This window comes from Pseudomonas sp. NFACC24-1 (genome assembly GCF_900115235.1).
In the GTDB taxonomy this organism is placed as follows: domain Bacteria; phylum Pseudomonadota; class Gammaproteobacteria; order Pseudomonadales; family Pseudomonadaceae; genus Aquipseudomonas; species Aquipseudomonas fluorescens_AA.
Genome location: NZ_FOVS01000027.1, coordinates 1 through 57671, shown reverse-complemented (window position 1 = coordinate 57671; position 57671 = coordinate 1). Strand labels below are relative to the sequence as shown.

General features: G+C 61.7%; 48 protein-coding genes (1 of these 48 running past the window's edge). 31 read left to right on the top strand and 17 right to left on the bottom strand.

The window, feature by feature from the left end:
- A protein-coding gene (locus BM317_RS22335) for a substrate-binding periplasmic protein (RefSeq protein ID WP_092173374.1) crosses the window boundary here: on the top strand, positions 1–379 show its 3' portion. Its footprint begins 368 nt before the window's first position; only the last 379 of its 747 coding nucleotides appear in the window; its start codon lies beyond the left edge, outside the window; the stop codon is at positions 377–379.
- A 192-nt stretch (positions 380–571) separates the two neighbouring features.
- Here the strand turns inward: BM317_RS22335 and BM317_RS22330 are convergent, their stop codons facing one another.
- The 4 genes from BM317_RS22330 to gpmI form a co-directional block, all read right to left on the bottom strand.
- Complete coding sequence (locus BM317_RS22330) at positions 572–1351, bottom strand: divergent polysaccharide deacetylase family protein (protein ID WP_092476272.1); 780 nt, start codon at positions 1349–1351, stop codon at positions 572–574.
- A gap of 1 nt (position 1352) precedes the next feature.
- Positions 1353–2669, bottom strand: a complete 1317-nt coding sequence (locus BM317_RS22325; RefSeq protein ID WP_060739610.1) for a S41 family peptidase — start codon at positions 2667–2669, stop codon at positions 1353–1355.
- Between the two features lie 32 nt (positions 2670–2701).
- Positions 2702–3994, bottom strand: a complete 1293-nt coding sequence (locus BM317_RS22320) for a murein hydrolase activator EnvC family protein (RefSeq protein WP_092173380.1) — start codon at positions 3992–3994, stop codon at positions 2702–2704.
- A gap of 214 nt (positions 3995–4208) precedes the next feature.
- Complete coding sequence (gene gpmI / locus BM317_RS22315; protein WP_092476270.1) at positions 4209–5738, bottom strand: 2,3-bisphosphoglycerate-independent phosphoglycerate mutase; 1530 nt, start codon at positions 5736–5738, stop codon at positions 4209–4211.
- A gap of 152 nt (positions 5739–5890) precedes the next feature.
- On the opposite strand from gpmI, the gene BM317_RS22310 reads away from it, so the two are divergent.
- Genes BM317_RS22310 through secB form a run of 3 tightly spaced genes read left to right on the top strand, consistent with a single transcriptional unit; the run spans position 5891 to position 7081 of the window.
- The gene (locus BM317_RS22310) at positions 5891–6304 is read left to right on the top strand and encodes a rhodanese-like domain-containing protein (RefSeq protein ID WP_060739607.1); all 414 of its coding nucleotides are present in this window, start codon (positions 5891–5893) and stop codon (positions 6302–6304) included.
- A gap of 1 nt (position 6305) precedes the next feature.
- The gene (grxC, locus tag BM317_RS22305; RefSeq protein WP_092173383.1) at positions 6306–6560 is read left to right on the top strand and encodes a glutaredoxin 3; all 255 of its coding nucleotides are present in this window, start codon (positions 6306–6308) and stop codon (positions 6558–6560) included.
- Between the two features lie 38 nt (positions 6561–6598).
- Positions 6599–7081, top strand: a complete 483-nt coding sequence (secB, locus tag BM317_RS22300; RefSeq protein WP_060739605.1) for a protein-export chaperone SecB — start codon at positions 6599–6601, stop codon at positions 7079–7081.
- A gap of 131 nt (positions 7082–7212) precedes the next feature.
- Here the strand turns inward: secB and trmL are convergent, their stop codons facing one another.
- Positions 7213–7668: a tRNA (uridine(34)/cytosine(34)/5-carboxymethylaminomethyluridine(34)-2'-O)-methyltransferase TrmL gene (trmL, locus tag BM317_RS22295; protein ID WP_092173386.1), complete on the bottom strand. Its 456-nt coding sequence runs from the start codon at positions 7666–7668 to the stop codon at positions 7213–7215.
- On the opposite strand from trmL, the gene BM317_RS22290 reads away from it, so the two are divergent.
- A complete protein-coding gene (locus BM317_RS22290) occupies positions 7667–8107 on the top strand; it encodes a hypothetical protein (RefSeq protein WP_092173389.1) in 441 nt (146 codons plus the stop codon). The two genes, trmL and BM317_RS22290, sit on opposite strands and share 2 nt — an antisense overlap.
- 569 nt (positions 8108–8676) lie before the next feature.
- On the opposite strand, the gene ntrC is transcribed toward BM317_RS22290, so the two are convergent.
- From ntrC to glnA, 6 genes are all read right to left on the bottom strand, one after another.
- Entirely contained in the window at positions 8677–10113 is a 1437-nt protein-coding gene (ntrC, locus tag BM317_RS22285) for a nitrogen regulation protein NR(I) (protein WP_060739603.1), read from the bottom strand.
- Complete coding sequence (gene glnL / locus BM317_RS22280; protein ID WP_014336111.1) at positions 10110–11195, bottom strand: nitrogen regulation protein NR(II); 1086 nt, start codon at positions 11193–11195, stop codon at positions 10110–10112. Before glnL ends, ntrC begins: the two co-directional genes overlap by 4 nt.
- A 253-nt stretch (positions 11196–11448) precedes the next feature.
- On the bottom strand, positions 11449–12072 hold the full coding sequence (locus BM317_RS22275; protein WP_092476267.1) for a DUF4124 domain-containing protein: 624 nt from the start codon (positions 12070–12072) through the stop codon (positions 11449–11451).
- Positions 12069–12587: a DUF4124 domain-containing protein gene (locus BM317_RS22270; RefSeq protein WP_092476264.1), complete on the bottom strand. Its 519-nt coding sequence runs from the start codon at positions 12585–12587 to the stop codon at positions 12069–12071. The genes BM317_RS22275 and BM317_RS22270 overlap by 4 nt, the downstream gene beginning before the upstream one ends.
- 188 nt (positions 12588–12775) lie before the next feature.
- Positions 12776–13339 carry a chorismate mutase gene (locus BM317_RS22265; protein ID WP_092173396.1) on the bottom strand — a complete coding sequence of 188 codons (564 nt, stop codon included), beginning with the start codon at positions 13337–13339 and terminating at the stop codon, positions 12776–12778.
- A 120-nt stretch (positions 13340–13459) separates the two neighbouring features.
- Positions 13460–14866: a type I glutamate--ammonia ligase gene (gene glnA, locus BM317_RS22260; protein WP_003196860.1), complete on the bottom strand. Its 1407-nt coding sequence runs from the start codon at positions 14864–14866 to the stop codon at positions 13460–13462.
- Positions 14867–15194: 328 nt separating this feature from the next.
- Here glnA and thiI point away from each other — a divergent pair, with 328 nt between their 5' ends.
- Together thiI and typA are read left to right on the top strand one after the other, a co-directional pair.
- Entirely contained in the window at positions 15195–16649 is a 1455-nt protein-coding gene (gene thiI, locus BM317_RS22250; protein WP_092173398.1) for a tRNA uracil 4-sulfurtransferase ThiI, read from the top strand.
- A gap of 138 nt (positions 16650–16787) precedes the next feature.
- Entirely contained in the window at positions 16788–18608 is a 1821-nt protein-coding gene (gene typA, locus BM317_RS22245; protein WP_003186725.1) for a translational GTPase TypA, read from the top strand.
- Between the two features lie 227 nt (positions 18609–18835).
- Here typA and BM317_RS22240 read toward each other — a convergent pair whose 3' ends face one another.
- A complete protein-coding gene (locus BM317_RS22240; protein WP_092476261.1) occupies positions 18836–19273 on the bottom strand; it encodes a YkgJ family cysteine cluster protein in 438 nt (145 codons plus the stop codon).
- Between the two features lie 252 nt (positions 19274–19525).
- Here BM317_RS22240 and BM317_RS22235 point away from each other — a divergent pair, with 252 nt between their 5' ends.
- The 5 genes from BM317_RS22235 to BM317_RS22215 all read left to right on the top strand — a co-directional run bounded on the left by BM317_RS22235 (position 19526) and on the right by BM317_RS22215 (position 29108).
- The gene (locus BM317_RS22235; protein ID WP_092476258.1) at positions 19526–21976 is read left to right on the top strand and encodes a glycogen/starch/alpha-glucan phosphorylase; all 2451 of its coding nucleotides are present in this window, start codon (positions 19526–19528) and stop codon (positions 21974–21976) included.
- A 289-nt stretch (positions 21977–22265) separates the two neighbouring features.
- Positions 22266–25889: a DUF2339 domain-containing protein gene (locus BM317_RS22230; protein ID WP_092476255.1), complete on the top strand. Its 3624-nt coding sequence runs from the start codon at positions 22266–22268 to the stop codon at positions 25887–25889.
- Entirely contained in the window at positions 25886–27271 is a 1386-nt protein-coding gene (locus BM317_RS22225) for a DUF3999 domain-containing protein (protein WP_092476251.1), read from the top strand. The genes BM317_RS22230 and BM317_RS22225 overlap by 4 nt, the downstream gene beginning before the upstream one ends.
- A gap of 226 nt (positions 27272–27497) precedes the next feature.
- Positions 27498–28508, top strand: a complete 1011-nt coding sequence (locus tag BM317_RS22220) for a class 1 fructose-bisphosphatase (RefSeq protein ID WP_092173410.1) — start codon at positions 27498–27500, stop codon at positions 28506–28508.
- Between the two features lie 3 nt (positions 28509–28511).
- Positions 28512–29108: a DUF924 family protein gene (locus BM317_RS22215; RefSeq protein WP_092173413.1), complete on the top strand. Its 597-nt coding sequence runs from the start codon at positions 28512–28514 to the stop codon at positions 29106–29108.
- Between the two features lie 7 nt (positions 29109–29115).
- Here the strand turns inward: BM317_RS22215 and BM317_RS22210 are convergent, their stop codons facing one another.
- From BM317_RS22210 to BM317_RS22200, 3 genes are all read right to left on the bottom strand, one after another.
- On the bottom strand, positions 29116–29448 hold the full coding sequence (locus BM317_RS22210) for a type II toxin-antitoxin system RelE/ParE family toxin (RefSeq protein ID WP_092173416.1): 333 nt from the start codon (positions 29446–29448) through the stop codon (positions 29116–29118).
- Positions 29445–29717: a type II toxin-antitoxin system Phd/YefM family antitoxin gene (locus BM317_RS22205; RefSeq protein ID WP_072459099.1), complete on the bottom strand. Its 273-nt coding sequence runs from the start codon at positions 29715–29717 to the stop codon at positions 29445–29447. The genes BM317_RS22210 and BM317_RS22205 overlap by 4 nt, the downstream gene beginning before the upstream one ends.
- 138 nt (positions 29718–29855) lie before the next feature.
- Entirely contained in the window at positions 29856–31748 is a 1893-nt protein-coding gene (locus tag BM317_RS22200) for a methyl-accepting chemotaxis protein (RefSeq protein ID WP_218190556.1), read from the bottom strand.
- Positions 31749–32032: 284 nt separating this feature from the next.
- Here BM317_RS22200 and BM317_RS22195 point away from each other — a divergent pair, with 284 nt between their 5' ends.
- Together BM317_RS22195 and BM317_RS22190 are read left to right on the top strand one after the other, a co-directional pair.
- On the top strand, positions 32033–32287 hold the full coding sequence (locus BM317_RS22195) for a hypothetical protein (protein WP_003186715.1): 255 nt from the start codon (positions 32033–32035) through the stop codon (positions 32285–32287).
- Positions 32288–32318: 31 nt separating this feature from the next.
- Positions 32319–32888 (top strand): lipocalin family protein, encoded by a 570-nt coding sequence (locus tag BM317_RS22190; protein ID WP_060739593.1) that lies wholly within the window; start codon positions 32319–32321, stop codon positions 32886–32888.
- A gap of 122 nt (positions 32889–33010) precedes the next feature.
- On the opposite strand, the gene BM317_RS22185 is transcribed toward BM317_RS22190, so the two are convergent.
- On the bottom strand, positions 33011–34375 hold the full coding sequence (locus BM317_RS22185) for a formimidoylglutamate deiminase (RefSeq protein ID WP_092476244.1): 1365 nt from the start codon (positions 34373–34375) through the stop codon (positions 33011–33013).
- Positions 34376–34518: 143 nt separating this feature from the next.
- Here BM317_RS22185 and hutC point away from each other — a divergent pair, with 143 nt between their 5' ends.
- From hutC to mdoH, 17 genes are all read left to right on the top strand, one after another.
- Positions 34519–35229, top strand: a complete 711-nt coding sequence (hutC, locus tag BM317_RS22180; RefSeq protein ID WP_170842365.1) for a histidine utilization repressor — start codon at positions 34519–34521, stop codon at positions 35227–35229.
- A complete protein-coding gene (locus tag BM317_RS22175; protein WP_092173425.1) occupies positions 35226–35795 on the top strand; it encodes a HutD/Ves family protein in 570 nt (189 codons plus the stop codon). Before hutC ends, BM317_RS22175 begins: the two co-directional genes overlap by 4 nt.
- 475 nt (positions 35796–36270) lie before the next feature.
- Positions 36271–37959 (top strand): urocanate hydratase, encoded by a 1689-nt coding sequence (gene hutU, locus BM317_RS22170; RefSeq protein ID WP_039592729.1) that lies wholly within the window; start codon positions 36271–36273, stop codon positions 37957–37959.
- Between the two features lie 151 nt (positions 37960–38110).
- Positions 38111–39577, top strand: coding sequence for a purine-cytosine permease family protein (locus BM317_RS22165; RefSeq protein ID WP_092476241.1), 1467 nt, complete (start codon positions 38111–38113; stop codon positions 39575–39577).
- 70 nt (positions 39578–39647) lie between these two features.
- Entirely contained in the window at positions 39648–40616 is a 969-nt protein-coding gene (locus BM317_RS22160; protein WP_014336129.1) for an ABC transporter substrate-binding protein, read from the top strand.
- 71 nt (positions 40617–40687) lie between these two features.
- Positions 40688–41539: an ABC transporter permease gene (locus BM317_RS22155; protein WP_003196893.1), complete on the top strand. Its 852-nt coding sequence runs from the start codon at positions 40688–40690 to the stop codon at positions 41537–41539.
- Entirely contained in the window at positions 41536–42366 is an 831-nt protein-coding gene (locus BM317_RS22150) for a quaternary amine ABC transporter ATP-binding protein (protein ID WP_072345081.1), read from the top strand. The genes BM317_RS22155 and BM317_RS22150 overlap by 4 nt, the downstream gene beginning before the upstream one ends.
- A gap of 200 nt (positions 42367–42566) precedes the next feature.
- Positions 42567–44090 carry a histidine ammonia-lyase gene (gene hutH, locus BM317_RS22145; protein ID WP_092476238.1) on the top strand — a complete coding sequence of 508 codons (1524 nt, stop codon included), beginning with the start codon at positions 42567–42569 and terminating at the stop codon, positions 44088–44090.
- Between the two features lie 128 nt (positions 44091–44218).
- A complete protein-coding gene (gene hutH / locus BM317_RS22140; RefSeq protein WP_092476235.1) occupies positions 44219–45751 on the top strand; it encodes a histidine ammonia-lyase in 1533 nt (510 codons plus the stop codon).
- A 144-nt stretch (positions 45752–45895) separates the two neighbouring features.
- Positions 45896–47098, top strand: a complete 1203-nt coding sequence (hutI, locus tag BM317_RS22135; protein WP_092476233.1) for an imidazolonepropionase — start codon at positions 45896–45898, stop codon at positions 47096–47098.
- 11 nt (positions 47099–47109) lie between these two features.
- A complete protein-coding gene (gene hutG / locus BM317_RS22130; protein ID WP_092476306.1) occupies positions 47110–47913 on the top strand; it encodes an N-formylglutamate deformylase in 804 nt (267 codons plus the stop codon).
- Positions 47914–48222: 309 nt separating this feature from the next.
- Positions 48223–49170 (top strand): choline ABC transporter substrate-binding protein, encoded by a 948-nt coding sequence (locus tag BM317_RS22125; protein ID WP_092173439.1) that lies wholly within the window; start codon positions 48223–48225, stop codon positions 49168–49170.
- Between the two features lie 167 nt (positions 49171–49337).
- A complete protein-coding gene (locus BM317_RS22120; protein ID WP_092476230.1) occupies positions 49338–50252 on the top strand; it encodes an alpha/beta hydrolase in 915 nt (304 codons plus the stop codon).
- Positions 50253–50357: 105 nt separating this feature from the next.
- On the top strand, positions 50358–51329 hold the full coding sequence (gene pip, locus BM317_RS22115; protein WP_003196909.1) for a prolyl aminopeptidase: 972 nt from the start codon (positions 50358–50360) through the stop codon (positions 51327–51329).
- Positions 51326–51763: a D-aminoacyl-tRNA deacylase gene (gene dtd / locus BM317_RS22110; RefSeq protein ID WP_092173445.1), complete on the top strand. Its 438-nt coding sequence runs from the start codon at positions 51326–51328 to the stop codon at positions 51761–51763. The genes pip and dtd overlap by 4 nt, the downstream gene beginning before the upstream one ends.
- A gap of 350 nt (positions 51764–52113) precedes the next feature.
- Positions 52114–53856 carry a glucan biosynthesis protein G gene (locus BM317_RS22105; protein ID WP_219738765.1) on the top strand — a complete coding sequence of 581 codons (1743 nt, stop codon included), beginning with the start codon at positions 52114–52116 and terminating at the stop codon, positions 53854–53856.
- Entirely contained in the window at positions 53849–56419 is a 2571-nt protein-coding gene (gene mdoH / locus BM317_RS22100) for a glucans biosynthesis glucosyltransferase MdoH (RefSeq protein ID WP_092173448.1), read from the top strand. Before BM317_RS22105 ends, mdoH begins: the two co-directional genes overlap by 8 nt.
- Before the next feature lie 88 nt (positions 56420–56507).
- Here mdoH and BM317_RS22095 read toward each other — a convergent pair whose 3' ends face one another.
- A complete protein-coding gene (locus BM317_RS22095; RefSeq protein ID WP_092476228.1) occupies positions 56508–56849 on the bottom strand; it encodes a DUF6124 family protein in 342 nt (113 codons plus the stop codon).
- Positions 56850–57671: the final 822 nt, after the last annotated feature.

Below are 57671 nucleotides of genomic sequence, written 5' to 3'. Positions count from 1 at the left end.
GGCCGACAGCAAGATCACTCTCGACTCGCTGGAGCAGGCGCGTCAATACAAGATCGGTGCCTACAAGGGCGACGCAATTGCCGAGACATTGGCCAAGCAAGGGCTGAAGCCGATTGTCGTGTTGCGGGACCAGGACAACGCCAGGAAACTGGTCAACGGCCAGATCGACCTGTGGGCCACCGGGGACCCGGCCGGGCGTTACCTGGCGCGCCAGGAAGGGGTGACCGATCTCAAGACCGTGCTGCGTTTCAACAGTGCCGAGTTGTACCTGGCCTTGAACAAGGACGTGCCCGATGACGTGGTCGCCCGGCTTCAGGCGGCCTTGGATGAGCTCCGCAAGGAAGGGGCTGTGGACGTGATCATGGCGCGGTATCTCTGACCGCTGGAACAAACCTGTGGGAGCGAGCTTGCTCGCGAAAGCGGTGGGTCAGCTTGCAGGGATGTTGAATGTGTCGCCGTCATCGCGAGCAAGCTCGGTCCCACAGGGATCTGCTGTGGACGCCAATCTTGTGCCCGATGCAAGACCACTGTGGGAGCGAGCTTGCTCGCGATGGTGGCGACGCGGTCGCCGCTACCGATAAACCCCATCCTTCCCATGCCCGGCCATCGCCCGATTGCTGCGCAGGCTGATCATCGACTTGATGTCGATCCATTCGATGCCCTGGGCCTTGAGCTTGGGTAGCTCGCGTTCGAGTACCGCCAGGGTCTGCGGATAGGGATGGCCGATCATCACGGCCGAGCCTTGCCGGCGAGCCAGGTCGATAGCGGTTTGCAGCTGTTGGGCGATGGCGGTTTCGGTGCGCTCGTCGTCCAGGAACACATCCCGCGACACACTGGCGAGGCCGATCTTTTGTGCTTCGGCGGCGGCGACGGTCTGGGCGCTGGTGCGGCTGTCGACGAAAAACTTGTGGCGCTGCTGCAAGTTCGCCATCAGCCACGCCATGGCCTCGGACTGGGCGGTCATGCGGCTGCCCATGTGGTTGTTGACCCCGCTGGTGTAGGGCACGGCGGCGAACGCGGCGTCGAGGCGCTTGCCCAGTTCTTCGATGGACAGGTCCGGATGCCAGGCGAACGGCCCGGTGGCCGGGTCCATGGGCATGTGCAGCATGACCAGCTTGCCGGCGCGATGGGCTTCGCGGGCGAATTCGGCGGCGTGGGGGGTGTCAGGCATGATCGCGGCGGCGACCGGCCCGGGAAGGGCGAGTACCCGACGGTCCCGGGGCAGGTTCTGCCCCAGGTCGTCGATGATCAGGCTCAGGTACGCCTTGTGCGGCGAAGAGGGCGTGGCGGGCGCCGCGGTAACGGCCCCCGCCAGCAGGCACAGCAGGACGAAGGTGAAACGCAGGCCCATCTCAGCGGCCGGACGTGATGTTCAACCCTTTGAGCAAGCTCAAGGCCTGGGCCAACTGATAGTCGTCATCCTGGGGCATCGGCTTGGCCTTGGCGCCGGAACCGGTCGGTTTGTCGGCGCCGCCGTTGCCATTGCCCAGGTGACCTTGCAGGTCGGCTTCCTTGAAGTACTCGCTGTCCTGCTCGTTGGTGATCTTGGCCTTGCGCACTTCGATGTCCGGGACAATGCCCTGGGCCTGGATGGAACGGCCGTTGGGCGTGAAGTACAGCGCGGTGGTGATCTTCAGGGCACGGTCGTTGTTCAGGGGCAACACGGTCTGTACCGAACCCTTGCCGAAGCTGGTGGTGCCCATGACCACGCCGCGCTTCTGGTCCTGCAGGGCGCCGGCGACGATTTCCGAGGCCGAAGCGCTGCCACCGTTGATCAGCACCACCAATGGCACGGCTTCGCTCAGGTCATTGCCGGTGGCCGAGAAGCGCAACTCGGAATTGGCGATGCGGCCCTTGGTGTAGACGATCAGGCCCTTGGTGATGAAGTGATCCACCACTTCCACGGCTGATTGCAGTACGCCGCCGGGGTTGTTGCGCAGGTCCAGGACCAGGCCGTTGAGTTTCTTGCCGTTGTCCTTGCGCATCTTGGCCAGGGCCTTGGCGACTTCTTCGCCGGTCTTGACCTGGAACTGGGTGATGCGGATGTAGCCGTAGCCCGACTCCAGCAACTGGCTCTTCACGCTCTTGACCTGGATGACCGCACGGGTCAGGGTCACGTCGAACGGTGTACCACCGTCGCGTACCAGGGTCAGGGTGATCTTCTGGCCGATCTTGCCGCGCATCTTGTCCACGGCTTCGGTCATGCTCTGGCCGCGCGTCGGCTGGCCGTTGATCTTGACGATGAAGTCACCGGCCTGGATGCCGGCCTTGGAGGCAGGCGTATCGTCGATTGGCGAGACCACCTTGACGAAGCCGTCTTCGCTGCCGACCTCGATGCCCAGGCCGCCAAACTCGCCGCTGGTGCTTTCCTGCAGCTCGGCGAAATCTTCCGGGCCCAGGTATGCCGAGTGCGGGTCAAGGTTGCTGAGCATGCCCTTGATGGCGTTCTCCAGCAGCATCTTGTCATCCACCGGTTCCACGTAGGCGGCCTTGATCCGGTCCATGACCTCGGCAAAGGTGCGCAGTTCGTCCAGCGGCAGCGGCGCCTTGGTGGTTGCGGCCGTGGCGGCGGGGGCCGACGGGGCCGGTTCGGCGGCAAAAGCCAAAGGCGCACCGATCACGAGGGCGATCGTCAGGGCCAGCGAGGTAAGGCGGGACAAATGCAGCATGTCGAACGAACTCCTTAATAGGATGGGCGCGCTTATCCTTGCGCACGACACCATTGGGCCGGGTCACTGGGGCGACCCTGCTGACGAATAGCGAAATACAGTGCTGGCGTGTCCTGCCCGCCACTGTTACCGACCGTGGAGATGGACTCACCGGCCTTGACCACATCGCCCGCCGCCTTGAGCAGCGTCTGGTTGTGGCCGTACAGACTCAAATAACCATTGCCGTGATCGAGGATCACCAGCAGGCCGGCGCCGCGCAACCAGTCGGCGAATACCACGCGCCCACCATGCACGGCATGTACCTGGCTGCCGGCCGAGGCGCTGATCATCACCCCGTCCCACTTGGTGCGGGTGTCGTCGCCGCGGGTTTCACCGAAGCGCGCAAGCAATCGACCATTGACCGGCCATGGAAGTTTGCCTCGGGCTGAAGCAAAAGCGCCGCCAAAGGTTTCGCCGTCGCTGGAAACCAGTGCGCCGGGGCTGGATTTTGCCGGTTTGCGCGGTGCATCGCCGGCGTCTGCGTCGGCCTGGGCTTCACGCAAACGCTTTTTTTCGGCTTCCTGCTGGGCGATCAGCGCTTTCTGGCGCGCTTCTTCCGCCTCTCGGGCCTGGCGGGCCAGGGTTTCTTCGATGGTTTTCAACACATTGGCCAGTTCGGCCTGGTCCTGCTCGCGGGCCTTGAGCTTGCTGTCGCGGGCCTTTACATCGTCATTGAGCTTGGCCAGGGCCACCTGGCGTTCCTTGCGAACCTTTTCGAGTTCTTCGCGCTGGGTGTCGAGGCTGCTTTTCTGCACCAGCAACTGGGCCTGCTGCAGCTCGATGTCTTTTTCGACATTGGCCAGTTGGCGCAAGGTTTCATTGAAGCTCTTGAGTTGTTCCAGGCGGGCCTGGCTCAGGTAATCGTAATAGGTGAGGGTCCGGGCGAATTTCTCGGGGTTCTGCTGGTTGAGTAGCAGCTTGAGGTATTCCTGGCGGCCGTTCTGGTAGGCGGCCCGGGCCTGGATGGCGATCAGCTTTTGCTGTTCAGTGCGCGCGCTCTGGAGTTTTTTTTTCTCTCCATCGAGCCGCTGCAGCTCGGATTCGCTTTTCTTCAGTTCTTTCTGCAGGGCGTCGACCTGCTTTTCCAGCTTGCCCATCTCGGTTTCGGTGCCGCGCAGGTCTTTCTGCACGCTGGATTTCTCTTCCTGCAACTTGCCCAGCAGTTTTTTCAGCTCGGCAATGTCCTGGCGCGTGGCTTCCAACTGCTGTTGGGTTTGCGCGCGCTCGTCGGCAAAGGCCGGTTGGAGCAAGCAGGTCAGAGCGAGGGCTATCAGGACGCGAAGCATAGAGGCGGGCGACACCAGGGAAAGGGACGGCCTAGTATGCCCGCCCCACGCTGCAAAAAAAACGCCCATTTGGGGCTGTGTGATAACTGGCCCGAAAACACTGCCGACCAATGTGGGAGCGGGCTTGCTCGCGAATGGGGGCTGCCAGTCGACATTTATGTGTCTGGTCTACCGCATTCGCGAGCAAGCCCGCTCCCACAAGGGATGTGTTTCGTCAGACCAGGATCGAAGTCCCGGTCATTTCCGCCGGCTTTTCCATGCCCAGCAACATCAGCATGGTTGGCGCCACGTCAGCCAGCACGCCACCCTCACGGACCTTGAAATCCCGCTTGCCGACATAGATGAACGGCACCGGCTCGGTGGTGTGGGCGGTGTGGGCCTGGCCGGTGGATTCGTCGGACATCTGCTCGACGTTGCCGTGGTCGGCCGTGATCAATGCTTCGCCGCCGACCTTTTCCAGGGCTTCGACGATGCGGCCGACGCAGGTGTCCAGGCATTCCACGGCCTTGACCGCCGCCTCGAACACACCGCTGTGGCCGACCATGTCGCCGTTGGCGTAGTTGACCACGATCACGTCGTAACGCTGGTTTTCAATGGCGTCGACAATGCGGTCGGTCACTTCCGGTGCGCTCATCTCCGGTTGCAGGTCGTAGGTGGCGACTTTCGGCGATGGGATCAGGATGCGTTCTTCGCCCGGGAAAGGCTCTTCACGGCCGCCGGAGAAAAAGAACGTCACGTGGGCGTACTTTTCGGTCTCCGCGATGCGCAGTTGGGTCTTGCCGTTTTTCGCCAGGTAGTCCCCCAGCACGTTTTCCAGGCTGCCGGCGGCAAAGGCCGAAGGCGCGGGAATGCTGGCGGCGTATTGGGTCAGCATGACGAAACCGGCCAGCTTTGGCTGACGGGCGCGCTCGAACTCCTTGAAATCGTCTTCGACGAATACGCGGGTCAGTTCGCGGGCGCGGTCGGCACGGAAGTTCATGAACACCACCGCGTCGCCGTCTTCGACTTTCACCGGCTCGCCAATGGTGGTGGCCTTGACGAATTCATCGCTTTCGCCGCGTTCGTAGGCGGCTTGCAGGCCTTCCTGGGCGGTGGCGGCGTTGAATTCGGCGCTGCCGTCGACGATCAGGTTGTAGGCCTGGGCCACGCGATCCCAGCGGTTGTCACGGTCCATGGCGAAGTAGCGGCCGACGAGGCTGGCGATGCGCCCCTTGCCGAGGGCCTGGAACGTTGCGTCCAGCAGCTCGATCGACGACGTGGCGCTTTTCGGCGGGGTGTCGCGGCCATCGAGGAACGCGTGCAGGTAGATCTTCTCGGCGCCGCGCTTGGCAGCCAGCTCGGCCATGGCGATCAGGTGGTCCTGGTGGCTGTGCACGCCACCGTCGGACAGCAGGCCCATGAAGTGCACGGCCTTGCCGGCGGCCACGGCTTTATCCACGGCGGCGCAGATGGTCGGGTTTTCGAAGAACTTGCCGTCGCGGATCGATTTGGTCACGCGGGTGAAGTCCTGGTACACCACGCGGCCTGCGCCGAGGTTCATGTGGCCGACTTCGGAGTTGCCCATCTGCCCGTCCGGCAGGCCGACGTCCATGCCGCTGCCGGAGATCAGGCCGTTGGGCACGGTGGCCCACAGGCGGTCCAGCACAGGCTTGTTGGCCGAATACACGGCGTTGGATTCGTGGCTGTCACTGTGACCGAAGCCGTCGAGAATCATCAGGACCAAAGGTTTAGGCGTGGTAGTCATGGAATCCACTCGTGGCGGGTTAAAAGAAGACGATGGAAAAGGGACGGGCAGTTTAAAGGTAAGTTCCGGCGGCGTCACCGCCGGGCGGGGTTTGGCCGGCCTTGCGTGCTGTGTATACTGGCCGACATTTTAACGCCCTGGAACCTCCTTCGATGGTTGCTCACCTGATTCAATTTGCCACTAACCACTACATTCTCGTCGGTATCTTCGTCGTGCTGCTGGCGCTGCTGGTCGCCCACACGATGCAGGGCGGCGGTCGCAGCCTGAGCACTGGGGAGCTGACCGCACTGGTCAACAAGGATGCCGGCCTGGTGGTGGACATCCGCCCGAGCAAGGATTACGCCGCCGGTCACATTGTCGGGGCGGTGAACATTCCTCAGGACAAACTGATGGCGCGGATCGGCGAGCTGGAAAAACACAAGGCCAAGACACTGATCCTGGTGGACGCCCAAGGCCAGCACGCCGGCACCCACGCCCGCGAGTTGATGAAGTCCGGTTTTACCGCCGCCAAGCTGTCCGGCGGCGTTGCCAGCTGGAAAGCCGACAACCTGCCCCTGGTGAAGTGAAATGTCCCACGTTGTTGTCTATTCCAGCGATTACTGCCCCTATTGCTCCAGAGCCAAGTTCCTGCTCCAGAACAAAGGCGTGGCCTTCGAAGAGATCAAGGTCGACGGCAAGCCGCAACTGCGCGCCGAAATGACCCAGAAGGCCGGGCGTACGTCCGTGCCGCAGATCTGGATCGGCAGCACCCACGTGGGCGGTTGCGATGATCTGTTCGCCCTGGAGCGCGCCGGCAAGCTCGACGCGCTGCTCAAGGCCTGAATTCCCACTAAAGAACCTGAAAGTAAGAAGGATCTGCGATGACTGACCAACAGAACACAGCTGCCAGCGAAGAAGAAGCCGCACCGCAATTCTCCTTGCAGCGCATTTATGTACGTGACCTGTCCTTCGAAGCCCCGAAAAGCCCGGCGATCTTTCGCCAGCAGTGGGAGCCGAGCGTAGGCCTGGACCTGAACACCCGTCAGAAAGCCCTGGAAGATGACTTCCACGAAGTGGTGCTGACCCTGTCGGTCACCGTCAAGAACGGTGACGAAGTGGCGTTCATCGCCGAAGTGCAGCAGGCCGGTATCTTCCTGATCAAGAACCTGGATGCCCCTTCGATGAGCCACACCCTGGGCGCGTTCTGCCCGAACATCCTGTTCCCTTACGCCCGGGAAACTCTGGACAGCCTGGTGACCCGCGGCTCGTTCCCGGCCCTGATGCTGGCACCGGTGAACTTCGATGCCCTGTATGCGCAAGAACTGCAGCGCATGCAGCAAGAAGGCGGCGCGACCGTTCAGTAATCCGGTCTGGCGTTGACGCAAGTCCAATGTGGGAGCGGGCTTGCTCGCGAATAGGGAGTGCCAGTTGACATCGATGTCGCCTGACACACCGCTTTCGCGAGCAAGCCCGCTCCCACATTTGTTATGAGGTGTTATTGAAAGCCGTTCTGCCGCCACGCCTCATAAACCGCCACCGCCACGGTATTGGACAGGTTCAGGCTGCGGCAGCCTTCGCGCATTGGCAGGCGCAGCCGCTGTTCGGCGGGCAGGGCGTCCAGTACGTCGGCCGGCAGGCCACGGCTTTCCGGGCCGAACAGGAATGCATCGCCGGCGACGAAGCTGGCGTCATGGAACGGCCGCGAACCCTTGGTGGTAAAGGCGAACAGGCGCGGATGCCCGAGGCTTTCCAGACAACTGGCGAGGTCGGCGTGACGCTGCAAGGTGGCATACTCGTGGTAGTCAAGGCCGGCGCGGCGCAGGCGCTTGTCGTCCATGTCGAAGCCCAGCGGTTCGATCAAATGCAGGTGGCAGCCGCTGTTGGCGCACAGCCTGATGACGTTGCCGGTATTCGGCGGAATTTCCGGTTGAAAAAGGATGACGTGAAACATGCACGGCTCCGCAGATAAAGATGAGCGGCATTCTACGCCGCAAACCGACCGACGTTCGAAGCTAATGCCTCGGGTGATGGGCTCTTTGGCGATCTTCGGCATGATGGTCGGGCTGATGATCGGGCGCCTGACCACGCCCGAGCCGAGCGCGTTGCAACAGATTGAGGTGACAGATGGAACGCTGGTGGCCTGGTTCAACAATGAACCCAAGCTCCATGGCGAAATTGTCGACGGCTCAGTGGCGCTGCTGTTCCAAGCAGAAGGCCAGCCGCAGAAGGGCCAGCTCAAGCTCAACGGCAAGGACGTGAACTGGCGGGTGCGTTTGAGTGACGAGGGGTTGTTGCTGACGCTGGTGGCGGCGCGTCCATTGCGCGGGGCGTGGACCGGCAGCGAGGTGGATGATCGCTGGCGGCTGGAGGTCCGTCTCCAGGAGCAATAAAAGAGGGAATCCCCGGCCTGCCTGTACCAAGGACCCCAAAACGGGAGGGCTCGCGCTAAGCGCATGGCCCTGGGTGTAAAGAAGGGAAACCTTGACCTGCCTGTATCAAGGCCCCCAAAACAGTGGGCTCGCTGAGCCCGGTATAAAATGGGGATTCCCCGGCCTGCCTGTACCAAGGTCCCCGAAACTGGGTAGTGATCTAGCTATTGCAGGGGGCGTGCCAGTTTTAAATTATTTGTCACAAAAACGCTTTCTGTGACGCAAAAGCCCCGTATTTCGGGGCTTTTGCTTTATACAGGCTGGATTTTCGGGTTGGATCGAGGGGTTCAGGTTCGCCAGATGTGCGCACTTGCGGTTCACGGTGCATTGGCGCGGTGCACATGTACCGGGTTCCGGCCAGGGTGCCCCTATTGCGGTCGACGCAGTTTTATTGTGGGAGCGGGCTTGCTCGCGAAGGCGGCGTGTCAGTTCACATCAAAGTCAACTGATACACCGCCTTCGCGAGCAAGCCCGCTCCCACAGTTACGCGCCAAGACCAAGCCATGTGTTCAGCGAAGAACTAAGGCCTTTCAGCCCTCATCCCCGTCATCATCATCCCCACCATCGACCTTCATCCCCAATTCCTTGATCTTGCGGGTCAAGGTATTGCGGCCCCAGCCCAGCAGGACAGCAGCGTCGCGGCGGCGACCGGCGGTGTGCTTGAGGGCGGTTTCGATCATGATCCGCTCGAAGGCCGGTACCGCGCTGTCCAACAGGCTCGACTGACCGCGGGCCAGGGCCTGGTCGGCCCACTGGCGCAGGGCTTGCTCCCAGTTGGTCACGGGGGCCGAATCCTGGGGCAGGCTCAGCAGTTCCGGCGGCAGGTCGCTGATGTGCACTTCGCGACCCGAAGCCATCACTGTGATCCAGCGGCAGGTGTTCTCCAACTGGCGCACGTTGCCTGGCCACGGCAGGTTCTTGAGGTATTCCTCGGTTTCGCTCTTGAGCAGCTTGGGCTCGACCGCCAGTTCCTGGGCCGCGCGGCTGAGGAAGTGCCGGGCCAGGGTCGGGATGTCTTCGCGACGATCCGCCAGGCGCGGAATATGAATACGGATGACGTTCAGGCGGTGGAACAAGTCCTCACGGAATTTGCCGGCGTGAACCAGGGTTTCTAGGTTCTGGTGGGTCGCGGCGATGATGCGCACGTCCACCTTGACCGGTGTATGGCCGCCGACCCGATAGAACTCACCATCGGCCAGCACGCGCAGCAAGCGGGTCTGGGTGTCGGCCGGCATGTCGCCGATTTCATCGAGGAACAACGTGCCGCCGTCGGCTTGCTCGAAGCGCCCGCGCCGCAGGTTGGCCGCGCCGGTGAAGGCGCCTTTTTCGTGGCCGAATAGCTCGGACTCCATCAAGTCCTTGGGAATCGCCGCCATGTTCAGCGCGATGAACGGCGACGCCGCCCGTGGGCTGTGGCGGTGCAGGGCGTGGGCCACCAGTTCCTTGCCGGTGCCCGACTCGCCGTTGATCAGCACAGTGATGTTGGAGTGGCTCAAGCGCCCGATGGCGCGAAACACTTCCTGCATCGCCGGCGCTTCGCCGATGATTTCCGGGGTGCGGGCCAGGGCCGGCACCTCTTCCATGCCTTGTTGTTCCTGGGCGTGCTGGTTGGCGCGCTTGACCAGCGATACGGCTTCGTCGACGTCAAATGGCTTGGGCAGGTATTCAAAAGCGCCGCCCTGATAGGACGCCACGGCGCTGTCCAGGTCGGAATGGGCGGTCATGATGATCACCGGCAGCCGCGGATGCTGCTCGCGAATCCGCGCCAACAGGTCCAGGCCGCTGGCCCCGGGCATGCGGATGTCGGAGATGATGACGTCCGGTTGCTGACGCGCCAGGCGACTCATCACCCCATCGGCGCTGTCGAAGCTCTGGGTGGTCATGCCTTCCTGTTGCAAGGCTTTTTCCAGGACCCAACGGATAGAACGGTCGTCATCGACGATCCACACGGTTTCACTACGGCTCATGTCGATGTGGCTCCTTGTTCCAGTGGCAGGAAGATCGAGAAAGTGGTGTGGCCGGGGTGGCTCTCACATTCGATCAAGCCCTGATGCTGACTGATGATGTTCTGGGTAATGGCCAGGCCCAGCCCGGTACCGTCCGGACGGCCGCTGACCATGGGAAAAAAGATGGTTTCCTGCAGTTCGGCAGGGATGCCTGGACCGTTGTCGATGATTTCGATCTTGGTCACCAGGCGATGGCGCACGTGGCCGATGGTGAACTGGCGCATGGCACGGGTGCGCAGGCTGATGCGACCCAGGCGCAGTTCATTCTGGCTGCTGATGGCCTGCATCGCGTTGCGCACGATGTTCAGTACCGCCTGGATCATCTGCTCGCGGTCGATCAGGACGTCGGGAATGCTCGGGTCATAGTCGCGCACCAAAGTGATGCAACCCTGGCTTTCCGCTTCCACCAGGCTGCTGACGCGCTCCAGCACTTCATGGACGTTGCACATCGCCAGGGACGGCAGTTTGTTCGAGCCGAGCATGCGGTCCACCAGGTTCCGCAGGCGGTCGGCTTCCTCGATGATGACGTTGGTGTAGTCCTTGAGGCTTTCTTCCGGCAGTTCCCGGGCAAGCAACTGTGCCGCGCCACGTATTCCGCCGAGAGGGTTCTTGATCTCGTGGGCCAGGCCGCGTACCAGCATCTTGCTGGTTTCCTGCTTGGATAGCTGGGCCTCTTCCTTGGTGATGCGCAGCAGCCGATCACGGGGATGGACCTCCAGCAGCAACAGGGTCGCGCCGTTGTTCAGGATCGGCGTGACCGCGTAATCCACGGTCAGGGTCTGGCCGGTCAGGGCGGTGAGCATCGCCTCGCGCTTGGTGAACGGGTGCGCCTGCTCCACCGCTTGGCGCAGGGAATTGAGCGCTTCGGTGGATTCGGTGAACAACTCGCTGATGAACTGCCCGTGGCTGCGCTGGCCGCTGACGGCCAGGAGCATCTCCGCCGCCGGGTTCATGTACTCGAGGCGCAGTTCGGCGTCGAGCAGGATGGTCGCGGTGGTGAGGTTGTCGAGCAGCAAGCGGTGTAGTGCGTCGCTAATGGTCATCAGGACCTCTTTTGGAGCGTAGCAACTCGGGAACGGTCCCAAATTGCGCGCGCGATTAATGCGCTGTCACAAGGAAAATGCAAAAACCAAACCAAGGCTCCGAAAAGAAGCGTTTAGAGCCTCAAAAGGGTGTTTTTCGGTCGCTTGCGTGGCGTTCTGCCAGCTTTTACGGGTACTTTCGAACCAAAATGGGTTTTTGGACTGAGTAGCGTGCAAGCTATTGCACCAATATAGTGCGATAGCCTGGGCGGTGTTAAAAAAACGGCAAGATGCTGCTTTTTTCTTCTTCAGGTTTTTCGGCGAGGGGGCACTCGGGGCGTTGGCCGTAATCGGTCATGGCACAGGGCCTGATGCGGCGCTTCTGCGCCAGGGACATGCGCTGCATGTGGAAGGGCTGATTGGCGGTGCGTTCGACGATACGGTCCTGCTCGTCGAGGATTTCGACCGCCAGGTGATGGGTGCCTCGATCGATGTCGCTCAAGGCAAATACCGGGCTCGGCCCCGGCGCGCCCGTTGCTTTGCCGTCGAGCAACAGACGGTAGCGATGGCCTTTTTTCAGGCCCGGTTCGCTGGTGACACTGACGATCAATTCGCCTGCGGTGCTGCGTATCGTCGCGTCCGGCTCGGGAATCAACAGCCTGAGCATTTCGTAATGGAACAACGGTTCGGGCCGGGCTTCGGTCGTGGGCGCCGAGGTTGTACCCGTGGGCGGCGCCGGCATCCGGTTGCCGGGTGGCAGTTGGACTTTCTTTGCGTTGCCGGGGCGCGGCTGATCGGTGAACACCCGATTGCCCTGGGCATCGATGTAGGTGTAGACCTGCGCCACGCCGGGCATCGCCGCCAGTGCCAGGCCCAGCGCGAGCAGCCAGCGGATCATGGCTGGTGCACCCGTTGCACGGTGAAGGTGATGGTTTCGCTTTGCTGCACGAGGTTGTCGCCGTCGATGACTTGAACCGCCAGGCTGTGCTCGCCCCGATCGATGTTCACCAATTGCAGGCGCGGCACGTTGCTCGCTTGGCCGTAGGGCTGGCCGTCCAGCAGCAAACGGAACAGATGCGGGCTGCGCAGGCGCGGTTGAGCGTGTACGCCAACGGTGAAGGTGCCGTTGTTGGCGCGCAGGGCCTCGTCGGTGGGGATGTCGGTCAGTTCCAGGATTTCGTAGGCGTCGCGCGGCTTTTCGCTGTTGGCGGGAGGCGTCGGTGTGCCCGGGCTGGCCGGAGACTGGCGTTCGATGCTGTTGAGCGGCGGCAATTCCACCGTCTGGGCCGGGACGCCTTGGGGCGGCTGGTTGCTGTAGGCGGTATTGCCTTCGGCGTCGATGTACTTGTAGATCTGCGCGGCGGCGGGCAGTGCCAGCAGCGACAACAGGATGATTGAAAAACCGCGCCCCATAAAATCGACCGAAAACTGAAAGTGTTGAGTTGCAGCATAGGTCAGGGAGGGGCATTGGCCCAAGTTGTTGCACGCAACGCCTGTGGGAGCGGGCTTGCTCGCGAAAGCGGTGTGTCAGCCGGCATAAATATTGGCTGACACGCCGTCTTCGCGAGCAAGCCCGCTCCCACAGGGGGAGGGGTGTTGTCTTAGGCTTTTGTGGAGATACACAGCTCTGCGGTTGCTCGGATCAGGGCGAGCCGGTGCACCGGGTGCTGCTTGTCGTGGTGGGTGGCACGGGCCAGCCATTGCGGGCACTGCGGATCGGTGCGGTAGGGGGCGAAGTCGGCCAGTTGTTGCAGCAGGCGCTTTTGCAGGCGGTCGAGCTGCGGGCGGATCTGCCCCACCAGGTCCGGGCGCGGGAGGTCCGGGGCCTTGCCGTCCAGGGCCCAGTCGGACAAGTTGATGTACTGCACCATTTTGTTGGCTTCTATCTGGGCGGCAAAAAACGCTTCCACGGTTTCGCTGCTCAGCTTGTAGGCCGGTGCCTGGGCGACGGCGGCGGCAATGACTTCACGCTCGCGCTGTCGGTCCTCTACGGGTTTGCCACTGTCCCATTTACTCAGCGCCACTTGATCGGCGATGGCCAGGCGTTCGCCAATGGCGTTAAGCAACGGGGTCAGGGCTTCTGGGGCGGGAGTCGAGGCGGCTCCGGCGGTGGAGGCCAGCAGCGCGGCAGACAGGGCAAGGCAGAGCTTGAAGCGCAAAGTCATGGGCAGTCTCGTCTTCTAGGGGGAGCGACGGGGCATCATGCACGTAACCGGCGCCCATAAAAAAGGCCTCCCGAAGGAGGCCTTTCTTTATTTCACGCCGTACGTGGCGGCGCTACCGGATCAGCAGCTGTAGTACAGCTCATATTCCAGTGGGTGTACGAAGGTGCGAACCTTGATTTCTTCTTCGCTTTTCAGCGCGATGTAAGCGTCGATGAAGTCATCGCTGAATACGCCGCCTTTGGTCAGGAACGCACGGCCCTTGTCCAGCTCTTCCAGGGCTTCTTTCAGGCTGCCACATACCTGTGGGATTTCCTTGGCCTCTTCAGGCGGCAGGTCATACAGGTTTTTGTCCGCGGCATCGCCAGGGTGGATCTTGTTCTGGATACCGTCCAGACCGGCCATCATCAGTGCAGCGAAGGCCAGGTACGGGTTGGCAGCCGGATCCGGGAAGCGTGCTTCGATACGGCGGGCTTTAGGGCTGTTCACGTAAGGAATACGGATCGAGGCGGAACGGTTGCGAGCCGAGTAGGCCAGCATGACCGGGGCTTCGAAGCCTGGTACCAGACGCTTGTAGGAGTTGGTCGACGGGTTGGTGAAGCCGTTCAGGGCCTTACCGTGCTTGATGATACCGCCGATGAAGTACAGGGCAGTGTCCGACAGACCAGCATAGCCTTCGCCTGCGAAGGTGTTCTTGCCGTCCTTGGAGATCGACATGTGAACGTGCATGCCCGAACCGTTGTCGCCGTACAGGGGCTTCGGCATGAAGGTCGCGGTGCGGCCGTAAGCGTCAGCAACGTTGTGTACGCAGTACTTCAGGGTCTGGACTTCGTCAGCCTTCTTGACCAGCGTGTTGAATTTCACGCCGATTTCGTTCTGGCCGGCAGTCGCCACTTCGTGGTGGTGAACTTCGACGGTCTGGCCCATCTCTTCCAGTGCGTTGCACATGGAGGTACGGATTTCGTGGTCGTGGTCGAACGGTGGAACCGGGAAGTAGCCGCCTTTGATGCCTGGACGGTGGCCTTTGTTGCCGCCTTCCACGTCCTGGTCGGACATCCACGAACCTTGTTCGGAGAAGATCTTGAACATGGAACCGGAGATATCGGACTTGAACTTGACCGAGTCGAAGATGAAGAACTCAGGCTCAGGGCCGAAGAAAGCGGTGTCGCCGATGCCGGTGGACTTCAGGTATTCCTCGGCGCGGTGGGCGATGGCGCGTGGGTCGCGGTCATAGCCTTGCATGGTCGAAGGTTCGATGATGTCGCAGACCAGGATCAGGGTCGGCTCTTCGGTGAACGGGTCCAGGACGGCGGTTTCGTCGTCCGGCATCAGGATCATGTCGGAGGCTTCGATGCCTTTCCAGCCAGAGATGGAGGAGCCGTCGAACATTTTCCCGATTTCAAAGAATTCGTCGTCCAGCGCATCACGGGCCGGCATGGTCACGTGATGTTGAGTACCTTTGGTGTCAGTGAAGCGCAGATCAATCCACTTGACGTCATGATCTTTGATGAGTTGAACCGACTTCGACATATGTCCTCCGGGTGGCTTCGGGCGGGTAGTGGAGTGCCCTTAGATATGGGTGATGCCGGCGCGAATACTCTGCCAAGGCAACCTGCCTCACAAGGGAGCAAATTGCATGCCAGTGCCCCAGCATGGGTTTTTTGCACCAAATCCACGCTTTTAAAGGCGTAAATCAAAGATTGTCAGACAATAACGCACTGCAATGTGGCGCCGTCAATCGATAATGACCTGTTTTGGTGCGCGCAAAACCATCTGCACATTAACTGGTTAAACCTTGAGCAATTTCCGCTATAATCCGCGCCCCCCTTTTTCGGCTGGCCGTTCGCGCGCTGTTTTCATGAAACTAATCGTAAAAGTCTTCCCCGAGATCACCATCAAGAGCCGCCCGGTACGGATGCGTTTCATCCGCCAGTTGGCCAAGAACATCCGTGCCGTGCTCCGAGACCTGGATCCGGCCGTGGTGGTGAATGGCGTGTGGGACAACCTCGAACTGGAAACCCGTGTCAGCGAACCCAAGCTGCTGAAGGAAATGACCGAGCGCCTGAGCTGCATGCCGGGCATCGCGCATTTTTTGCAAGTCGATGAATACCCGCTGGGGGATTTCGACGACATCCTCGCCAAGTGCATGCTTCATTATGGTGATGCACTGGCCGGCAAGATCTTTTCGGTGCGTTGCAAGCGCGCCGGCAAGCACCCGTTCAGTTCGATGGATGTGGAGAAGTTCGTCGGCAGCCAGTTGCGCCGGCAATGTGGCGCGGCCGGTATTTCGTTGAAAGACCCGGAAATCGAAGTGCGCATCGAAATTCGCGACCAGCGGCTGTTCGTGATCCACAGCCAGCACAACAGCATCGGCGGTTATCCGCTGGGTTCGCTGGAGCAGACCCTGGTGCTGATGTCCGGTGGCTTCGACTCCACGGTGGCCGCCTACCAGATCATGCGTCGCGGGTTGATGAGCCATTTCTGCTTCTTCAACCTCGGTGGGCGTGCCCATGAACTGGGCGTGATGGAGGTGGCGCACTTCATCTGGAAGAAGTACGGCAGCTCCCAACGCGTGTTATTTGTGAGTGTGCCGTTCGAGGAAGTCCTGGGCGAGATTCTCGGCAAAGTCGATAACAGTCATATGGGCGTCATTTTGAAGCGTATGATGTTGCGCGCCGCTTCACGAATTGCCGACCGCCTGCAAATCGATGCGCTGGTGACCGGCGAGGCGATCTCCCAGGTGTCGAGCCAGACGTTGCCGAACCTGTCGGTGATCGACTGCGTGACCGAGAAGCTGGTCTTGCGTCCACTGATCGCCAGCCACAAGCAGGACATCATCGACCAGGCCAACGAAATCGGCACCGCCGAGTTTGCCCGGCACATGCCGGAATACTGTGGCGTCATCTCGGTCAATCCGAAGACGGCGGCCAAGCGCGGGCGGGTGGAGCACGAAGAGAAAGAATTCGACATGGCGGTGCTCGAGCGAGCGCTCGAAAACGCCAGGCTGGTGCCGATCGATCGCGTCATCGACGAATTGGGCCAGGACATCAAGATTGAAGAAGTCGGCGAAGCGCTGGCCGGTCAGATCATCATCGACATCCGCCACCCGGATGACGCTGAAGACGACCCGCTGAGTGTCGCCGGCATCGAGGTAAAAACGATGCCGTTCTATGCCGTGAACGCGCGTTTCAAGGAACTGGACCCTACTCGCCAGTACCTGCTGTATTGCGACAAAGGCGTGATGAGTCGCCTGCATGCCCACCATTTGCTCAGTGAGGGGCATGCCAATGTGCGCGTTTATCGACCGAGCTAAGTGCCCGGGGCTGTTTGCCTGTGGCCTGCGTCACCGGCCCCCCGACGCCGCCGACAGGCTGTAACGGCTTTGTCGGACTCAACGTAAATCGCTGCCACGACCTGTCAGCACACCGAATCCTCTGATCGAGATACACAAGTGATCGAAAATCTACGCAACATCGCCATCATTGCTCACGTTGACCATGGTAAGACCACCCTGGTAGACAAACTCTTGCGTCAATCCGGCACCCTGGAGCGCAACGAGCTCAACGACGAGCGCGTGATGGACTCCAACGACCAGGAAAAAGAGCGCGGTATTACCATCCTGGCGAAAAACACCGCCATCAACTGGAACGGCTACCACATCAACATCGTGGACACCCCGGGCCACGCCGACTTCGGTGGTGAAGTAGAGCGCGTGATGTCGATGGTCGACTCCGTGCTGCTGCTGGTTGACGCTCAAGACGGCCCTATGCCGCAAACCCGTTTCGTGACCAAGAAGGCCTTCGAAGCCGGCCTGCGTCCGATCGTGGTCATCAACAAGGTCGACCGTCCAGGCGCGCGTCCGGACTGGGTTCTGGACCAGATCTTCGACCTGTTCGACAACCTGGGTGCCACCGAAGAACAGCTGGACTTCAAAGTCGTCTACGCCTCGGCCCTGAACGGCATTGCCGGTCTGGACCACACCGCCATGGCTGAAGACATGACCCCGCTGTACCAGTCGATCGTCGACGACGTACCGGCGCCGAAAGTCGACCGTGACGGTCCGTTCCAGATGCAGATCTCGGCACTGGACTACAACAGCTTCCTGGGTGTGATCGGCGTTGGTCGTATCGCCCGTGGTCGCATCAAGCCGAACACCCCGGTGGTTGCCATCGACGCCGACGGCAAGAAGCGTAACGGTCGTATCCTCAAGCTGATGGGGCACCACGGCCTGCACCGCATCGACGTCGAAGAAGCAGCGGCCGGCGACATCGTCTGCATCAGCGGCTTCGAGCAACTGTTCATCTCCGACACCCTGTGCGACCCACTGAACGTCGAAGCGATGAAGCCGTTGACCGTCGACGAGCCAACCGTTTCCATGACCTTCCAGGTCAACGACTCGCCATTCTGTGGTAAAGAAGGCAAGTTCGTGACCAGCCGTAACATCAAGGAACGCCTGGACAAAGAGCTGCTCTACAACGTTGCCCTGCGCGTTGAAGAAGGCGACTCAGCCGACAAGTTCAAGGTTTCCGGCCGTGGTGAGCTGCACCTCTCGGTACTGATCGAAACCATGCGTCGCGAAGGCTTCGAAATGGGCGTGGGTCGTCCTGAAGTGATCATCCGCATGGTTGATGGCGTCAAGCACGAACCGTACGAAAACGTGACCATCGACCTGCCGGAAGAATCCCAGGGCGCGATCATGGAGCAAATGGGCTTGCGTAAAGGCGACCTGACCAACATGGTTCCGGATGGCAAGGGCCGTGTGCGCCTTGAGTACAACATCCCGGCCCGTGGCCTGATCGGTTTCCGTAACGAGTTCCTGACCCTGACCTCCGGTGGCGGCATCCTGACCTCGATCTTCGATCGTTACGACGTGATGAAGTCCGGCGACATGTCCGGCCGTCAGAACGGCGTGCTGGTATCGGTTGCGACCGGCAAGGCCCTGACCTACTCGCTGGAAACCCTGCAAGCGCGCGGCAAGCTGTTCGTCGAGCACGGCCAGGATATCTACGAAGGTCAAATCGTCGGCCTGAACAGCCGCGACAACGACCTGGGCGTGAACCCGACCAAAGGCAAGAAGCTCGACAACATGCGTGCTTCGGGCAAGGACGAAACCATCGCCCTGGTTCCGCCGGTCAAGTTCACCCTGGAGCAAGCGCTGGAGTTCGTACAGGAAGACGAATTGTGCGAAGTGACGCCTAAGTCGATTCGCCTGCGTAAGAAAATCCTTGGCGAAAGCGAGCGTACCCGCGCTGCCAAGAAAAGCGGCAACTGAGTTTCGACTTAGTTAGCGGCTGAAAAAAAACGCCCCTGATTGTGAGATCAGGGGCGTTTTTTTATGCCTGGGATTTGTGCGGTGCTTGTCAGGGCCCCATCGCGAGCAAGCCCGCTCCCACAATGGATTTTCAGTGGACACAGACTTTGTGTCCGACATAGTTCCACTGTGGGAGCGGGCTTGCTCGCGAAGGCGATCGGCCAAACGCCGCAGAAACTAGCAGCCGATCAGAATTTGTCCAACGTCTGCGGATTCCGCTCGCGCTCCACTTCCTTGGGCTTGTAGGCACAATACCCCGGCCGTGGCCCAATCCGCGGATGGTTGCGACAGGTGTCCGGGCGCTTCTCGTAAATGGTGCACAACCGGCTCTTGCGGTCCAGATAAAGGCAATCGTTGTTGCTCATGCGCTGGAGCGTGAAGATTTCCGACTTCTGGTTGTAGCGCTCGACGATCCCTTCCTTTTGCAGGCGCTTGGCAATGTTCTTCGGCGGGTCGCCCAGTTCGAACTCATCGACGATGCCGATGCGGATCAGGTCCTTGATCTTGGCTTCCACTGGCAGTGTGCAGCAGCTCGACACGCAGGAACCGCACATCGGGGCGGAGTACTTGGCCCAGGTATCGAGTCGGTCGATCTCCGCGGCGGCGATCAGGTTGGGCTTCATCATCACGGTTTACCAGCATGCATCAGGGCGCGCGATCATACCGGGACTGGTGAAATTTTGAACGACCATCTGCCGGTTTTTTTTCATTCGGGACAAACCGCTCCCGGACCGGCACGGCCCCTGCATTCATTCGCTTATCCGGCAATTCTCTGACGACGATTCTCCGTCACAGGGAAAAACCACCGAACCAGAGCCTGTGCCGTCTGTCAGACCGACTAGGCTCAGACAATTCCATGCTCGTTCGAGGTCTCATCAATGACTCAAGAACCACTTGTTCGCGAAGCTGAAGTCGCTGCATTTCGCGACGCTGTGTTGACCAAGCTCACTTACGCCGTCGGCAAGGACCCGGATCATGCGTTTGATCACGATTGGTTCGAAGCCATTGCCCTGGCCGCCCGCGACCACATGGTCGAACACTGGATGGACCACACGCGGCAGATCTACCGCAAGGGCCAGAAGCGCGTCTATTACCTCTCCCTGGAATTCCTCATCGGCCGCTTGCTCTACGACAGCCTGAGCAACCTCGGCCTGCTGGACACTGCGCGCGAGGCCCTGACCGAGCTGGGCGTGGACCTGGAGCGCATCCGCCTGCTCGAACCCGATGCGGCGCTGGGCAACGGTGGCCTTGGTCGCTTGGCGGCGTGCTTCATGGAAAGCATGTCCACACTGGGCATCGCCGGCCATGGCTACGGCATTCGCTATGAGCACGGCTTGTTCCGCCAGGCGATCGTCGACGGCTGGCAGCAGGAGCAGACCGAGCATTGGCTGGACTTCGGCAACCCCTGGGAGTTCGAGCGGCCAGAGGTGGTCTACCCGATCGGCTTTGGAGGCAGCGTCGAGACCGTGACCGATGACGCCGGCAAGACCCGACAAGTCTGGTCCCCGGCTGAAACCGTGCGGGCCATCGCCTACGACACGCCGGTGGTGGGTTGGCGCGGTGCCAGCGTCAACACCCTGCGGTTGTGGCGCGCCCGGGCCATGGAAGACCTGCATCTGGAACGCTTCAATGCTGGTGACCACTTGGGCGCGGTGGCGGAAGTGGCCCGGGCCGAAAGTATTTCCCGTGTGCTCTATCCGGCCGACAGCACCGAAGCCGGCCAGGAACTGCGCCTGCGCCAGGAGTATTTCTTTGTCGCCGCTTCGTTGCAGGACTTGCTGCGCCGCCATCGCAACATGCACACCTCGGTGCTGACCCTGGGCGATCACGCGGCGATCCAGCTCAACGACACGCACCCGTCCATCGCCGTGGCCGAGCTGATGCGGCAACTGGTGGATGTCTATGACGTGGCCTGGGATGCGGCCTGGCAGATCACCCAGGACACGCTGTCCTACACCAACCACACACTGCTGCCCGAAGCCCTGGAGACCTGGCCGGTGGGGCTGATGGAGCGCATGTTGCCCCGGCACATGCAGATCATCTACCTGATCAACGCCCAGCACATCGATTCGCTGCGGGCCAAAGGCGTGCACGATTTCGACGTGCTGCGCTCGGTTTCGCTGATCGAAGAGGACAACGGCCGCCGGGTGCGCATGGGTAACCTGGCGTTCCTTGGTTCCCACAGCGTCAACGGCGTGTCCGGGTTGCACACCCAACTGATGCGCAGCACGGTGTTCTCCGAGCTGCACAAGCTCTATCCGGATCGGATCAACAACAAGACCAACGGCATCACCTTCCGCCGCTGGTTGTTTCAGGCCAACGCCGAATTGACCTCGATGATGGTCGACGCCCTCGGCCCGAGCGTGCTCGACAATCCCGAGGAGCGCCTGATCGAACTGGAACCGTTTGCCGACAAGCCGGCGTTTCGCAAGCAGTTCGCCGAGCAGCGCCTGCACAGCAAGAAAGCCCTGGCTTACCTGATCCACGAACGACTGGGCATTGCCGTGAACCCGGCGGCGATGTTCGACGTGCAGGTCAAGCGGATCCACGAATACAAGCGCCAGTTGCTCAACCTGATGCACACCGTGGCGTTGTACCAGGCGATTCGCGCCGAGCCGGAAGTGGACTGGGTGCCACGGGTGAAGATTTTCGCCGGCAAGGCCGCCGCCAGTTACCACCAGGCCAAGCTGATCATCAAGTTGACCAACGACATCGCCCGGGTGGTGAACAACGACCCGACCGTGCGTGGTTTGCTCAAAGTGGTGTTCCTGCCCAACTACAACGTCAGCCTGGCCGAAAGCATCATTCCGGCGGCGGACCTGTCTGAGCAGATTTCCACGGCCGGTTTCGAAGCGTCGGGCACCAGCAACATGAAGTTCGGCCTCAATGGCGCGCTGACCATCGGTACCATGGACGGCGCCAACGTGGAGATGCATGAGCGCGTCGGTGGCGAGCACATGTTCATTTTCGGCCTGACGGCTGAACAAGTGGAAGCGCGCAAGCAAAACGGTGAGTTCAGCGCTGCGCCGGACATCGCCGCCTCCCATCGCCTGAACGATGTATTGCAGGCGATTCGCGGCGGGGTGTTCTCGCCGGATGATCCGATGCGCTACGCCGGCCTTGTCGACTCGCTGGTGGACTACGACCGCTTCCTGGTCTGTGCCGATTTCGACTCGTACTGGAACGCCCAGGCCAAGGTCGAAGAGCGTTGGCACGACGACAAGCAGTGGTGGCGTTCGGCGGTGCTCAACACCGCGCGCATGGGCTGGTTCTCCTCGGACCGGACCATCCGTGAATACGCCACCGATATCTGGAAAGCCCTGGAGTAGCATTTGCTGCAAGAAATGTGAGCGAAGCCCAACGGCGGTTGGGCTTCGTCGATATACTAAGCGCCAGTTTCGCCGGGCGGTGTGGCCGGACTCAGCAATTGGCAGCGCCAACATTCCAATGTGGGAGCGAGCTTGCTCGCGATAGCGGTGTATCAGTCAACCTTAAGGTGTCTGTCATGCCGCTATCGCGAGCAAGCCCGCTCCCACAGGGTTTGGGGGGGCACTAGACTGATCCAGGCATCGCATCACCCCGGTCATGCCCGCAACGGGCCGCTTAGGGATATCAACCATGCAATGGATCTTGACGTTGTTGGGCTTGGCACTCGGCTGGGTGGTGGACGAGTCGTTCGCCGATGCGCTGATAGGCGCGTTGGTGGGGCTTGGCATTGCCCAGGCGTTTCGATTGGGGCGCCTGGGTGTCCAGGCGGCCAAGCAACAGATCTTGTTGCAAGAGGCCCAGCAGAGCTTGCTCACGTTGGAGGCCCGCCTGGCGGTACTCGAACGCGGCAAGGTGGCCGAGCCGAGCGATCCGGCCCCCGCGCCCGAGATTGTCGTGCCCCAGGCCGCGAAGCCCGCAACGCGCACCGAACCGGAGCTCGTCTGGGAATTGCCGCCAGACCTCGAACCCGCTCCCGCGATGGCCACCCAGGCCAGCCAGCCGTTGCCCGATGACATTTGGAAACCCGCGCCAGAGCCGTCCAGTCGGCGTGCCGAGCGCGATTTTGCCCCTCTGCCTCTGGAGCCGATGGTGGCGGAGCCGGCGGCCCCACGTGGTCCGAATCTGTTCGACCGCGCCATCATCGGCGCGCGCAACTGGCTGTTCGGCGGCAATACGGTGCTACGGGTCGGCGTGGTCTTGTTGTTCCTCGGCCTGGCGTTCCTGCTGCGCTATGCCACCGAAGGCATGGTGGTGCCGATCGAGTTGCGTTACGCCGGCGTCGCGGCCAGTGCGCTGGGCCTGTTGGGCCTGGGCTGGTGGTTGCGCCAGCGCAACAACAGTTATGCGCTGATGCTCCAGGGCACCGGGATCGCCGTGTTGTACCTGACGGTGTTCGCCGCCATGCGCCTGCATCCGTTGCTCGACTCCAAGGCGGCCCTGGGCTTGCTGGTGGCGGTGACGGTGTTCTCGGCGATCCTGGCGGTTACCCAGAATGCCCTGGGCCTGGCTGCGGCGGCGGCCCTGGGCGGGTTTGCCGCGCCGATCCTGACCTCCACCGGCAGCGGCAACCACGTCGCGCTGTTCAGCTATTTCATCCTGCTCAATGCCGGCATCCTCGCGATAGCCTGGTTCAAGGCCTGGCGCCTGCTCAACCTGATCGGTTTCGTCGGCACCTTCGGCATCGGTTTTGCCTGGGGCCTGCGTTCCTATACGCCAGAACTGCTCTGGAGCACCGAGCCGTTCCTGATCCTGTTCTTCCTCATCTACCTGGCGATTGGTTTGCTGTTCACCCGCCGCAAGCTGCTGGAAATGAGCGATGCCCCCGAAGACGGCAGCCGCGACGCGTTGTTGCGCTGGTCGGCGCGCAAGGGCGATTACGTGGACGGCAGCATGCTGTTCGCCCCGCCGCTGGTGGGCTTCGGCTTGCAGTTCGCGTTGGTGCAGCACCTGGAGTTTGCCGCCGCCTTCAGCGCCCTGGCCCTGGGCATGATCTACATGGGCCTGGCGCGGCTATTGATGGGCGGCCGCGCCCTGCTGTTGGCGGAAACCTGCCTGGCCCTGGGGGTGATTTTTTCCAGCCTGGCAATCCCGTTGGGGCTCGACGCCCGTTGGACCGCCGCGGCCTGGGCCGTGGAGGGCGCGGGGATCTTCTGGCTGGGCCTGCGTCAGCAACGACCTTTCGCACGAGCCTTTGCTTTGCTGCTGCAATTGGGTTCGGCGCTGGCCTTCCTCAGCGAATTGCGATCTGGCGAAAGCAGCCTGCTCGACGGCTCACCGTTGGGGGCGTTGATGCTCGGCGGCGCTTTGCTGTTCACGTTCTACCAACTGCGCAAGGCAGCCCCTGAACACACGGCGGCTTGGGAGCGCCAAGGCCTGGCGGTGCTGGCGGTGCTGGGCTTGAGCTTCCTCTATCTGCTGGCACCGTTGTTCTTTTTCACCCACGGCACGGCCATCGCCTGGGCCCTGGCCGGATTGGCGACGTTGTTTGTCGGTCTACGCCTGCAATCGCGCAGCTTCCTGTTCACCGCGTTCGCGGTGCAATTGCTCGGCGGCGCACTGTTCCTGTTGCGCCTGCAAGGCGCCGAGGGCGATTCGGCGGCGGTGTTCAGCGCGGGCTGGAGCGGTTTGGTCAGTGCTTCTCTGATCGGTCTGGCATTGATCGGCGGCATGTTGCTGGCGGCGCGTGACGACATGGTGCGCAACGATGTCCGGTTGCTGCGCGGCTTGTCGGTGGTGCTGCTGGCGGGGCTGGTGCTGATCAATCTCGCGGTGCTGTTCGTCCTGCCCTGGCAAACCGCGAGCGGGGTGTGGGCGGCCAGCGGGCTGTTGATCATCTGGCTGAGCCTGTACCTGAAACAGCGCGTGAGCTTTGTCTTCGGTCTGCTGTTGCAACTGCTCGGCGGCGCGTCGTTCCTGATGGCGGGGCCAGCACTGTTGGGGCCGCTCAATGCCGAGGACCTGCGACCCCTGGCCCACAGCGGGTTCTGGACGCCGCTGGTCCTGGGGCTGGCAGCGCTGGTGGGCGCATGGCGCCTGCAACGGGCGCACGCGGCGCAGGAACTGGACGCCTTGAGCTTGCAGCGCCTGTCCGAGCTGTTGCTGATCTGGGGCGCGGGTTGGTGGGCGCTGGCGTGGGTCAGCGAAGTGCTGCGTTTTGCCCCGGCGAACCTGCAAGGCAGCTTGCTGTTGTTGGTCGCGGCCATCAGCGTGGCGGTGTGGAGCCTTTTGTCGCTGCGGTTGAAGTGGCCGGCGCTGGGGCTGCTGTGCACCCTGTTGATCCCGGCGGCGGGCTGCGTATTGGTGGCGACGGGGCACAGCCACTATCACCCGGCCGCGAATTTCGGCTGGCTGGCCTGGTTGGCGGTATTTGCCGTGCATTTCCTCTCGCTCAAGCGCCTGGCGCAGATGCTGCCGGCCCGGGCGCGCAGTACGGCCCACGTACTCGGGTGCTGGTTGCTGATGGCGGTATTGATGCTGGAGTTGCGTTATGGCCTGCTGTTGCTGTCCGAGCAGTACAACGCTTGGCGCTGGCTGGCCTGGGCGATCCTGCCAGGTCTTTATCTGGTGCTAATGGCCACGCCGCGTACCTTGCCATGGCCGGTTTCGGCACAACCACGGGAATATCGTGTCTATGCGGCGGCGCCCATGGCGCTGTTGATGCTCGGTTGGTTCTGGCTGACCAACACCTTCAGTGATGGCAACTCAGAGCCACTGCCTTATGTACCGTTGCTCAACCCCTTGGAGCTGGGCCTGCTGTTCGCCTTGTTCGGTATCTATGTGTGGGCTCGCAACGCCGTGGAGCAATCGACGAACCGTTGGAATCGCATCGGGCACATCGCCCAGTTGATCGCCGGTGTGTCGCTGTTCGCGTTCTTCACCGCCCTGGTGATGCGCACGGCCCACCAGTGGATGGGGGTGCCATACGAGTTGGACGCGCTGCTCGAATCGATGTTCGTGCAGGCCGGGTTGTCCATTGTCTGGACCTTGATCGCCCTGGGCCTGATGATCGGTGGGCATCTGCGTCATCGCCGTGAAGTGTGGCTGATCGGTGCGGCGTTGATCGCCGTGGTCGTGGCCAAGCTGTTCTTTGTCGAATTGAGTAACCGTGGCGGTCTGGCGCGGATCGTGTCGTTCATCGGCGTGGGTGTATTGCTATTGGTGGTGGGCTACTTCGCGCCGCTGCCGCCCAAGCGCCCGGAGACGGTCGCCCAGGATGAGCCGCCTATGCCTGTCAGTGAGGGAGTGTCATCTTGAGTCGCAAGTTGAATCGGATCGGGCTGGGCGTGGTTGGATTGTGGGTGGCGTTGTCAGCTACGGCCCAGGAGCAACCGGCGGATTTCGCCCATCAAGTGCCGTTGGCCCTGAGCGGCGAAGGGCCGTGGTATCGCCTGCCGTTGCCACTGGACGTGCAATTGCAGGCGCGGCAGACCGACCTGAGCGACCTGCGCGTCTTCAACGCCGCCGGCCAGGCCCAGGCCTACGCCTTGGTGCGCGAGTCGGCCCAGAGCCGGGAAAGCCGCACCCTTACCGACGTGAAGTGGTTCCCGCTGTACAACGCCGCTGATGACCACGAGCGCGCGCCCAGCGTACGTGTGCAGTCGAACGCCAATGGCACGCTGGTGGAAGTCCAGCCATCGAGTCGGCTCGAAGCGGGGGAGGAGGAGCTGCGCGGTTGGTTGTTGGATGCCAGCGCGATCAAGGCACCGCTGCAGCAGTTGATCCTCGACTGGACCAGCGAGCGCGACGGCTTCCAGCGGTTCACCATCGAAGCCAGTGACGACTTGCAGCGCTGGCAATCCTGGGGTGAAGGCCAGGTGGCGCGCTTGACCTTTGCCGATGAGCGGGTCGAGCAGCATGAAGTGAACCTGCCGGGGCAACCGGCGCGCTATCTGCGGTTGCTGTGGGATTCGCCGTCCTCCGCGCCGGTGCTGACCTCGGCCCAACTGCACAGCGCCAGCCGCGAAAGCCTGCCGTTGCCGCTGGTCTGGTCGCAACCGTTGGCCGGCAGCACGACGAAGGCCGGTGAATACACCTGGCAGTTGCCCATGGGGCTGAACATCGAGCAAGTGCAGGTCGAACTGAGCCAGGCCAACAGCCTGGCGCCGGTGACCCTGGCCGGTCGCCGTGAAAGCAGCCATCCGTGGCAACCACTGGGCAGTGGCTTGCTCTATCGCCTGACCCAGAACGGCCAGGATGTGCTGCAAAACCAATTGCAACTGTCCGGCCAGACCGTGCAGCAGTTGAAACTGACCGTGGACGAACGTGGCGGCGGGCTGGGAACCGAAGCCCCGGCCCTGCGCTTTGCCGTGCGCCCGACCCAGGTGGTGTTCCTGGCGCGGGGCGAAGGGCCTTACCGCCTGGCGCTGGGCAGCGCGACAGTCAAAGCGGCCAACTTGCCATTGAGCACGCTGGTGCCTGATTACAAGCCGTCGCGCCTGGCGACGCTGGGGACGGCGACGGTGAACGGCGCGGCCACGTCGACGCCAACTGCGACCCCTGCAACCGCCACCGCGCCTGCGACGGTCGATACCAACTGGAAGAAAATCGGCTTGTGGGCGGTGTTGCTGCTGAGCGTGCTGTTCCTCGCGGCGATGGCGTTCAGCCTGCTTCGCAAGCCGCCGGTCAAATCCCCGTAGGAGCTGTCGAGCGAAGCGAGGCTGCGATCTTGTCCCAGACAATTGAATCTTGGGTGAAAGATCAAGATCAAAAGATCGCAGCCTCGCTTCGCTCGACAGCTCCTACGCAGGTTGGCAGGCTCGGATATGAACTCAATCCTCCATTCCCCGTCTCATAGGAGGAATTAAGTCCCGACTCGCGCTAAACTGCGCTGGTTTTTCCGCCCCCTATTCTTCGGAGCCGTCCATGTCCCGCGTTACCTTGAGTCGCTATTTGATTGAGCAGACCCGTAGCAACAACACCCCTGCCGATCTGCGCTTTCTGATCGAAGTGGTGGCGCGTGCGTGCAAGGAAATCAGCCACGCCGTTTCCAAGGGCGCGTTGGGTGGTGTCCTGGGCAGCATGGGCACCGAAAACGTGCAGGGTGAAGTGCAGAAGAAGCTCGACGTGCTGTCCAACGAAATCCTCCTCGAAGCCAACGAATGGGGCGGTCACCTGGCCGGCATGGCGTCCGAGGAAATGGACAATGCCTACCAGATCCCGGGCAAATACCCCAAGGGTGCCTACCTGCTGGTGTTCGACCCACTGGACGGTTCGTCGAACATCGACATCAACGCGCCGGTGGGCACCATCTTCTCGGTACTGCGCTGCCCGAACGAGTACTTGAGCCAGAATGAAGCCCTGAATGAAAAGGCCTTCCTGCAGCCGGGCACCGAGCAGGTCGCCGCCGGTTATGCCATCTACGGCCCTCAGACCATGCTGGTGCTGACCCTGGGTGACGGCGTCAAGGGCTTCACCCTGGACCGTGAGATGGGCAGTTTCGTACTGACCCACGAAGACATCACCATTCCTGAATCCACCCAGGAATTCGCCATCAACATGTCCAACCAGCGTCACTGGGAAGCCCCGGTGAAACGCTACGTCGAAGAATTGCTGGCAGGCGAAGAAGGCCCGCTGAAGAAGAACTACAACATGCGCTGGGTCGCCGCGATGGTTGCCGACGTGCACCGGATCCTGACCCGTGGCGGCTTGTTCATGTACCCGCGCGACAGCCGCGAGCCGTCCAAGCCGGGCAAGCTGCGCCTGATGTACGAAGCCAACCCGATGTCGTTCCTGGTGGAGCAGGCGGGCGGTGCTTCCACCGACGGTCACCAGCGCATTCTCGATATCAAGCCTGAAGGTCTGCACCAGCGCGTGGCCGTGTTCCTCGGTTCGAAGGAAGAAGTGGCTCGCGCCACGGCTTACCACAAGGAGTAAATCATGGCCGAGCCTTGGCAGCCGTTGCTCGATTGGTGGTTTGGTGCAGCCAAGACACCGGACGAAGTATCGGCTGACAGGGGCAAGCTGTGGTTCGGCAAAGGCCATGATCGCCAGGCGCAAGAGCGCTTCGGCGATCGGGTCGAGCAGGCACTGGCCGGCGGATTGACCGACTGGGCGCAACGCCCGGAAGGTTGGCTGGCCCTGGTGCTGCTGCTCGATCAACTCCCGCGGATGATCTTTCGCGACACCCCCAAGGCTTTTTCCGGCGACCTGCGTGCCCAAGCGTTGGTGGCTCAAGGCCTGGCGGCGGGTTTCGACCGGCAACTCAAACCGATCCAGCGCGTCTTCATCTACCTGGTACTCGAACACTGCGAAAACCTGGCGGTGCAGAACGAAGCCGTGTCGCGGTTTATCGACCTGGTCCGAGAGCAACCGGAGGCGGAACGGGCGGTGTTTGAAGACAACCTGGACTATGCCGAGCGGCACCAGAAGATCATTGCCCGGTTTGGACGGTTCCCCCATCGCAATGCGGTATTGGGGCGCGAGTCCACCGCTGAGGAAATCGAGTTTTTGAACAGGCCTGGGTCGCGATTTTAGCGAAGTTCTAAGAGTCGCTTCGAAGCAAGCGTTTCATTAGCAACGCGGGCAAGCTCTTGCGGCTGTCGGCAATGATGTGGATGTAGACCGTTTGGCCTCGCACTTCATAAATGATCCTATTCATTCCTGAAAGGATCTGTCGATATTGACCGAGATTAAGCCTTTCGATTTCTTCCGGGATCGATCCCGCATAAGGCAGTGTTGCTAGATGGCGGATCGCTGCTTTCAGACTGGCATAGGTGTTTTGCCATGTTTGAGAAGAAAACCGCTCGATTAGATAAACGCGGAGCTCTTTAAGATCTGTTTCGGCCGATTGAAGGATGACAACCTTTAAGCTCATTGAGTGTCAGCCCTGTCCAGCTCAGTGAAGACATCCTCAACATCCCGAAAATTACCTTCTTCAATTTCCCGGTTGCCCATAGCCAACAGCTTCAATAGCGCCATGGTGTCTTCTTGCTCTTCGAAACTTTTTACATCCATGACTACGAGCTTGGCTTCACCGTTTTGGGTGATGATCAAAGGCTCTCTACTCTCAGTGATGGTCTTTACGATTTCAGCGGTGTGGCTTTTCAAATAGCTGATGGGTTTGATTTGGGATGACAGCTTCATGGCGTAAGCCTCGAAAGATTGAATGGACTGAGTTTAGTCTTAATTCAGTCTTGAGTCAGGTAGCGCTGACCAAGTGTCTGTTTTCGTAGGCTGACACACCCCATCGCGAGCTTGCTCGCGATGGGGCCCTTGAAAGCGCTAGATCCGGAAACTACCCACCAACTGCTTCAACCGCGCCGCCTGCTGCTCAAGGTCGGCACAGGCCCGCAAGGTGGCTTGCAGGTTTTCCACGCCTTCCTGATTCAGCGTGTTGATCTCGGTGATGTCGACGTTGATCGACTCCACCACGGCGGTCTGTTCTTCAGTGGCGGTCGCCACGGATTGGTTCATGCCGTCGATTTCACCGATCCGCTGGGTCACGCTGCCCAGTCGCTCGCCGGCCTGGTTGGCGATGCCGACGCTGCTTTCGCTCTGGCGCTGGCTGTCGGTCATGGTCAGCACCGCTTCCTGTGCGCCGACTTGCAGCTCTTCGATCATCTTCTGCACTTGCTGCGCCGAGTCCTGGGTGCGGTGCGCCAGGTTGCGCACTTCATCGGCCACCACCGCGAAGCCGCGCCCGGCTTCACCGGCCCGGGCCGCTTCGATGGCGGCGTTCAGGGCGAGCAGGTTGGTCTGCTGGGAAATGCTGGTGATCACCTCGAGGATCTGGCCAATGTTCACCGTATTACTGTTCAGGGTTTCGATGTTGCCGCACGAATCGCTGATCTTGGCCGACAACTGCTGCATGGCCGCGATGGTTTTATCCACGACTTGCTGGCCGTCTTCGGCCAGGTTGCGGGCCTCGCTGGAATGTTGCGAGGCGAGGGCGGCGTTCTGGGCGATTTCCTGGGCAGCGGCGCCAAGCTGGTTGATGGCCGCGGCCACGCTGCTGGTGCGTGATGCCTGCTGGTCGGAATTGAACATCGACGAGTTGGACGCACTGACCACGCGCAAGGCGACTTCGTTGACCTGGCCGGTGGCCGAGGCCACTTCGCGGATCGAGGTGTGGATGCGTTCGACAAAGCGGTTGAACGACGTGCCCAGTGCGCCGAATTCGTCATGGCCGTGAATGACCAGGCGGCGGGTCAGGTCGCCTTCGCCTTCGGCGATGTCATGCATGGCGCGGCCCATGGTCAGCAGCGGTTGCATCAGCACGCGGATCAACATGCCCAGCAGGGCGATGATGAACACCACCGCGATGACCATGGCGATCAACGCCGACGTACGGAACTCACTGAGCATCGCCAGGGCGGTGTCCTTGTCGAGCACCAGCGCCACGTACCAGTCGGCGCCCGGCACGCCGTTGACGCGGGTGAAGGAGATGAATTGGGTCTGGCCGTCGAGGTCGACTTCCTTTACCCCCGGGCTGATTTGCGGCGCGCCGTTGGGGTAGGCCTCGGCCAGGGTCTTGAGCACGCGCTTGCTGTCGGGGTGGATCAGGATCTTGCCGTCGGCGCTGACGATGAACGCGTGGCCGTGGCCGCCGAAGTTCAGCGAGTTGATGATGGCGCTGACGCTGGACAGGTCGATGTCCGCACCGGCCACGCCGATCATCTGCCCCTGGCGCTGTACCGGCGTGGCGACGGTGATCACCAGTTTGCCCGACGAGGCGGCGATGTACGGTTCGGTGACGATGGTTTGCTGTGCGCTGTTGGCGGCCTTGTACCAGCCCCGGGCGCGCGGGTCGTAGTCGGCGGCGCGATTGCCGGCCGGTACCGAGAACATCACGCCGTCGGTGCCGCCGAAATAGCTGAGCTGAAAGTTGCCGGTGTACGCCGGCAGGCCCACGGCGCGCTTGAGGCTGTCGGCACTGTTGCCGTCCACGGCGATCTGCTGGGCCAGCGACTGCAGCAACTGGATACGGCCGTCGACCCACGTCTGGATGTTACGGCTGGTCAGGTTACCGAGCTCCTGCATGGAGGTCTCGGTGCTGGCGTGCAGGCTCTGGCGTTGACGATAGTCGTTGAACAGGATGAAACAGGTGAATGCGACGGCCACCACGAGGGCGGCAGCCAGCAGGATTTTATGGCTGAATTTCATGTTTTTGGTCATTAAGAACACTACTGCGAAGGGGCGGGTCAGGGAGGGCTGTCAATTTGCCATAACGCAGGATATTGCGCTGTGACTTTTTATCGGCGCAAAAGCCCGGCCCATCAGGCGCCAGGACCTCAGTCCCGACGAAAGGCACGATGGCGTCACAAACCGGGTGATTCATCGATGAAACACCTCTGCACAGCCAATAAATACTGGGGGCGTCAGGGAACCAGATAGGGGTTTTCTCTTCTAAGGATCAGGTTGGCACCCTGCCACCTCCCTTCCGTTCCAGGAGTTACACCATGTCGCTGCGATCTATCGCTCTGCTGTTTATGTGCGTCGTGTTGACCGCATGCAGCAAGGTCAACCAGGAAAACTATTCGAAACTGTCGGCTGGCATGCCCAAGGCCGAAGTCGAAACGTTGCTGGGGAAACCGACCGATTGTTCAGGCGCACTCGGCATGTCCAGCTGTACCTGGGGCGACCAGAAAAGCTTTATCAGCGTGCAGTACGCCGGTGACAAAGTGTTGATGTTTTCCGGCCAAGGCCTGAAGTAAACCGAGGCCAGAGGCCTGCGGGAGAAAAATAATGATGCGGTTAGTTTTTGTGCTTTTGGCTGGCCTGGTATTGGCCGGCTGCGCCACTTCTGGCGAGGATCCGTTGGCGCCCAAGACGGTCAACAGCGTCAATCTCAAGCGTTACCAAGGGACCTGGTATGAGTTGGCCCGCCTGCCCATGTATTTCCAGCGCAATTGCGCGCAATCGGAAGCTCACTACATCCTCAAGCCAGACGGCAACGTGGGTGTGCTCAATCGCTGCCTGACCTCGGACTGGCAGTGGGAGGAAGCCAGGGGCACGGCCACGCCGCAGGTGCCGGGCAAGACCGACAAGCTCTGGGTCGAGTTCGATAACTGGTTTTCACGGATCGTGCCGGGCGTGGCGAAAGGGCAATATTGGGTGCTGTACGTCAGCGATGACTACAAGACCGCCATCGTCGGCGATCCGAGCCGCCGCTACATGTGGCTGCTGTCCCGCACACCGACCGTCAATAGCGTCGTGCGCGAGGAACTGCTGAGCAAGGCGCGCCAGCAGGGCTACGACACGACACGACTGATCTGGCGCGCGTCGGATCGGCAGATGGCCAAGACTTCGAATTGATCGGCTCCTGAGAACCCATGTGGGAGCGAGCTTGCTCGCGATGACGGACTTCCAGCCAACCTCAGTGTTGAATGTGAAGGCCTCATCGCGAGCAAGCTCGCTCCCACATTTTTTTATCCGCGTCAGTCTAGAAGTTCGCGCAGTACCTGGGTGAACGCCCGGGCACTTTCCTCTTCGCCGGCATGACGCCCATCACGCACAACCCACCGTCCACCGACCATCACATCCCGCACCTGACGATCGCCGCCGGCAAACAACCAGCGATTGAGAATCCCGTCGCCATTGGCCGTGGCCAGGTATGGGTCGTTGCCATCGAGCACCAGCCAGTCGGCGCGCTTGCCGATGTCGAGGGCGCCGATCGGTTGCCCCAGGGCTTGGGCGCCGCCTCCCAATGCTGCGTCGAACAAGGTGCGGCCGACCATCGGCTGATCCGTCCGGTACAAGCGGTTGCGCCGTTGGTCACGCAGCCGTTGGCCGTATTCCAACCAGCGCAATTCTTCGACCACGCTCAAGGACACATGGCTGTCGGAACCGATACCCAGGCGCCCGCCCTGGGCGAGGAAATCCACGGCCGGGAAAATCCCGTCCCCCAGGTTGGCTTCGGTGGTCAGGCACAGGCCGGCAATCGCCCGGCTCTTGGCCATGAGGCTGACTTCCTGGGCGTTGGCGTGGGTGGCATGGACCAGGCACCAGCGCTGGTCGACCTCAGTGTTTTCGTACAGCCATTGCAGCGGGCGGGCGCCGCTCCAGCTCAGGCAGTCATCGACCTCCTTCTGCTGCTCGGCGATGTGGATGTGCACCGGGCAATCACGGTCGCTGGCGGCCAGCACGTCCTGGATCTGCCCCGGTGTCACGGCGCGCAGCGAGTGGAAACACAAGCCCAGGGCCTGGGACGGTTGCCCGGCCAGGACCGGCTGCAAGCGTGACTGAAGCTTCAAGTAGTTTTCGGTGCTGTTGATGAACCGGCGTTGCCCGTCATTGGGCACCTGGCCGCCAAAGCCGGAATGGCTGTAGAGCACCGGCAGCAGTGTCAGGCCGATGCCGGCGGCGCTGGCGGCGTGGCTGATGCGCAGGGCCAGCTCCGCCGGGTCGGCGTAGGGTGCGCCGTCGGTGTCATGGTGCACGTAATGGAATTCGGCGACCGAGGTGTAGCCGGCCTTGAGCATTTCTATGTACAGCTGGCGGGCGATGATGCCGAGTTGATCCGGGCTGATTTTTCCGACGAGGCGGTACATCAAGTCGCGCCAGGTCCAGAAACTGTCATTGGGATTGCCCGCCACTTCCGCTAGCCCGGCCATCGCCCGTTGAAAGGCATGGGAGTGCAGGTTCGGCATGCCCGGCAACAGCGGACCGCCCAGCCGCTCGGCGCCGTCTGCGTGGGAACCGGCCTGGATATGGGTCAGGACGCCCTTGGCATCGACCTCAAGACGTAGATCATGGGCCCATCCACTAGGCAACAGCGCGCGTTCGGCAAAGAAGGCGGACATGGTTCAACCTCATTGTGCGTAATTTGTATATACATATACAGACGTTTGCCTGGCCGGTAAACTCCGGCAAGCTAGCAACCTTATCCGCAGAACAGGGAACCGCCGTGCCGACTCCGCCTGCCAAACCGCCGCTGGCCGCACACATGGGTGACAGTCCGGCGCCCTTGTACGCCCGCGTCAAACAGATGATCACCCAACAGATCGACAGTGGAAACTGGCCGCCGCATTACCGCGTGCCGTCGGAAAGCGAGCTGGTCAGCCAGTTGGGCTTCAGCCGCATGACCATCAACCGTGCCCTGCGGGAAATGACCGCCGACGGCCTGTTGGTGCGCATGCAGGGGGTCGGCACGTTCGTGGCCGAGCCCAAGAGCCAGTCCGCGTTGTTCGAAGTGCATAACATCGCTGACGAGATCGCCTCCCGTGGTCATCGCCACACCTGCAAGGTCATCACCCTGGAAGAAGAAGCCGCCGGTTCCGAGCGAGCCCTGGCCCTGGACATGCGTGAAGGCCAGAAGGTGTTCCATTCGCTGATCGTGCATTTCGAGAACGACATCCCTGTGCAAATCGAGGACCGTTTCGTCAACGCACTGGTGGCGCCGGACTACCTCAAGCAGGACTTCACCTTGCAGACGCCCTACGCCTATCTGAACCAGGTCGCGCCGCTGACCGAGGGTGAGCATGTGGTCGAGGCGATTCTGGCCGAGCCGAGCGAGTGCAAGCTGCTGCAGATCGAGCGAGGCGAACCCTGCCTGTTGATCCGCCGTCGCACCTGGTCCGGGCGCCAGCCGGTGACCGCCGCGCGCCTGATCCATCCGGGTTCCCGTCACAGTCTGGAAGGGCGCTTTCATAAATGAGCCAGTTGAAGGTTTTACGCGCAGCAGATTACCCACGCATGCCATGGAAAAACGGCGGTGGCAGCACCGAGGAAATCACTCGCGATGCCGGCACTGGCCTGGACGGCTTCGGCTGGCGCCTGTCCATTGCCGATATTGCCGAGTCGGGTGGTTTTTCCACGTTTGCCGGTTACGAGCGGATCATCAGCGTCTTGCAGGGAGACGGTATGACGCTGAACGTCGATGGCCAGGCCACGGGGCCTTTGCACCCGCTGGACCCCTTTGCCTTCAGCGGCGAGAGCCATGTGCATTGCACCTTGCTGGGCGGCCCCATTCGGGATTTCAACCTGATCTATGCACCGCAGCGTTACCGCGCGCGATTGCAGTGGGTGGGCGGGCAGCAGCGCTTCTTCAGCGAAGCGGGGACGTTGCTGGTGTTCAGCGCGGCCCCGGGATTGACCATCAAGATTGGTGAGTCCGCCGTTGGACTGGGCCTCTACGACTGCTTACAATTGAGCGGTAACACCGGGTTGGTGGATGTCTCCACTCACGGTCAATGCTGCGTGATTGAGCTGACGGCTCACTGAAATCGGCTCCCCTCACTGTGTGGCGCGGGGATTTATCCCCGCTGGGTCGCGGAGCGACCCCCTGCGTTTTTCCTGATGTGCCGAGTTGTCTGGATATAGGGCTGCTGCGCAGCCCAGCGGGGATAAATCCCCTCGCCACAAAAGCTCTTACGCATTGTTTCCTCTTTGCGCACCAATTTGTTACCGAATGCCCCAGCGTGGCGCAATACCCTGCATCTGTGACCCTCCGATTTCCCTCTCGAAAACCCTCTTGAAAAATTTCAGGCCGCTTAGCAGCCCTGAAATCACAAGGCTTTCAGCCAATTCCACAACCGTTTCTGAACACCACCTCCAACAAGTTGGCCGCTTGATTGCATATGCTTGTACATACAAGTAAAGACGTATGCGTATGAGTCACCGATCTTCTACGCAACGTTCGCTAAATCGCTGCCCACTGCCCGGGCTGGTCTGGATTGATCGCTGAGGAGTTTTTGCTGTGACCGACGCTACCCGCAAACCCGAAAAATACCGTGACGTTGAAATCCGTGCCCCTCGCGGTAACACGCTGACCGCCAAGAGCTGGCTGACTGAAGCGCCGCTGCGCATGCTGATGAACAACCTCGACCCGGAAGTGGCCGAGAACCCCAAGGAACTGGTGGTCTACGGTGGCATCGGCCGCGCGGCGCGCAATTGGGAGTGCTACGACAAGATCGTCGAAAGCCTGACCAACCTGAACGACGACGAAACCCTGCTGGTGCAATCCGGCAAGCCGGTGGGCGTGTTCAAGACCCACAGCAACGCCCCTCGCGTCCTGATCGCCAACTCCAACCTGGTGCCGCACTGGGCCAGTTGGGAGCACTTCAACGAACTCGACGCCAAGGGCCTGGCCATGTACGGCCAGATGACCGCCGGCAGCTGGATCTACATCGGCAGCCAGGGCATCGTCCAAGGCACTTATGAAACCTTCGTCGAGGCCGGTCGCCAGCACTACGACTCCAACCTCAAGGGCCGTTGGGTCCTGACCGCCGGTCTGGGTGGCATGGGCGGTGCACAACCTTTGGCCGCGACCCTGGCTGGTGCGTGTTCGCTGAACATCGAGTGCCAGCAGGTCAGTATCGATTTCCGCCTGAAAACCCGCTACGTCGATGAGCAAGCCAAAGACCTCGACGACGCCCTGGCGCGCATCGAGAAATACACTGCCGAAGGCAAGGCGATTTCCATCGCACTGTGTGGGAACGCTGCCGAAATCCTGCCGGAAATGGTCCGTCGTGGTGTGCGCCCGGACATGGTCACCGACCAGACCAGCGCCCACGATCCCCTCAACGGTTACCTGCCGGCCGGTTGGACCTGGGACGAATACCGTGCCCGCGCCAAGACCGAGCCCGCTGCCGTGGTGAAGGCCGCCAAGCAATCGATGGCTGTCCACGTCAAAGCCATGCTGGCCTTCCAGAAAATGGGCGTGCCGACCTTCGACTACGGCAACAACATCCGCCAGATGGCCCAGGAAGAGGGCGTCGAAAATGCCTTCGATTTCCCTGGTTTCGTCCCGGCGTATATCCGTCCGCTGTTCTGCCGTGGCATCGGCCCGTTCCGTTGGGCTGCGCTGTCCGGCGACCCCCAGGACATCTACAAGACCGACGCCAAGGTCAAGGAACTGATCCCCGACGACGCTCACCTGCACAACTGGCTGGACATGGCTCGCGAGCGCATCAGCTTCCAGGGCTTGCCGGCACGTATCTGCTGGGTCGGCCTGGGCCAGCGCGCCAAGTTGGGCCTGGCCTTCAACGAGATGGTACGCAGCGGTGAATTGTCGGCACCGATTGTCATCGGTCGCGACCACCTGGACTCCGGTTCCGTGGCCAGCCCGAACCGTGAAACCGAATCCATGCAGGATGGCTCCGACGCCGTTTCCGACTGGCCGCTGCTCAACGCCTTGCTCAACACCGCCAGCGGCGCGACCTGGGTGTCGTTGCACCACGGTGGCGGCGTCGGCATGGGCTTCTCCCAGCATTCGGGCATGGTGATCGTCTGCGACGGTACCGACGAAGCGGCCGAGCGTATTGCTCGCGTACTGCACAACGACCCGGGCACCGGGGTGATGCGCCATGCCGATGCCGGTTACCAGATCGCCATCGATTGCGCCAAGGAACAGGGGCTGAACTTGCCGATGATCACCGGCAAATAACGCAAAACCCCTGTGGGAGCGGGCTTGCTCGCGAAGACGGTTTTACATCCGACGCATGTGTTGAATGACACACCGCATTCGCGAGCAAGCCCGCTCCCACAGGGGGGCTGTTCCACCATAGAGCCCCTAAACAATCCACAGAGGTTGAACCATGGCTGTCACCAGCACACGCGCAAGCAGCAAGCCGTTGATCGAGAAACGTTCGATCGACTACATCCCGGAAGCGGAGAGACACGGTCGGCTGTTGAGCCAGTTCACCCTCTGGATGGGGGCCAACCTGCAAATCACGGCCATTGTCACCGGTGCATTGGCGGTGGTGCTGGGTGGTGATGTGTTCTGGTCGTTGATCGGTTTGCTGATCGGCCAAGTGCTGGGCGGTGGCGTCATGGCCTTGCATGCCGCGCAAGGGCCCAAGCTTGGCCTGCCGCAGATGATCTCCAGCCGGGTGCAGTTCGGTGTGTATGGCGCGGCCATCCCGATCGTGCTGGTGTGCCTGATGTACCTGGGTTTCACCGCGACGGGCACCGTGCTTTCCGGCCAGGCGCTGGGCCAGTTGTTCAGCGTCAGCGACAGTGCCGGTATCCTGATTTTCGCCAGTGTCATCGTGCTGGTCACGGTGCTCGGGTATCGGGTGATTCACTTCATTGGCCGGGTCGCCAGCATCATTGGTGTGATTGCCTTCGTTTACCTGTTCGCTCGCCTGATCAGCCAGACGGACGTTGGCGCACTCCTGCAAATCCGCCATTTCAGCTGGAGCAGTTTCCTGCTGGCGGTGTCGCTCGCGGCCTCCTGGCAGATCGCCTTCGGCCCCTACGTGGCTGACTATTCGCGTTACCTGCCGAGCAAGACGTCCTCGGTAAAAACCTTTTTCGCCGCAGGCGCCGGCTCGGTCATCGGCGCACAGGTGGCGATGATCCTCGGCGTGTTTGCCGCCGCCTCGGCCAACGGGCAGTTCGCCGGTCACGAAGTGGCCTACATCGTGGGCCTGGGCGGTACCGGCGCCACCGCTGCGCTGCTGTACTTCAGCATCGCGTTCGGCAAGGTCACCATCTCCACGCTGAACTCCTACGGCAGCTTCATGTGCATTGCCACGATCATCAGCGGTTTCCGTGGCCACCTGAACGTCACGCGCTTGCAGCGTCTGGTCTTCGTGCTGGTCATCGTCGGCGCCGCGACCCTGATCGCGCTGCTCGGCCAGCACTCGTTCCTCGGTGCGTTCAAGTCTTTCATCCTGTTCTTGCTGGCGTTCTTTACGCCTTGGAGCGCGATCAACCTGGTGGACTACTACTGCATCACCCGCGAGCGCTATGACGTGCCGGCCTTGGCCGACCCGAACGGCCGCTACGGTCGGTGGAACACCTTGGGTATCAGCGTCTATGTCTTCGGTGTACTGGTTCAATTGCCATTCATCGCCACCAAGTTCTATACCGGTCCGCTGGTGGGAGCCATGGGCGGTGTGGATATCTCCTGGATCATCGGTCTGGTGGTCCCGGCGGCGCTGTATTACGTCCTCGCCAAGAAGTGGCACAGCGCAGTACCCGATCAATTGATCCTGCCGCTCGAGCAGGACGCGGTTGACGCACAACCGAGCAGGGCGGGCCGTATTCAAGCGGTCTGATGGGACGTTGACAGGGCTGGATGCCTCTTGACTGCCGTAAGCCAATCCAACTGATTAGGAGCGTCACATAATGAAGTCGAACAAGACCCTGCTGACCACATTGCTTTCCATGGGCCTGCTGGCCAGTGCCGGCGCCACGCAAGCGGCGGGTTGGTGCGAGTCGGGTAAACCGGTGAAGTTCGCCGGCCTGAACTGGGAAAGCGGCATGCTGCTGACCGACGTCCTGCAAGTGGTGCTGGAAAAAGGCTACGACTGCAAGACCGACAGCCTGCCGGGCAACTCCATCACCATGGAGAACGCCCTGAGCAGCAACGACATCCAGGTGTTCGCCGAAGAGTGGGTCGGCCGCAGCGAGGTATGGAACAAGGCCGAGAAGGCCGGCAAGGTGGTCGGCGTCGGCGCGCCGGTGGTGGGCGCCATCGAAGGCTGGTACGTGCCGCGCTACGTGGTTGAAGGCGACGCCAAGCGCAAGCTCGAAGCCAAAGCCCCGGGGCTGAAGAACATCGCCGACCTGGGCCAGTACGCCGCCGTGTTCAAGGACCCGGAAGAACCGTCCAAGGGCCGCTTCTACAACTGCCCGGCCGGCTGGACCTGCGAGCTGGACAACAGCGAAATGCTGAAAAGCTACGGCTTGGAAAAAACCTACACCAACTTCCGTCCAGGCACCGGCCCGGCGCTGGATGCGGCGGTATTGTCGAGCTACAAGCGTGGCGAGCCGATCCTGTTCTACTACTGGTCGCCAACGCCACTGATGGGCCAGGTGGACCTGGTGAAACTGGAAGAAAAACCGGGCGTGGATAAAAGCGTGAGCATCAAGGTCGGCCTGTCCAAGACCTTCCACGACGAAGCCCCGGAACTGGTGGCGGTGCTGGAGAAGGTCAACCTGCCGATCGATATCCTGAACCAGAACCTCGGGCGCATGGCCAAAGAGCGGATCGAGTCGCCGAAACTGGCGAAGATCTTCCTGAAGGAACATCCTGAAGTCTGGCACGCCTGGGTCAGTGAAGACGCTGCCAAGAAAATCGACGCGGCTCTGTAGGTCGAATCTTTCCCGGCCAACCGTGGGGCTGGCCGGGATGTTCACCGCATCCACTTGATCGAGAGTCTCTTATGTTTCCCGAAAGCTTTACCTTCTCCATCGCCGATTGGGTCAACGGTTGGGTCGACTCCCTGGTGACCAACTATGGCGATGTGTTCCGGCACATCTCCGACACCTTGCTGTGGGCCATCGTCAACCTTGAAGGCCTGCTGCGCATGGCGCCCTGGTGGCTGATGCTGGCCATCGTCGGTGGCATTGCCTGGCACGCCACCCGCAAGGTCGTGGCCACGGCAGTCATCGTTGGCCTGTTGTTCCTGGTGGGTGCGGTAGGCCTGTGGGACAAACTGATGCAGACCCTCGCGCTGATGCTGGTGGCGACGCTGATCTCGGTGTTGATCGGCATTCCCCTGGGCATCCTCTCGGCGCGCAGCAACCGCCTGCGTTCGGTGTTGATGCCGTTGCTGGACATCATGCAGACCATGCCGAGCTTCGTGTACCTGATTCCGGTGTTGATGCTGTTCGGCCTGGGCAAGGTCCCGGCGATTTTCGCCACGGTGATCTATGCCGCGCCGCCGTTGATCCGCCTGACCGACCTGGGCATCCGCCAGGTGGACGGCGAAGTGATGGAAGCCATCAACGCCTTTGGCGCCAACCGCTGGCAACAGCTGTTCGGCGTGCAACTGCCCCTGGCCCTGCCGAGCATCATGGCCGGGATCAACCAGACCACCATGATGGCCCTGTCGATGGTGGTCATCGCCTCGATGATCGGCGCCCGTGGCCTGGGCGAAGACGTGCTGGTGGGCATCCAGACCCTCAACGTCGGGCGCGGCCTGGAAGCGGGGCTGGCCATCGTGATTCTCGCCGTGGTCATCGACCGCATTACCCAGGCCTATGGTCGTCCTCGGCACGAGGTGAGCAAATGAGCAACGCAGCCGTCAGCAAGATCGAAGTCAAGAACGTCTTCAAGATTTTCGGCAATCGCTCCAAGGAAGCCCTGGAGCTGATCCGCCAGAACAAGACCAAGGACCAGGTGCTGGCCGAGACCGGCTGCGTGGTCGGGGTCAACGACCTGTCGCTGAGCATCGGCACTGGCGAGATCTTCGTGATCATGGGCCTGTCCGGCTCCGGCAAGTCCACCCTGGTGCGCCACTTCAACCGGCTGATCGACCCCACCAGCGGCGCGATCCTGGTGGACGGCGAAGACATCCTGCAACTGGACATGGATGCCCTGCGCGAATTTCGTCGGCACAAGATCAGTATGGTGTTCCAGAGCTTCGGCCTGCTGCCCCACAAGAGCGTGCTGGACAACGTCGCCTATGGCTTGAAAGTGCGTGGCGAGAGCAAGCAGGTGTGCGCCGAGCGGGCGCTGCACTGGATCAACACCGTGGGCCTGAAAGGCTACGAGAACAAATACCCGCACCAGCTCTCCGGCGGCATGCGCCAGCGCGTCGGCCTGGCCCGGGCCTTGGCGGCGGACACCGACATCATCCTGATGGACGAAGCCTTCAGCGCCCTCGACCCACTGATCCGTGCGGAAATGCAGGACCAGTTGCTGGAGCTGCAAAAGACCCTGCACAAGACCATCGTCTTCATCACCCACGACCTCGACGAGGCCGTGCGCATCGGTAACCGCATCGCGATCCTCAAGGACGGCAAGCTGATCCAGGTCGGCACGCCCCGGGAGATCCTGCATTCGCCGGCGGATGAGTATGTCGATCGGTTTGTGCAGCGCAGGGCTGCGGTGGTGTAAGGCCGGACCCAGTTGTGTAAGGCCAGACGCGGTTGTGGCGAGGGGATTTATCCCCGTTGGGCTGCGAAGCAGCCCCAAACCAGGCAGTGAAAACAGCCTGACACAACTGGATGGAAAGTAATGGGGCTGCTGCGCAGCCCAACGGGGATAAATCCCCTCGCCACAAATGTTATTGGCAACTTATGTGTATGAGGCTTTAGATGTCCCAGGCTGAAAAAATCGTAATCACCGGCGCTCCGTTGCGCTGGCAGGACGTCGTCGCCGTCGCCCGCTTCGGTGCCGAGCTCGAGCTGTCGACCCAGACCTGGGCACGGATCGACAATGCCCAGGCCATTGTCCAGCGCATCGTCGAAAGCGGCGAGCGCGCCTACGGCGTCAATACCGGCCTGGGGGCCTTGTGCAATGTCTCGCTCAAGGACGAACAACTCAGCCAACTGTCACGCAACACCCTGCTCAGCCATGCCTGTGGCGTCGGCGCGCCGCTGACTGATGAACAGACCCGGGCGATCCTCTGCGCCGCCATCCTCAACTACAGCCAGGGCAAGTCCGGCATCCATCGTCGGGTGGTCGAGGCGTTGCTGGCGCTGCTCAATCGCGGCATCACGCCGCAAGTGCCGTCCCAGGGTTCGGTGGGTTACCTGACCCACATGGCCCATATCGGCATCGCGTTGCTGGGCGTTGGTCAGGTCAGCTATCGCGGACAAATAGTCCCGGCGCAACAGGCCTTGGCCGCCGAAGGTTTGCAACCGGTGCAACTGGGGGCCAAGGACGGTTTGTGCCTGGTCAACGGCACCCCGTGCATGACCGGCCTCAGTTGCCTGGCCCTGGCCGATGCGACGCGGCTGGTGCAATGGGCCGATGTGATCGGTGCCATGAGCTTCGAGGCCCAGCGCGGCCAGATTGCCGCGTTCGATGCCGAGATCATCGCCCTCAAGCCGCACCCGGGCATGCAGCAGGTCGGGGTCAACTTGCGGGCCTTGCTCGACGGTAGCGAAGTCATTGCCGCGAGCCTGGGCATTCGCACCCAGGACGCCTTGAGCATCCGCTCGATTCCCCAAGTGCACGGCGCGGCTCGCGATCAGTTGGCCCACGCCCGGCAACAGATCGAAACCGAACTCAACGCAGTCACCGATAACCCGCTGTTGCTGGGTACGCCGGAGAACTTCCGGGTCATGTCCCAGGCCAACCCCCATGGCCAATCGGTGGCCTTGGCGGCGGACTTGCTGGCGATTGCCATGGCCGAAATCGGCTCCATCGCCGAGCGTCGTCTAGACCGCTTGATCAACCCCCACGTCAGCGGCTTGCCAGCCTTCCTGGTGGCCAATCCCGGCGTGAACTCGGGGATGATGATCGTGCAATACGTCGCCGCGTCGCTGTGCGCGGAGAACAAGCAACTGGCGCAACCGGCGGTGCTGGACAATTTCGTCACCTCCGGTTTGCAGGAAGATCACCTGAGCATGGGCACCAACGCCGCCCTGAAGCTGCACCGGGCCCTGGAAAACTGCACGCAGATCCTCGCCATCGAGTACCTGCTGGCAGCCCAGGCTTTTGAGTTTCTCAAGGCCCAGCGTTTCGGCGCCGGCACCGACATCGCCTGGAAACTGCTGCGCGAGCGCGTTCCGGCCTACGACCAGGACCGCTGGCTGGCGCCGGACATCGCCAGTGCCGCCGGGTTGCTCAAGGATCCCTTTGTGCTGCACAACGCTTTACCTGATTTGAATTGATCGAAAAACGCCAGCGTGCCAAGACACCCATTGCCCACAAGGCATCGCCCAAAGCGAAGGTGACGGATAACGGAACATTCCGGAGCGACTGGCGGGTGAAAAAACAAAACTCTCAAAAGGAGCAATACATGACTGCCTTAAACCTGATTCCCGGCCAATTGAGCCTGGCTCAATTGCGTGACATCTATCAGCAACCGGTGACCTTGAGCCTCGACGCCAGCGCGTCGGCGCAGATCGAGGCCAGCGTCGCCTGCGTCGAGCAGATCCTGGCCGAGAACCGCACCGCCTACGGCATCAACACCGGTTTCGGCCTGCTGGCCTCGACTCGCATCGCCAGCGAGGACCTGGAAAACCTGCAGCGCTCCCTGGTGCTGTCCCATGCCGCCGGCGTGGGCGAGCCGATCAGCGATGCGCTGGTGCGGTTGGTCATGGTGCTCAAGGTCAACAGCCTGAGCCGGGGCTTTTCCGGCATCCGTCGGCAGGTGATCGATGCGCTGATTGCGCTGATCAATGCCGAGGTCTACCCGCACATTCCGCTCAAGGGGTCGGTCGGTGCGTCCGGTGACCTGGCGCCGCTGGCCCACATGTCCCTGGTGCTGCTGGGTGAAGGCAAGGCCCGCTACAAGGGCGAATGGCTGCCGGCCGTCGAGGCGCTGAAAGTCGCCGGTCTCGCGCCGCTGACCCTGGCCGCCAAGGAAGGCCTGGCGCTGCTCAACGGCACCCAGGTCTCCACTGCGTTTGCCCTGCGTGGCCTGTTCGAAGGCGAAGACCTGTTTGCCGGTGCCCTGGCCCTGGGCAGCCTGACAGTGGAAGCGGTGCTCGGTTCGCGCTCGCCGTTCGACGCGCGGATCCATGCCGCTCGCGGCCAGAAAGGCCAGATCGATGCCGCTGCTGCTTACCGCGATCTGCTGGGCGAGCGCAGCGAAGTCTCCGACTCGCACCAGAACTGCGACAAGGTCCAGGACCCGTACTCCCTGCGCTGCCAGCCGCAAGTGATGGGCGCCTGCCTGACCCAGTTCCGCCAGGCCGCTGAAGTGCTGGTGATCGAAGCCAACGCCGTGTCGGATAACCCGCTGGTGTTCGCCGCCGAGGGTGACGTGATTTCCGGCGGCAACTTCCACGCCGAACCGGTGGCGATGGCCGCCGACAACATGGCCTTGGCGATTGCCGAAATCGGCTCCCTGAGCGAGCGCCGGATTTCGTTGATGATGGACAAGCACATGTCGCAGTTGCCGCCGTTCCTGGTGGCCAATGGCGGGGTGAACTCCGGCTTCATGATTGCCCAGGTCACCGCGGCGGCCCTGGCCAGTGAAAACAAGGCGCTGTCCCATCCCCATTCGGTGGACAGCCTGCCGACCTCGGCCAACCAGGAAGACCACGTCTCCATGGCCCCGGCCGCCGGCAAGCGCCTGTGGGAAATGGCCGAGAACACCCGTGGGATTCTGGCGGTGGAATGGCTCGCGGCCTGCCAGGGGCTGGACCTGCGCGGCGGTTTGAAGACCTCTGCCAAACTGGAGCGGGCCCGTAGTCTGTTGCGTGCAGAAGTGCCGTTTTATGAGAAGGACCGCTTCTTTGCGCCGGACATCAATGCCGCCAGTGAGTTGCTGGCGAGTCGGTGCCTGAACGAATTGGTCACGGCGCAGTTGTTGCCGAGCCTGTAAGGCTGTTCTGATCGTTCGATCGTTCCCACGCTCTGCGTGGGAACGCCTCATGGGACGCTCTGCGTCCCGATCTACGAAGGACGCGGAGCGTCCTGGACTGCATTCCCACGCGGAGCGTGGGAACGATCCTGACGGAGGACATCAATGAAAACCCTCTGGCAAAACTGCCACGCCGCCACCATGGCCCAGGGCGTCTACTCGATCATCGAAGACGCCGCCATCGTCACCCAGGGCGAGCACATTCAATGGATCGGCCCGCTTGCCGAATTGCCGACGGGGGACTACCCGGCGGTCAACGACCTCAAGGGCGCCTGGGTCACGCCGGGGTTCATCGATTGCCACACCCACACGGTATTTGGCGGCAACCGCAGCGGTGAGTTCGAACAGCGCCTGCAAGGTGTCAGCTACGCCGAAATCGCGGCGGCCGGCGGTGGCATCGCCAGTACCGTGCGCGCCACCCGCGCCGCCAGTGAAGACGAACTGTTCGCCAGCGCCGCCAAACGCCTGAAAAGCCTGATGCGCGACGGCGTGACCACGGTGGAAATCAAGTCCGGCTACGGCCTGGACCTGGCCAGCGAACGCAAGATCCTTCGCGTCATTCGCCGTCTTGGCGCCGAGTTACCGGTCAGTGTGCGCAGTACCTGCCTGGCGGCCCACGCCTTGCCACCGGAATACAAAGATCGCGCCGATGACTACATCGAACACATCTGCACCGAGATGCTGCCGGCCCTGGCGGCCGAGGGGCTGGTGGACGCGGTGGATGCCTTTTGTGAATACCTGGCGTTTTCCCCGGCGCAGGTCGAGCGGGTGTTTATCACCGCGCGACAACTGGGGCTGCCAGTGAAGCTGCACGCCGAACAATTGTCGTCTCTGCACGGTTCCAGCCTGGCGGCGCGTTACCAGGCGCTGTCGGCCGATCACCTGGAATTCATGACCGAGGACGACGCCAAGGCCATGGCCGCTTCCGGCACCGTGGCGGTGTTGCTACCGGGGGCGTTTTATTTCCTGCGGGAAACCCAACTGCCGCCCATGGATGCCCTGCGCAAGCACGGGGTGAAAATCGCCGTGGCCAGCGACCTCAACCCCGGCACCTCGCCGGCGCTGTCGCTGCGTTTGATGTTGAACATGGCCTGCACCTGTTTCCGCATGACCCCGGAAGAGGCCCTGGCAGGGGCGACGATTCATGCGGCCCAGGCCTTGGGCATGGCCTCCACCCACGGTTCGCTGGAAGTCGGCAAGGTCGCGGATTTTGTCGCCTGGCACATCGATCGCCCGGCCGACCTGGCGTATTGGCTCGGTGGCGATCTGGAAAAACGCGTCGTGCGTCACGGCGTGGAAATCGATTGAGGAGAATGGTTGTGGAGAAGGTCCTGAATTTCAAGCAAGGGCGCGTGCCGCTGTTGGTCAGCATGCCCCACGCCGGCCTGCGCCTGACCCCGGCGGTGAAGGCCGGGTTGATTCCCGAGGCCCAGAGCCTGCCGGACACCGACTGGCACATTCCCAAGCTCTATGAGTTCGCCAATGAGCTGGGCGCCAGCACCTTGGCCGCCGAGTATTCACGGTTCGTCGTCGACCTGAATCGCCCCTCCGATGACAAACCGATGTACGTCGGCGCCACCACCGGTTTGTACCCGGCGACGCTGTTCGATGGCGTGCCGTTGTTTCGCGAAGGGCTGGAACCGTCGGCCGAGGAACGGGCTACGTATCTGCAGCAGGTCTGGATGCCGTACCACCAAGCGCTGCGGCAGGAACTGGCGCGGCTCAAGGCCGAGTTCGGCTACGCCTTGCTGTTCGACGCCCACTCGATCCGCTCGGTGATCCCGCATCTGTTCGACGGCAAGCTGCCGGACTTCAACCTCGGCACTTTCAACGGCGCCAGTTGCGACCCGACCCTGGCCAGCCAGCTCGAAGCCATCTGCGCCCGCCACGACCAGTTCACCCATGTGCTCAACGGACGTTTCAAGGGCGGACACATCACGCGGCACTACGGCAACCCGGCCGAAGACATCCACGCCGTGCAACTGGAACTGTGCCAGAGCACTTACATGGAAGAGTTCGAACCGTTCAACTACCGCGCGGATCTGGCGGCGCCGACCCAGGTGGTGCTCAGGGAGTTGCTGGAAGGTTTCCTGGCGTGGGGACAGCAGGTTTACAAGAAATAAACACCGCGCGGTACTTCTGTGGCGAGGGGATTTATCCCCGCTGGGTCGCGAAGCGGCCCCAAAACGGATGTCTTCCAGCGACCTGATGGGTCGGACTGAGAGCTTTTGGGACTGCTGTGCAGTCCAGCGGGGATAAATCCCCTCGCCACAGGATTGTGTTTGTCCTTGAGCCTCTTACGGGACTGTCGCCACCGTGCAAAACCGAGTCGCCACAGTTCATCTTGACCCCCTCGACGCTGGGTAATGTTCCGGTCACGGTGCGCCAAGACACCGCCCTACAATAATCCGCTGCCGCACGAGACCCTCGCGATGAAAAGACTGTTCAAACGCTGTCTGTCGTTCCTCTGCGGTACCGTTCTACTCAGCACCGGGGCGATGGCTGCAGAGCCTGCGTCCTGCCAGACCGTACGCATGGGTGTGGTCAACTGGACCGATGTGATCGCCACCAGCGGCATGGCCGATGTGCTGCTCACCGGTCTGGGCTACGACAGCAAGCAGACCAGCGCCGTGCAACAGATCATCTTCGCCGGCATCCGCGACAAGCGGCTCGACATCTTCCTGGGGTATTGGAAGCCGGCGATGGACAAGAACATCGCCCCGTTCCTGGCGGCCAACCAGGTGAAGGTACTGGACAAACCAAGCCTGGCCGACGCCCAGGCCACATTGGCCGTACCGGATTACGTGGCGGCGGCGGGGCTCAAGACCTTTGCCGACATCGCCCGGTTCAAGGATCAGCTTGGCGGCAAGATCTACGGCATCGAGCCGGGCAGCGGCGCCAACACCACCATCAAGACCATGATCGAGACCAACCACTTCGGTCTCAAGGATTTCAAGCTGATCGAATCCGGCGAAGCAGGCATGCTGGCGGCGGTGCAGCGGGCGGTAAACCGCAAGGAGTTCGTGGTCTTCGTCGGCTGGACCCCGCACCCGATGAACATCAACATGAACATCACGTACCTGACCGGCAGCGAGGACGTCTACGGCCCGAACGAAGGCGCCGCGACCGTGTCCATCGTGACCGCGCCGGACTACGCCCAGCGTTGCCCGAATGTGAGCCGGCTGTTGGAAAACCTCACCTTCACCGCTGCCCAGGAGAGTCAGTTGATGGTGCCGATCATGGAGCGCAAGACACCCCAGGACGTCGCCCGCCAATGGCTGCGCGAGCATCCTGAGGATCTTCAGCGCTGGCTGGCCGGCGTGACCAGCTTCGACGGCAAGGACGGTGTGGCGGCGGTGCAGGCCAGTCTCAACAAGTGATGGTGATCTAATTGAGGCGAGGGGATTTATCCCCGTTGGGTCGCGAAGCGGCCCCAAAATGATTGCACTCGGATTTTGGGACTGCTGCGCAGTCCAACGGGGATAAATCCCCTCGCCACAAGTTCAGCGCCTTATCCCAAGATATTTACTGGATTGGCATCTCCCTCATGGCTCCTTATCCACTCTCTCCGGCAATGTCAGCCTTCATCGACAAAACCCAGAGCTTCACCAGCCCGGACGATAGCCTCGCTGGTTCGCGCCAGGCCTACAGCCAGATGTGCCGGGCGTTCACTCCGCCCTGCCCGCCGACGCTGGCCATCGAGGATTTCGAACTGGCCGGCGTGGAGGTGCGGGCCTATTACCCTCAACGTGCGGCACCGCTCGCCGGCTGGCCATGTGTGCTTTACCTGCACGGTGGCGGTTGGGTCGTGGGGGACCTGGATTCCCATGACTTCATCTGCATGGAACTGGCCGCTGAGTTGGGCGCGCTGGTGGTGGCAGTGGATTACCGGCTGGCCCCGGAGCATCCGTTTCCGGCCGGTTTCGAAGATTGCCTCGCGGTGTGGCGTCACTTGGCGGACGTTCCGTTTGCCATCGACCCCCGTCGCCGGCTGGTGGTCGGTGACAGCGCCGGCGGCAATCTCGCCGCCGCGTTATGCCTGGCCTTGCGCGATGCCGGGCAACCGTTGCCCCGGGCCCAGGTCCTGATTTATCCGGCGCTCGGTGGCCCCGCGGATCTGCCGTCGCGTTACGAGTGCTTCGATGCCCCTCTCCTGAGCAGTCGCGATCTGGAGCGCTATGAGGCGCTGTACCTGGGTGGCGCTCGTCCCTCGCCTTATGCCATGCCGTTACTCGCCGACAACCTGGACGGCTTGCCGCCAGCGCTGGTTGTCGTCGCGCAATGGGATCCACTGCGCGACGACGGCGCCCTTTATCGCGAGCGGCTGAACGCCGCAGGGGGAGACGCCGTGCTGTATGTCGGCAATGGGCTGGTCCACGGTTGCCTGCGTGGCCGGGGCCAGGTGCCGGAGGTCGATCGGATGTATCGGGCGCTGCTGGCGTACCTGGCTGACAAGCTTTGACTGCGCAGGGGACATGCTCATTAAGGTCATTCGGGTTTATGATGCCGGACGGCAGACTAAATAGAAGTCCCTACAGGGATGACTCGACCCCTTACGGAGCGCGCAATGCAGACTTTGTACCCGCAGATCAAACCCCATGCCCGGCACGATCTGGCTGTCGATGACACCCACACGCTCTATGTCGATGAAAGCGGTTCCCCAGAAGGCCTGCCAGTGGTGTTCATTCACGGCGGCCCGGGTGCCGGCTGCGATGCGCAGAGCCGTCGCTACTTCGATCCGAACCTGTACCGCATCGTCACCTTCGACCAGCGCGGTTGCGGTCGGTCCACCCCCCACGCCAGCCTGGAAAACAACACCACCTGGGATCTGGTCGAAGACCTGGAGCGTATCCGCAAGCATTTGGGTATCGAGAAATGGGTGCTGTTCGGCGGTTCCTGGGGCTCGACCCTGGCCCTGGCGTACGCCCAGACCCATCCGGAGCGGGTGCATGGCCTGATCTTGCGTGGGATCTTTCTCTGCCGTCCGCAGGAAATCGAGTGGTTCTATCAGGCTGGCGCCAGTCGCCTGTTTCCCGACTACTGGCAGGACTACATCGCACCGATCCCGTTGGACGAGCGCGACGACCTGCTCAGCGCTTTCCACAAACGCCTGACCGGTAACGACCAGATCGCCCAGATGCACGCGGCCAAGGCCTGGTCCACCTGGGAAGGTCGTACCGCCACCCTGCGTCCGAACCCGCTGGTGGTCGATCGCTTCTCCGAGCCGCAGCGGGCGCTGTCGATCGCCCGGATCGAATGCCACTACTTCACCAACAACGCTTTCCTCGAACCCAACCAGTTGATTCGCGACATGGGCAAGATCGCCCATTTGCCAGGCGTCATCGTGCACGGCCGCTACGACGTCATCTGCCCATTGGACAATGCCTGGGAGCTGCATCAGAACTGGCCCAACAGCGAACTGCAGGTGATCCGCGACGCCGGCCACGCCGCCTCGGAGCCGGGGATTACCGACGCGTTGGTACGCGCCGCCGCGCAAATGGCCCGGCGCCTGCTCGACCTGCCGCCCGAAGAAGCATGAAGGGGCTGTTGCAACGGGTGCGCGGCGCCCGGGTCGAGGTAGCGGGCGAGATCGTCGGGGCTGTGGACCAGGGCTTGCTGGTGCTGGTGGCCGTCGAGCCCGGGGATACCCGGGCCAGCGCCGACAAACTCTTGCACAAGCTGCTTAACTATCGAGTGTTCAGTGATACCGAGGGCAAGATGAACCTGTCCTTGGCGGATGTCGGTGGCGGATTGCTGCTGGTGTCGCAGTTCACCTTGGCGGCGGACACCAAAAGCGGTCTGCGTCCGAGTTTTTCCACGGCTGCGCCTCCGGCCCTGGGCGAAGAATTGTTCAACTATTTGCTGAGTCAGGCGAAACAGATGCATGGCACTGTGGCATCAGGTAGATTCGGCGCCGACATGCAGGTTCATCTGGTCAATGATGGCCCGGTAACCTTCCTGTTACAGTCCTGAAAGCGTTTGAAACATCTTTTCGGTTCTGTTTCGAGGTAAAACGGTAAGTTTTCTCGATAAATACTTTGCTACCCCTGATGCGTTGTCACGCGGGCTACTAGATAATCGCGCGCTACGGGGGATCAGCGTTCGCTGGTCCATTTGACTTAGGTAGAGAGTTGTCCTGGACCGTTTGGGGAATCATTTTGCCCCGTCGGAGTCGGAACAATGCTCGCCAACTTGGCAAGAGTGGTCCGCAGGAGCGGTTTTTCAGCACCGTTACCGTGCAGATACTTTATCTGGCCGTTGGTTTTTTGATCAGTTTTCGGCGAGGGTTGCTCGTGATTGTTAGTCCCTGTAATGCACCAAAAATGACGGCCAAACGGTTGAGAAGCGCCCTGGTAACGGGCTCGGCCCTGTTGTGCCTGTTCGGCGCGGGCCAACTGTGGGCATTCAGCCTGGATGATGTATCGGCGAAGGCACAAGAATTGGCCGGGCAGAAGTTCGAAGCCCCGCGCAGCAATTTGCCGAACGAATTCCGTGAAATGAAATTCGCCGATTATCAGAAAATTCGTTTCCGCACCGAAAAAGCAGAATGGGCCGACCAGAAGACCCCGTTCCGGCTGTCCTTCTATCACCAGGGCATGCATTTCGACACGCCGGTGAAGATCAACGAAATCACCGCGACCACCGTCGACGAGATCAAGTACGACCCGACACGTTTCGATTTCGGCGACGTGAAGTTCGATCCCAAGGCCACCGAACAGCTGGGCTACGCCGGTTTCCGCGTGTTGTACCCGATCAACAAGGCCGACAAGCAAGACGAAATCATGACCATGCTGGGGGCGAGTTATTTCCGCGTCATCGGCAAGGGCCAGGTCTACGGCTTGTCCGCTCGTGGCATGGCCATCGACACCGCGCTGCCATCCGGTGAGGAGTTCCCGCGCTTTCGCGAGTTCTGGATCCAGCGTCCGAAACCGACCGACAAGCACCTGGTGATCTTCGCCCTGCTGGATTCGCCGCGGGCCACTGGCGCCTATCGCCTGACCGTGCGTCCGGGCACCGATACCGTTGTCGACGTGAAATCACGGGTGTTCCTGCGTGATCGTGTCAACAAGCTGGGCATCGCCCCGTTGACCAGCATGTTCCTGTTCGGCGCCAACCAGCCGTCCAAAGTGCTGAACTACCGTCGTGAACTCCACGATTCCAGCGGCCTGTCCATCCATGCCGGCAACGGCGAGTGGATCTGGCGTCCGCTGAACAACCCGAAACACCTGGCCGTGAGCAACTTCTCGGTAGAAAACCCGCGTGGTTTCGGCCTGCTGCAACGTGGTCGTGACTTCAGCCACTACGAAGACCTGGATGACCGTTACGAAAAACGTCCAAGCGCCTGGATCGAACCGAAAGGCGATTGGGGCAAAGGGACTGTCGATCTGGTGGAAATCCCGACCGCCGATGAAACCAACGACAACATCGTTGCGTTCTGGAGCCCGGAAAAACTGCCTGAGCCAGGCCAGCCACTGGACTTCGCCTACCGTCTGCACTGGACCCTCGACGAAGCCAACCTGCACTCGCCAGACAGCGCCTGGGTCAAACAGACCCTGCGTTCGACCGGTGACGTGAAGCAGTCCAACCTGATCCGTCAACCGGACGGCAGCGTGGCCTACCTGGTGGATTTCGAAGGGCCGTCCCTGCAAGCGCTGCCTGAAGAGGCCGAGGTGCGTAGCCAGGTGAGCGTTGGCGACAACGCCGAGATCGTCGAGAACAGCGTGCGCTACAACCCTGAAACCAAGGGCTGGCGCCTGACGCTGCGCATGAAGATCAAGGACCCGAGCAAAGCGACCGAGATGCGTGCCGCATTGGTCCGGCCGCTTGTTCCTGTCGAGCTGCCAGCCACCGCGCATTCCGTGACCACGCTGGCCAAGGCCGACAAGGTCGCCAAGCAGCAGAGCGAAAAAGAGCAAGCCAACGAGCAGGCCGGCGAGCAGAAAGAGGCCAAGGCCGTCAAGTCGTCCACCGCCGCCGCCGAGCCGACCCCAACCCCACAGGAACCGGAACAGACTGAACAAGTCCTGACCGAGACCTGGAGCTACCAGTTGCCTGCCGATGAGTAATACGTCCGTACAACCAGAATCTCTCAGTGAGTATCTGGCCCATTTGCCGATGACCGACGAGCAGCGCGCCGAGCTGGCGGGCTGTACGTCATTCAGCGAATTGCACAAGCGCCTGGCTTCTTCGACATTCGACGCACCCAACGAGGCAGCGCAAGCCTCGGTGGGCCGTCGCCTGACGCTGAGCACTGCCGAGGAGCTCGAGGACGCCGAAATGCTGGCCCTCGATGCCAACGGCCGGGTGTGCTTGAAGGCAACGCCGCCGATTCGCCGGACCAAGGTCGTGCCGGAACCGTGGCGCACCAATATCCTGGTGCGCGGTTGGCGGCGCCTGACCGGGCGTACCAACCCGCCGAAGCCGCCCAAGGATGAGCGCGTGCTGCCTCATGCTCGCTGGCGTACCGTGGGTTCGATCCGCCGCTACATCCTGCTGATCCTGATGCTCGGCCAGACCATCGTGGCCGGTTGGTACATGAAAGGCATCATGCCGTACCAGGGCTGGTCGCTGGTGGATCTGGACGAAGTCTTGCACCAACCGCTGCTGCAGACGGCCACGCAAGTGCTGCCATATGCGTTGCAGACCAGCATCCTGATTCTGTTCGGGATCCTGTTCTGCTGGGTGTCGGCGGGTTTCTGGACGGCACTGATGGGCTTTCTCGAATTGCTCACCGGCCATGACAAATACCGCATCTCCGGCGCCAGCGCCGGCAACGAGCCCATTCCCAAGGACGCCCGCACTGCGCTGGTGATGCCGATCTGCAACGAAGACGTGCCGCGGGTGTTCGCCGGTTTGCGCGCGACCTTCGAGTCGGTGGCCGCCACCGGCGACCTGGATCGCTTCGACTTCTTCGTGCTCAGCGACAGTAACGAAACCGATATCTGCGTGGCCGAACAGCAGGCCTGGCTGGATGTCTGCCGTGAAACCGGGGGCTTCGGCAAGATCTTCTACCGCCGTCGTCGCCGTCGTGTGAAACGCAAGAGCGGCAACCTCGACGACTTCTGCCGTCGTTGGGGCAGCGACTACAAGTACATGGTCGTGCTCGACGCGGACTCGGTGATGAGCGGCGAATGCCTGACCAGCCTGGTGCGGCTGATGGAAGCCACGCCGGACGCGGGCATCATCCAGACCGCGCCGCGGGCCTCGGGCATGGACACGCTGTATGCGCGCATGCAGCAGTTCGCCACCCGGGTGTATGGTCCGTTGTTCACTGCCGGTCTGCACTTCTGGCAGTTGGGCGAATCCCATTATTGGGGTCACAACGCGATCATCCGGATGAAACCGTTCATCGATCACTGCGCCTTGGCGCCGTTGCCGGGTAAAGGCGCGTTCTCGGGCGCGATCCTGTCCCACGACTTCGTCGAAGCCGCGCTGATGCGTCGGGCCGGTTGGGGCGTGTGGATTGCCTATGACCTGCCGGGCAGCTACGAAGAGCTGCCGCCGAACCTGCTGGATGAACTCAAGCGTGACCGTCGCTGGTGCCACGGCAACCTGATGAACTTCCGGCTGTTCCTGGTCAAGGGCATGCACCCGGTGCATCGTGCGGTGTTCCTGACCGGCGTGATGTCCTACCTGTCGGCGCCGCTGTGGTTCTTCTTCCTGGTGCTGTCCACCGCGCTGCTGGCGGTGAACACATTGATGGAGCCACAGTACTTCCTCGAGCCACGCCAGCTTTATCCGTTGTGGCCGCAGTGGCATCCGGAGAAGGCCATCGCCCTGTTCTCGACGACCATCGTGCTGCTGTTCCTGCCCAAGCTCTTGAGCATCGTGCTGATATGGGCGAAAGGGGCGAAGGCGTTCGGTGGCAAGTTCAAGGTGACGATGTCGATGCTGCTGGAGATGCTGTTCTCCATGCTGCTGGCACCGGTGCGGATGATCTTTCACACCCGCTTCGTGCTCGCCGCTTTCCTGGGCTGGGCCGCGACCTGGAATTCGCCCAAGCGTGACGATGACTCCACGCCATGGAGCGAAGCGGTCAAGCGCCACGGCCCGCAGACTTTGCTGGGCTTCTTCTGGGCCTTGCTGGTGATCTGGCTGAACCCGAGCTTCCTCTGGTGGCTGGTGCCGATCGTGGGTTCGCTGATGCTGTCGATTCCGGTGTCGGTGATCTCCAGCCGCGTGGGCCTGGGCTTGAAGTCCCGTGATGAAAGCCTGTTCCTGATTCCTGAGGAATACGCACCGCCGCAGGAGCTGCTGTCGACGGACCAGTACACCCATGAGAACCGTTGGCATGCACTGAACGACGGTTTCATCCGGGCGGTGGTCGATCCACAACAGAACGCCTTGGCGTATGCGCTGGCGACCTCCCGTCACGGCAAGGCCGAGCCGATCGAATGGCTGCGGGTCGAACGCGTTCGTCACGCCCTGAAGGTCGGCCCTGCCGGTCTCAGCAATGCCGAGCGACTGGCCCTGCTGAGCGACCCGGTGGCCTTGTCTCGCCTGCACGAGCAGGTCTGGAGCGAGGCGCATCCCGAGTGGTTGGCGGCATGGCGAGAGTCGGTCAAGGCCGACCCTCATGCACCGCTGCTACCGCTACAGCCGGTGAGCGTGCAGCCTCAAGTGGCCTGATACGCAAAAAGCCCCGCTTCTGAAAGGAAGCGGGGCTTTTTGTTGGGTGCGTTTTTTACCAGTGGCCCCGGACTTTATGGCGAGGGAGCTATGATCTTGGATTGACGCTATCCAGCAGTCGATTCGCCAACAAACCACTCAGTTCGATCAGTTGCAGGATGCCGAGGGCAACATGGCGTCGTGAGCCTTTCAGGTCGAACGCAAGGTCGCTGACCATGGCATCGGCTGAGGCCGGGGTTTCGCTGAGGTTGGCCAGTAGGCTTTCGGTGTCGATGCCGTCGACGATGGTGAAGAGCTGGCCTGGCGACGGTTTATTCTCGGATTTGGCCTGTTTGGGGTTCAGGTAGTAATCGAGCGCGCGATCAGAGGCTTCCTGGAGTTTCTTGGGGTCTGTTTCTGGTTCGGGTGGGTTGGGTGTGACCTTGTGCATGGTTGACGCTCCTAGGGTAGTGGAGCCGCCAGATATCGCTGCTAAACGAGAATGGTGGCGACTGTACGCGGGTTAGCAGACCGGGACCCTAGAACCCGGCAGACCCGAAGGTCTCCCACGCACAACCGCCATGGCATAGATGCGCAAGCGCTGAAGCCTGCTCATGCATGTGGAGAGCGTACGTCTAGGATGTCCAGGCTGCTAAACCCGATCGCTGAACTGACAGCGACCTGCAAACGTTAGAGCCCAGGGCCAAGGCGCACAAGCCGGCGGATTCTGGCGTAGTTGTAGGCAATGGCGCAAGGCTTCGTAGCCTTGGGATGACGGATTGTGGGAGTGGGGATTTTTGTGTGTATATCCGTTATTTGGGTAACGGCTGCTTAGGGTTCCGCCCTTACGGCGGGTCACTTTTGAGAAGCGCAAAAGTAACCAAAACGCTTTATGCCCCACCACTCGGCACCTCGCCTAGGCTCGGTGTGCCCGAACGCAGGCATTGCTCCGTGGGCCCGCCGCGAAGGGCCATCCATGGCCCAGCGCGGCTATCCCGGCATCCATGCCGGGATGCCCACTCCACAATGCCTGCGTTCGGCCAGCGTGGTTAACGGGGCGCCGAGATCAACGTCCGACGCGAGGCGGCCTTATAGCCGACCTGGTTCTTGATGGGGATCGCGTTTCCCCTGTGGGAGCGGGCTTGCTCGCGAAGACGGCGGCACATTCAGCATTGATGCAAGCAGACCCACCGCTAGGCTCCCACAGGGCTCGGCGGTGTGCATGAATATTGTGTGCCCTGAAGAGCACGGGTATCCCCACGCCAAGTTAAAC

What these genes read in the sequence shown, in the direction of transcription:
- BM317_RS22330 (WP_092476272.1), bottom strand. Translation starts at nt 1,351, where the DNA reads ATGGGCCTGCGTTTCACCTTCGTCCTGCTGTGCCTGCTGGCGGGGGCC.
- BM317_RS22325 (WP_060739610.1), bottom strand. Translation starts at nt 2,669, where the DNA reads ATGCTGCATTTGTCCCGCCTTACCTCGCTGGCCCTGACGATCGCCCTC.
- BM317_RS22320 (WP_092173380.1), bottom strand. Translation starts at nt 3,994, where the DNA reads ATGCTTCGCGTCCTGATAGCCCTCGCTCTGACCTGCTTGCTCCAACCG.
- gpmI (WP_092476270.1), bottom strand. Translation starts at nt 5,738, where the DNA reads ATGACTACCACGCCTAAACCTTTGGTCCTGATGATTCTCGACGGCTTC.
- BM317_RS22310 (WP_060739607.1), top strand. Translation starts at nt 5,891, where the DNA reads ATGGTTGCTCACCTGATTCAATTTGCCACTAACCACTACATTCTCGTC.
- grxC (WP_092173383.1), top strand. Translation starts at nt 6,306, where the DNA reads ATGTCCCACGTTGTTGTCTATTCCAGCGATTACTGCCCCTATTGCTCC.
- secB (WP_060739605.1), top strand. Translation starts at nt 6,599, where the DNA reads ATGACTGACCAACAGAACACAGCTGCCAGCGAAGAAGAAGCCGCACCG.
- BM317_RS22290 (WP_092173389.1), top strand. Translation starts at nt 7,667, where the DNA reads ATGCACGGCTCCGCAGATAAAGATGAGCGGCATTCTACGCCGCAAACC.
- trmL (WP_092173386.1), bottom strand. Translation starts at nt 7,668, where the DNA reads ATGTTTCACGTCATCCTTTTTCAACCGGAAATTCCGCCGAATACCGGC.
- ntrC (WP_060739603.1), bottom strand. Translation starts at nt 10,113, where the DNA reads ATGAGCCGTAGTGAAACCGTGTGGATCGTCGATGACGACCGTTCTATC.
- glnL (WP_014336111.1), bottom strand. Translation starts at nt 11,195, where the DNA reads ATGACCATTAGCGACGCACTACACCGCTTGCTGCTCGACAACCTCACC.
- BM317_RS22275 (WP_092476267.1), bottom strand. Translation starts at nt 12,072, where the DNA reads ATGATCCGCTGGCTGCTCGCGCTGGGCCTGGCACTGGCGGCGATGCCC.
- BM317_RS22270 (WP_092476264.1), bottom strand. Translation starts at nt 12,587, where the DNA reads ATGGGGCGCGGTTTTTCAATCATCCTGTTGTCGCTGCTGGCACTGCCC.
- BM317_RS22265 (WP_092173396.1), bottom strand. Translation starts at nt 13,339, where the DNA reads ATGACTTTGCGCTTCAAGCTCTGCCTTGCCCTGTCTGCCGCGCTGCTG.
- glnA (WP_003196860.1), bottom strand. Translation starts at nt 14,866, where the DNA reads ATGTCGAAGTCGGTTCAACTCATCAAAGATCATGACGTCAAGTGGATT.
- thiI (WP_092173398.1), top strand. Translation starts at nt 15,195, where the DNA reads ATGAAACTAATCGTAAAAGTCTTCCCCGAGATCACCATCAAGAGCCGC.
- BM317_RS22240 (WP_092476261.1), bottom strand. Translation starts at nt 19,273, where the DNA reads ATGATGAAGCCCAACCTGATCGCCGCCGCGGAGATCGACCGACTCGAT.
- BM317_RS22235 (WP_092476258.1), top strand. Translation starts at nt 19,526, where the DNA reads ATGACTCAAGAACCACTTGTTCGCGAAGCTGAAGTCGCTGCATTTCGC.
- BM317_RS22230 (WP_092476255.1), top strand. Translation starts at nt 22,266, where the DNA reads ATGCAATGGATCTTGACGTTGTTGGGCTTGGCACTCGGCTGGGTGGTG.
- BM317_RS22220 (WP_092173410.1), top strand. Translation starts at nt 27,498, where the DNA reads ATGTCCCGCGTTACCTTGAGTCGCTATTTGATTGAGCAGACCCGTAGC.
- BM317_RS22215 (WP_092173413.1), top strand. Translation starts at nt 28,512, where the DNA reads ATGGCCGAGCCTTGGCAGCCGTTGCTCGATTGGTGGTTTGGTGCAGCC.
- BM317_RS22210 (WP_092173416.1), bottom strand. Translation starts at nt 29,448, where the DNA reads ATGAGCTTAAAGGTTGTCATCCTTCAATCGGCCGAAACAGATCTTAAA.
- BM317_RS22205 (WP_072459099.1), bottom strand. Translation starts at nt 29,717, where the DNA reads ATGAAGCTGTCATCCCAAATCAAACCCATCAGCTATTTGAAAAGCCAC.
- BM317_RS22200 (WP_218190556.1), bottom strand. Translation starts at nt 31,748, where the DNA reads ATGACCAAAAACATGAAATTCAGCCATAAAATCCTGCTGGCTGCCGCC.
- BM317_RS22195 (WP_003186715.1), top strand. Translation starts at nt 32,033, where the DNA reads ATGTCGCTGCGATCTATCGCTCTGCTGTTTATGTGCGTCGTGTTGACC.
- BM317_RS22190 (WP_060739593.1), top strand. Translation starts at nt 32,319, where the DNA reads ATGATGCGGTTAGTTTTTGTGCTTTTGGCTGGCCTGGTATTGGCCGGC.
- BM317_RS22185 (WP_092476244.1), bottom strand. Translation starts at nt 34,375, where the DNA reads ATGTCCGCCTTCTTTGCCGAACGCGCGCTGTTGCCTAGTGGATGGGCC.
- hutC (WP_170842365.1), top strand. Translation starts at nt 34,519, where the DNA reads ATGGGTGACAGTCCGGCGCCCTTGTACGCCCGCGTCAAACAGATGATC.
- BM317_RS22175 (WP_092173425.1), top strand. Translation starts at nt 35,226, where the DNA reads ATGAGCCAGTTGAAGGTTTTACGCGCAGCAGATTACCCACGCATGCCA.
- BM317_RS22165 (WP_092476241.1), top strand. Translation starts at nt 38,111, where the DNA reads ATGGCTGTCACCAGCACACGCGCAAGCAGCAAGCCGTTGATCGAGAAA.
- BM317_RS22160 (WP_014336129.1), top strand. Translation starts at nt 39,648, where the DNA reads ATGAAGTCGAACAAGACCCTGCTGACCACATTGCTTTCCATGGGCCTG.
- BM317_RS22155 (WP_003196893.1), top strand. Translation starts at nt 40,688, where the DNA reads ATGTTTCCCGAAAGCTTTACCTTCTCCATCGCCGATTGGGTCAACGGT.
- BM317_RS22150 (WP_072345081.1), top strand. Translation starts at nt 41,536, where the DNA reads ATGAGCAACGCAGCCGTCAGCAAGATCGAAGTCAAGAACGTCTTCAAG.
- hutH (WP_092476238.1), top strand. Translation starts at nt 42,567, where the DNA reads ATGTCCCAGGCTGAAAAAATCGTAATCACCGGCGCTCCGTTGCGCTGG.
- hutH (WP_092476235.1), top strand. Translation starts at nt 44,219, where the DNA reads ATGACTGCCTTAAACCTGATTCCCGGCCAATTGAGCCTGGCTCAATTG.
- hutI (WP_092476233.1), top strand. Translation starts at nt 45,896, where the DNA reads ATGAAAACCCTCTGGCAAAACTGCCACGCCGCCACCATGGCCCAGGGC.
- BM317_RS22125 (WP_092173439.1), top strand. Translation starts at nt 48,223, where the DNA reads ATGAAAAGACTGTTCAAACGCTGTCTGTCGTTCCTCTGCGGTACCGTT.
- BM317_RS22120 (WP_092476230.1), top strand. Translation starts at nt 49,338, where the DNA reads ATGGCTCCTTATCCACTCTCTCCGGCAATGTCAGCCTTCATCGACAAA.
- pip (WP_003196909.1), top strand. Translation starts at nt 50,358, where the DNA reads ATGCAGACTTTGTACCCGCAGATCAAACCCCATGCCCGGCACGATCTG.
- dtd (WP_092173445.1), top strand. Translation starts at nt 51,326, where the DNA reads ATGAAGGGGCTGTTGCAACGGGTGCGCGGCGCCCGGGTCGAGGTAGCG.
- BM317_RS22105 (WP_219738765.1), top strand. Translation starts at nt 52,114, where the DNA reads ATGACGGCCAAACGGTTGAGAAGCGCCCTGGTAACGGGCTCGGCCCTG.
- mdoH (WP_092173448.1), top strand. Translation starts at nt 53,849, where the DNA reads ATGAGTAATACGTCCGTACAACCAGAATCTCTCAGTGAGTATCTGGCC.
- BM317_RS22095 (WP_092476228.1), bottom strand. Translation starts at nt 56,849, where the DNA reads ATGCACAAGGTCACACCCAACCCACCCGAACCAGAAACAGACCCCAAG.